56 protein-coding genes (2 of these 56 only partly in view) are annotated in these 55,833 nt (G+C 73.1%); 23 read left to right on the top strand and 33 right to left on the bottom strand.

Going from position 1 to position 55,833, the window contains the following annotated elements; translation table 11 throughout:
• Positions 1-845: the 5' portion of a carbohydrate ABC transporter permease gene (locus ACZ6O5_RS24455; protein ID WP_281940814.1), read on the bottom strand. Its footprint begins 115 nt before the window's first position; only the first 845 of its 960 coding nucleotides appear in the window; the start codon lies at positions 843-845; its stop codon lies off the left edge, out of view.
• A gap of 57 nt (positions 846-902) precedes the next feature.
• A complete protein-coding gene (locus ACZ6O5_RS24450) occupies positions 903-2,279 on the bottom strand; it encodes an ABC transporter substrate-binding protein (RefSeq protein ID WP_465980110.1) in 1,377 nt (458 codons plus the stop codon).
• A gap of 217 nt (positions 2,280-2,496) precedes the next feature.
• Between ACZ6O5_RS24450 and ACZ6O5_RS24445 the strand changes: the two genes are divergently transcribed.
• Together ACZ6O5_RS24445 and ACZ6O5_RS24440 are read left to right on the top strand one after the other, a co-directional pair.
• Positions 2,497-2,901 carry a VOC family protein gene (locus ACZ6O5_RS24445; RefSeq protein WP_465980109.1) on the top strand — a complete coding sequence of 135 codons (405 nt, stop codon included), beginning with the start codon at positions 2,497-2,499 and terminating at the stop codon, positions 2,899-2,901.
• On the top strand, positions 2,898-3,179 hold the full coding sequence (locus tag ACZ6O5_RS24440) for a winged helix-turn-helix transcriptional regulator (protein ID WP_465980108.1): 282 nt from the start codon (positions 2,898-2,900) through the stop codon (positions 3,177-3,179). Before ACZ6O5_RS24445 ends, ACZ6O5_RS24440 begins: the two co-directional genes overlap by 4 nt.
• Here ACZ6O5_RS24440 and ACZ6O5_RS24435 read toward each other — a convergent pair.
• A complete protein-coding gene (locus ACZ6O5_RS24435) occupies positions 3,176-4,186 on the bottom strand; it encodes a LacI family DNA-binding transcriptional regulator (protein WP_465980107.1) in 1,011 nt (336 codons plus the stop codon). The two genes, ACZ6O5_RS24440 and ACZ6O5_RS24435, sit on opposite strands and share 4 nt — an antisense overlap.
• Positions 4,187-4,392: 206 nt before the next feature.
• Here ACZ6O5_RS24435 and ACZ6O5_RS24430 point away from each other — a divergent pair, with 206 nt between their 5' ends.
• Complete coding sequence (locus tag ACZ6O5_RS24430) at positions 4,393-6,423, top strand: glycosyl hydrolase family 28-related protein (RefSeq protein WP_465980106.1); 2,031 nt, start codon at positions 4,393-4,395, stop codon at positions 6,421-6,423.
• A gap of 61 nt (positions 6,424-6,484) precedes the next feature.
• Here the strand turns inward: ACZ6O5_RS24430 and ACZ6O5_RS24425 are convergent, their stop codons facing one another.
• From ACZ6O5_RS24425 to ACZ6O5_RS24410, 4 genes are all read right to left on the bottom strand, one after another.
• Positions 6,485-7,294, bottom strand: a complete 810-nt coding sequence (locus ACZ6O5_RS24425; RefSeq protein WP_107155617.1) for a SigB/SigF/SigG family RNA polymerase sigma factor — start codon at positions 7,292-7,294, stop codon at positions 6,485-6,487.
• Positions 7,295-7,422: 128 nt separating this feature from the next.
• On the bottom strand, positions 7,423-7,980 hold the full coding sequence (locus tag ACZ6O5_RS24420; protein ID WP_465980139.1) for a GerMN domain-containing protein: 558 nt from the start codon (positions 7,978-7,980) through the stop codon (positions 7,423-7,425).
• A 44-nt stretch (positions 7,981-8,024) separates the two neighbouring features.
• A complete protein-coding gene (locus tag ACZ6O5_RS24415; protein WP_465980105.1) occupies positions 8,025-9,374 on the bottom strand; it encodes a HAMP domain-containing sensor histidine kinase in 1,350 nt (449 codons plus the stop codon).
• Positions 9,371-10,045, bottom strand: coding sequence for a response regulator transcription factor (locus ACZ6O5_RS24410; RefSeq protein ID WP_465980104.1), 675 nt, complete (start codon positions 10,043-10,045; stop codon positions 9,371-9,373). Before ACZ6O5_RS24410 ends, ACZ6O5_RS24415 begins: the two co-directional genes overlap by 4 nt.
• Positions 10,046-10,194: 149 nt before the next feature.
• On the opposite strand from ACZ6O5_RS24410, the gene ACZ6O5_RS24405 reads away from it, so the two are divergent.
• From ACZ6O5_RS24405 to ACZ6O5_RS24375, 7 genes are all read left to right on the top strand, one after another.
• Positions 10,195-10,566 (top strand): STAS domain-containing protein, encoded by a 372-nt coding sequence (locus ACZ6O5_RS24405; RefSeq protein WP_465980103.1) that lies wholly within the window; start codon positions 10,195-10,197, stop codon positions 10,564-10,566.
• Positions 10,567-10,575: 9 nt separating this feature from the next.
• Positions 10,576-10,890 carry a hypothetical protein gene (locus tag ACZ6O5_RS24400; RefSeq protein ID WP_465980102.1) on the top strand — a complete coding sequence of 105 codons (315 nt, stop codon included), beginning with the start codon at positions 10,576-10,578 and terminating at the stop codon, positions 10,888-10,890.
• On the top strand, positions 10,887-11,423 hold the full coding sequence (locus ACZ6O5_RS24395; RefSeq protein WP_465980101.1) for an STAS domain-containing protein: 537 nt from the start codon (positions 10,887-10,889) through the stop codon (positions 11,421-11,423). Before ACZ6O5_RS24400 ends, ACZ6O5_RS24395 begins: the two co-directional genes overlap by 4 nt.
• A gap of 23 nt (positions 11,424-11,446) precedes the next feature.
• The gene (locus tag ACZ6O5_RS24390; protein ID WP_281942650.1) at positions 11,447-11,737 is read left to right on the top strand and encodes a BON domain-containing protein; all 291 of its coding nucleotides are present in this window, start codon (positions 11,447-11,449) and stop codon (positions 11,735-11,737) included.
• 136 nt (positions 11,738-11,873) lie between these two features.
• The gene (locus ACZ6O5_RS24385) at positions 11,874-13,319 is read left to right on the top strand and encodes a cellulase family glycosylhydrolase (RefSeq protein ID WP_465980100.1); all 1,446 of its coding nucleotides are present in this window, start codon (positions 11,874-11,876) and stop codon (positions 13,317-13,319) included.
• Between the two features lie 74 nt (positions 13,320-13,393).
• Positions 13,394-14,056 carry a YdcF family protein gene (locus ACZ6O5_RS24380; RefSeq protein ID WP_465980099.1) on the top strand — a complete coding sequence of 221 codons (663 nt, stop codon included), beginning with the start codon at positions 13,394-13,396 and terminating at the stop codon, positions 14,054-14,056.
• Between the two features lie 62 nt (positions 14,057-14,118).
• Positions 14,119-14,880: a glycosyltransferase family 2 protein gene (locus ACZ6O5_RS24375; RefSeq protein WP_465980098.1), complete on the top strand. Its 762-nt coding sequence runs from the start codon at positions 14,119-14,121 to the stop codon at positions 14,878-14,880.
• Between the two features lie 66 nt (positions 14,881-14,946).
• Here ACZ6O5_RS24375 and ACZ6O5_RS24370 read toward each other — a convergent pair whose 3' ends face one another.
• Positions 14,947-17,523, bottom strand: a complete 2,577-nt coding sequence (locus ACZ6O5_RS24370) for a discoidin domain-containing protein (protein WP_465980097.1) — start codon at positions 17,521-17,523, stop codon at positions 14,947-14,949.
• A gap of 172 nt (positions 17,524-17,695) precedes the next feature.
• The gene (locus ACZ6O5_RS24365) at positions 17,696-18,772 is read right to left on the bottom strand and encodes a DUF4037 domain-containing protein (protein ID WP_465980096.1); all 1,077 of its coding nucleotides are present in this window, start codon (positions 18,770-18,772) and stop codon (positions 17,696-17,698) included.
• A 99-nt stretch (positions 18,773-18,871) separates the two neighbouring features.
• Here ACZ6O5_RS24365 and ACZ6O5_RS24360 point away from each other — a divergent pair, with 99 nt between their 5' ends.
• A complete protein-coding gene (locus ACZ6O5_RS24360) occupies positions 18,872-19,795 on the top strand; it encodes a 5'-3' exonuclease (RefSeq protein ID WP_281940787.1) in 924 nt (307 codons plus the stop codon).
• A gap of 215 nt (positions 19,796-20,010) precedes the next feature.
• On the opposite strand, the gene ACZ6O5_RS24355 is transcribed toward ACZ6O5_RS24360, so the two are convergent.
• Together ACZ6O5_RS24355 and ACZ6O5_RS24350 are read right to left on the bottom strand one after the other, a co-directional pair.
• On the bottom strand, positions 20,011-20,964 hold the full coding sequence (locus tag ACZ6O5_RS24355; RefSeq protein WP_465980095.1) for an MHYT domain-containing protein: 954 nt from the start codon (positions 20,962-20,964) through the stop codon (positions 20,011-20,013).
• A 165-nt stretch (positions 20,965-21,129) separates the two neighbouring features.
• Entirely contained in the window at positions 21,130-23,910 is a 2,781-nt protein-coding gene (locus ACZ6O5_RS24350; RefSeq protein WP_465980094.1) for a DEAD/DEAH box helicase, read from the bottom strand.
• Between the two features lie 86 nt (positions 23,911-23,996).
• Here ACZ6O5_RS24350 and ACZ6O5_RS24345 point away from each other — a divergent pair, with 86 nt between their 5' ends.
• Together ACZ6O5_RS24345 and ACZ6O5_RS24340 are read left to right on the top strand one after the other, a co-directional pair.
• Positions 23,997-24,761 carry an HAD family hydrolase gene (locus ACZ6O5_RS24345; protein ID WP_465980093.1) on the top strand — a complete coding sequence of 255 codons (765 nt, stop codon included), beginning with the start codon at positions 23,997-23,999 and terminating at the stop codon, positions 24,759-24,761.
• A gap of 99 nt (positions 24,762-24,860) precedes the next feature.
• Entirely contained in the window at positions 24,861-25,787 is a 927-nt protein-coding gene (locus ACZ6O5_RS24340; protein ID WP_465980092.1) for an EamA family transporter, read from the top strand.
• On the opposite strand, the gene ACZ6O5_RS24335 is transcribed toward ACZ6O5_RS24340, so the two are convergent.
• Entirely contained in the window at positions 25,750-26,676 is a 927-nt protein-coding gene (locus ACZ6O5_RS24335; RefSeq protein WP_465980091.1) for a diacylglycerol kinase, read from the bottom strand. The two genes, ACZ6O5_RS24340 and ACZ6O5_RS24335, sit on opposite strands and share 38 nt — an antisense overlap.
• A gap of 95 nt (positions 26,677-26,771) precedes the next feature.
• Between ACZ6O5_RS24335 and ACZ6O5_RS24330 the strand changes: the two genes are divergently transcribed.
• Entirely contained in the window at positions 26,772-27,518 is a 747-nt protein-coding gene (locus ACZ6O5_RS24330) for a hypothetical protein (RefSeq protein WP_465980090.1), read from the top strand.
• A 58-nt stretch (positions 27,519-27,576) separates the two neighbouring features.
• On the opposite strand, the gene ACZ6O5_RS24325 is transcribed toward ACZ6O5_RS24330, so the two are convergent.
• Both ACZ6O5_RS24325 and ACZ6O5_RS24320 read right to left on the bottom strand, forming a co-directional pair.
• The gene (locus tag ACZ6O5_RS24325) at positions 27,577-28,227 is read right to left on the bottom strand and encodes a fasciclin domain-containing protein (protein ID WP_107155602.1); all 651 of its coding nucleotides are present in this window, start codon (positions 28,225-28,227) and stop codon (positions 27,577-27,579) included.
• A 104-nt stretch (positions 28,228-28,331) separates the two neighbouring features.
• Complete coding sequence (locus ACZ6O5_RS24320) at positions 28,332-29,030, bottom strand: hypothetical protein (protein WP_465980089.1); 699 nt, start codon at positions 29,028-29,030, stop codon at positions 28,332-28,334.
• A gap of 150 nt (positions 29,031-29,180) precedes the next feature.
• Between ACZ6O5_RS24320 and ACZ6O5_RS24315 the strand changes: the two genes are divergently transcribed.
• Positions 29,181-30,065 carry an ABC transporter substrate-binding protein gene (locus tag ACZ6O5_RS24315; protein WP_465980088.1) on the top strand — a complete coding sequence of 295 codons (885 nt, stop codon included), beginning with the start codon at positions 29,181-29,183 and terminating at the stop codon, positions 30,063-30,065.
• Between the two features lie 80 nt (positions 30,066-30,145).
• Here ACZ6O5_RS24315 and tatC read toward each other — a convergent pair whose 3' ends face one another.
• The 5 genes from tatC to ACZ6O5_RS24290 form a co-directional block, all read right to left on the bottom strand.
• Positions 30,146-31,099 carry a twin-arginine translocase subunit TatC gene (gene tatC / locus ACZ6O5_RS24310; protein WP_465980087.1) on the bottom strand — a complete coding sequence of 318 codons (954 nt, stop codon included), beginning with the start codon at positions 31,097-31,099 and terminating at the stop codon, positions 30,146-30,148.
• Between the two features lie 20 nt (positions 31,100-31,119).
• Entirely contained in the window at positions 31,120-31,440 is a 321-nt protein-coding gene (gene tatA, locus ACZ6O5_RS24305) for a Sec-independent protein translocase subunit TatA (RefSeq protein WP_465980086.1), read from the bottom strand.
• A 188-nt stretch (positions 31,441-31,628) separates the two neighbouring features.
• Positions 31,629-31,871, bottom strand: coding sequence for a hypothetical protein (locus tag ACZ6O5_RS24300; protein ID WP_374709255.1), 243 nt, complete (start codon positions 31,869-31,871; stop codon positions 31,629-31,631).
• A 15-nt stretch (positions 31,872-31,886) separates the two neighbouring features.
• Entirely contained in the window at positions 31,887-32,897 is a 1,011-nt protein-coding gene (locus tag ACZ6O5_RS24295) for a helix-turn-helix transcriptional regulator (RefSeq protein ID WP_465980085.1), read from the bottom strand.
• The gene (locus tag ACZ6O5_RS24290; protein WP_465980084.1) at positions 32,894-33,892 is read right to left on the bottom strand and encodes a helix-turn-helix transcriptional regulator; all 999 of its coding nucleotides are present in this window, start codon (positions 33,890-33,892) and stop codon (positions 32,894-32,896) included. The genes ACZ6O5_RS24295 and ACZ6O5_RS24290 overlap by 4 nt, the downstream gene beginning before the upstream one ends.
• Before the next feature lie 126 nt (positions 33,893-34,018).
• Here ACZ6O5_RS24290 and ACZ6O5_RS24285 point away from each other — a divergent pair, with 126 nt between their 5' ends.
• Positions 34,019-35,008, top strand: a complete 990-nt coding sequence (locus tag ACZ6O5_RS24285) for a cation diffusion facilitator family transporter (protein WP_281940770.1) — start codon at positions 34,019-34,021, stop codon at positions 35,006-35,008.
• A 44-nt stretch (positions 35,009-35,052) separates the two neighbouring features.
• Complete coding sequence (locus ACZ6O5_RS24280) at positions 35,053-36,138, top strand: DUF3866 family protein (protein WP_465980083.1); 1,086 nt, start codon at positions 35,053-35,055, stop codon at positions 36,136-36,138.
• Positions 36,139-36,158: 20 nt separating this feature from the next.
• On the opposite strand, the gene ACZ6O5_RS24275 is transcribed toward ACZ6O5_RS24280, so the two are convergent.
• The 8 genes from ACZ6O5_RS24275 to arc form a co-directional block, all read right to left on the bottom strand.
• Positions 36,159-36,383, bottom strand: a complete 225-nt coding sequence (locus ACZ6O5_RS24275) for a hypothetical protein (RefSeq protein WP_465980082.1) — start codon at positions 36,381-36,383, stop codon at positions 36,159-36,161.
• Between the two features lie 60 nt (positions 36,384-36,443).
• Positions 36,444-37,802 carry a Pup--protein ligase gene (pafA, locus tag ACZ6O5_RS24270; protein ID WP_465980081.1) on the bottom strand — a complete coding sequence of 453 codons (1,359 nt, stop codon included), beginning with the start codon at positions 37,800-37,802 and terminating at the stop codon, positions 36,444-36,446.
• Between the two features lie 124 nt (positions 37,803-37,926).
• Complete coding sequence (gene prcA, locus ACZ6O5_RS24265) at positions 37,927-38,760, bottom strand: proteasome subunit alpha (protein ID WP_465980080.1); 834 nt, start codon at positions 38,758-38,760, stop codon at positions 37,927-37,929.
• Positions 38,761-38,823: 63 nt separating this feature from the next.
• The gene (gene prcB / locus ACZ6O5_RS24260; RefSeq protein ID WP_199199544.1) at positions 38,824-39,663 is read right to left on the bottom strand and encodes a proteasome subunit beta; all 840 of its coding nucleotides are present in this window, start codon (positions 39,661-39,663) and stop codon (positions 38,824-38,826) included.
• On the bottom strand, positions 39,582-40,268 hold the full coding sequence (locus tag ACZ6O5_RS24255) for an endonuclease domain-containing protein (RefSeq protein WP_465980079.1): 687 nt from the start codon (positions 40,266-40,268) through the stop codon (positions 39,582-39,584). The genes prcB and ACZ6O5_RS24255 overlap by 82 nt, the downstream gene beginning before the upstream one ends.
• A gap of 21 nt (positions 40,269-40,289) precedes the next feature.
• Positions 40,290-40,496: a ubiquitin-like protein Pup gene (locus ACZ6O5_RS24250; RefSeq protein WP_046562769.1), complete on the bottom strand. Its 207-nt coding sequence runs from the start codon at positions 40,494-40,496 to the stop codon at positions 40,290-40,292.
• 106 nt (positions 40,497-40,602) lie between these two features.
• The gene (dop, locus tag ACZ6O5_RS24245; protein WP_465980078.1) at positions 40,603-42,120 is read right to left on the bottom strand and encodes a depupylase/deamidase Dop; all 1,518 of its coding nucleotides are present in this window, start codon (positions 42,118-42,120) and stop codon (positions 40,603-40,605) included.
• A gap of 141 nt (positions 42,121-42,261) precedes the next feature.
• Positions 42,262-44,043, bottom strand: coding sequence for a proteasome ATPase (arc, locus tag ACZ6O5_RS24240; protein ID WP_107155587.1), 1,782 nt, complete (start codon positions 44,041-44,043; stop codon positions 42,262-42,264).
• 176 nt (positions 44,044-44,219) lie between these two features.
• Between arc and ACZ6O5_RS24235 the strand changes: the two genes are divergently transcribed.
• Positions 44,220-44,513 carry a ferredoxin gene (locus ACZ6O5_RS24235; RefSeq protein ID WP_465980077.1) on the top strand — a complete coding sequence of 98 codons (294 nt, stop codon included), beginning with the start codon at positions 44,220-44,222 and terminating at the stop codon, positions 44,511-44,513.
• Between the two features lie 102 nt (positions 44,514-44,615).
• Here the strand turns inward: ACZ6O5_RS24235 and ACZ6O5_RS24230 are convergent, their stop codons facing one another.
• The 3 genes from ACZ6O5_RS24230 to ACZ6O5_RS24220 all read right to left on the bottom strand — a co-directional run bounded on the left by ACZ6O5_RS24230 (position 44,616) and on the right by ACZ6O5_RS24220 (position 47,421).
• A complete protein-coding gene (locus tag ACZ6O5_RS24230; protein ID WP_343447548.1) occupies positions 44,616-45,188 on the bottom strand; it encodes a hypothetical protein in 573 nt (190 codons plus the stop codon).
• A 149-nt stretch (positions 45,189-45,337) separates the two neighbouring features.
• A complete protein-coding gene (locus tag ACZ6O5_RS24225; protein WP_465980076.1) occupies positions 45,338-46,282 on the bottom strand; it encodes a tRNA (adenine-N1)-methyltransferase in 945 nt (314 codons plus the stop codon).
• Complete coding sequence (locus ACZ6O5_RS24220; RefSeq protein ID WP_465980075.1) at positions 46,279-47,421, bottom strand: M50 family metallopeptidase; 1,143 nt, start codon at positions 47,419-47,421, stop codon at positions 46,279-46,281. The genes ACZ6O5_RS24225 and ACZ6O5_RS24220 overlap by 4 nt, the downstream gene beginning before the upstream one ends.
• Before the next feature lie 82 nt (positions 47,422-47,503).
• Between ACZ6O5_RS24220 and ACZ6O5_RS24215 the strand changes: the two genes are divergently transcribed.
• The 4 genes from ACZ6O5_RS24215 (at position 47,504) to ACZ6O5_RS24200 (ending at position 53,509) form a co-directional block, all read left to right on the top strand.
• A complete protein-coding gene (locus ACZ6O5_RS24215; protein WP_465980074.1) occupies positions 47,504-48,421 on the top strand; it encodes a RecB family exonuclease in 918 nt (305 codons plus the stop codon).
• Positions 48,422-49,254: 833 nt separating this feature from the next.
• On the top strand, positions 49,255-49,938 hold the full coding sequence (locus ACZ6O5_RS24210) for a response regulator (protein ID WP_465980073.1): 684 nt from the start codon (positions 49,255-49,257) through the stop codon (positions 49,936-49,938).
• 257 nt (positions 49,939-50,195) lie between these two features.
• Positions 50,196-50,963 carry an ABC transporter ATP-binding protein gene (locus ACZ6O5_RS24205; RefSeq protein ID WP_425790305.1) on the top strand — a complete coding sequence of 256 codons (768 nt, stop codon included), beginning with the start codon at positions 50,196-50,198 and terminating at the stop codon, positions 50,961-50,963.
• Complete coding sequence (locus ACZ6O5_RS24200) at positions 50,963-53,509, top strand: ABC transporter permease (protein ID WP_465980072.1); 2,547 nt, start codon at positions 50,963-50,965, stop codon at positions 53,507-53,509. The genes ACZ6O5_RS24205 and ACZ6O5_RS24200 overlap by 1 nt, the downstream gene beginning before the upstream one ends.
• Positions 53,510-53,561: 52 nt before the next feature.
• On the opposite strand, the gene ACZ6O5_RS24195 is transcribed toward ACZ6O5_RS24200, so the two are convergent.
• The 3 genes from ACZ6O5_RS24195 to ACZ6O5_RS24185 form a co-directional block, all read right to left on the bottom strand.
• Positions 53,562-54,200 (bottom strand): HAD family hydrolase, encoded by a 639-nt coding sequence (locus tag ACZ6O5_RS24195; RefSeq protein WP_465980071.1) that lies wholly within the window; start codon positions 54,198-54,200, stop codon positions 53,562-53,564.
• A 115-nt stretch (positions 54,201-54,315) separates the two neighbouring features.
• Positions 54,316-55,065 (bottom strand): neutral zinc metallopeptidase, encoded by a 750-nt coding sequence (locus tag ACZ6O5_RS24190; RefSeq protein ID WP_465980070.1) that lies wholly within the window; start codon positions 55,063-55,065, stop codon positions 54,316-54,318.
• Positions 55,066-55,150: 85 nt separating this feature from the next.
• Positions 55,151-55,648: a hypothetical protein gene (locus ACZ6O5_RS24185; protein WP_425790299.1), complete on the bottom strand. Its 498-nt coding sequence runs from the start codon at positions 55,646-55,648 to the stop codon at positions 55,151-55,153.
• A gap of 56 nt (positions 55,649-55,704) precedes the next feature.
• Here ACZ6O5_RS24185 and ACZ6O5_RS24180 point away from each other — a divergent pair, with 56 nt between their 5' ends.
• On the top strand, positions 55,705-55,833 hold the start of the coding sequence (locus tag ACZ6O5_RS24180) for a hypothetical protein (RefSeq protein ID WP_465980069.1). 288 nt of this gene lie beyond the right edge of the window; 129 of the gene's 417 nt are visible here — the first part of the coding sequence; its start codon is at positions 55,705-55,707; the stop codon falls past the right edge of the window.

Genomic DNA, 55,833 nt, shown 5'->3' with positions numbered 1-55,833 from the left:
TGATAGATCAGGTACGCCACCGACGTCGCCGAGTCCTGGGTGCCGGCGCCGTTGGCGAGGATCAGCGGCTCGATGAAGAGCTGCATGGTCGCCACGATCTGGAGCATCGCCAGCAGCGCCAGGATCAGCCGGGTCTGCGGGATCGTCACGTGCACGATCCGCCGCCACACGCCCGCGCCGTCGATCTCGGCGGCCTCGTACAGCTCGCCGGGGATGTTCTGCAACGCGGCCAGGTAGATCAGCACCGCACCGCCCATGTTCATCCAGGTCGACGCCAGCACCATGGCCGGCATCGTCATGGTCGGCGACTGCATCCACTCCGAGGTGGGCAGCCCCAGCGCGGTGAGGACCGCGTTGAACAGTCCCGCCTCGCTCGGGTCGTACGCGTAGAACTTGAACAGGAACAGCGCCGACGCCGGCGGCAGCATCACCGGCAGGTAGACCAACACCCGCAGGTAGCCCTTCGCGTGGCGCAGCTCGTTGAGCAGGATCGCCACGAAGAACGGCACCGCGTAGCCGAGCACGAGCGCGAGGCCGGTGAAGACGAACGTGTTCTTCCAGGCGGTCCAGAAGCTCGGGTCGGCGATGATCCGGGTGTAGTTGTCCCAGCCGACCCAGGTGGTCTCGCCGCGCCGGGTGCGCTGGAAGCTCATCACCACGCCACGGACCATCGGGTACCAGGAGAAGACGGCGAAGCAGGCGACCGCGCCGATGAGGAACGTGTGCCCGGTCAGGTTGTCCCGTACCTTCCGGCCGAGCCCGGCGCGGCGCGCGGCGGTCTGCCGCGGCGGCGGTGCGGGACGGCCGGGCCGGCGGGTGGCACCCGGGGCGGTGGTGAGCGCCAAGGCAACTCCTGCGGTAGTGGGTGGGGGCCGGTGCGGCCGGCCCCCACCCCGGTCGGGTCAGCTACCGGCGGCGAGGAGCTGGTTGACCTTGTCCTCGGCGGTCTTGAGCAGGGCGTCGATGTTCGCGTTCGGGTTGGTCAGCACCCCGGACATCGCGGCGTCGAGCACCGCGTAGATGGCCTGGGCGTTGCGCGGCTCCCCCTTGATCGGCACCGGGTTCGCCTCGAAGGCCGTGAAGTTGGTGGTGTCCACGTTGGCGTTGGCCTTGCGGAGGTCCAGTTCCTGCTTCTGCGCGTCGCTGCCGTTGGTGAACAGCAGCGGCTGCGGCAGGCCCACCGGGTAGTTCTGCGGCTTGGCCCGGACGTAGTCGAACTGGCCCTTGCCGGGCGTGAGCTTCTGGTAGGCGATCCACTTCAGACCGGCCTTGACCTGCTCCGGGCTCAGGCCCTTCTTGAAGAAGTAACCCTCGCCCCCGCCGAGCGTCGCCTTGGCGGGCCCGTCCTGGCCGGGCAGCGGGCCCATCGCCCAGTCCTGGTACTTGCCCTGGAACTGGCTGACGATCGCCTGGGTGGCGTCCGGCGCGCCGATGAACATGCCGACCTTGCCGGCCCCGGCGTTGGTGAGCAGGTCACCCCACTGGAGAAGCTGCCGGCTGCCCATGCTGTTGTCGCCGTAGCGCATGTCCTTGAGGTTCTGGAGGACCTGCTTGCCCGTCGGGTTGTTGAAGTCGGCCTTCTTGCCGTCGGCGGACAGCACCTGGCCGCCCTGCGAGTAGAGCAGCGAGGTGAAGTGCCAGCCGCCGGTGTTGCCGGCGCTGTACTCCGAGTACCCGGCGACGCCGCCGCCGAGCGCGGAGATCTTCTTGGCCGCGGTCCGCACCTCCGGCCACGTCTTCGGCGGGTTGGCCGCGTCGAGCCCGGCGCGCTGGAACAGCGCCTTGTTGTAGATCAGGCCCATCGAGTAGTTCTTCACCGGGACGCCGTAGAGCTTGCCGCCGTCGGTGAAGACCTCCTTGAGCGCCGGGTCCACGCTGTCCCAGGTCGGGATCGTGTCCTTGGTGGCGTACTCGGTGATGTCCATCGCCTGGCCGGAGTCCAGCACCTGCTGGAGGTCGGTCATGTAGCCGTAGAAGACGTCGGTGACGGTGCCGCCGGCGAGGCGGGCGGTGAAGTCCGGCGGGTTGTTGCACTGCTCGCCGACGCTGACGCTCTTGACCACGATGGTCGGGTTCTGCCGCTGGAACTCGGCGACGTCGTCGTTCCAGTTCTTCAGCAGTTCCTTCTGCGCGCCGACCGGCTGGCAGTCGACAGTGATGGTGACCTTGCCGCCGGCGTCGGCGGAGTCGTCGCTCTTGGTGGAGCACGCCGCGAGGCTGAGCCCGAGCCCGGCCGCGAGCGCCGCCGCCGCGACCTTCCGATGTTGCGGTACGGACATCTGTCCATCCCTTCGGGAACGGTTATATCGATGACCTGCACTGGTGTGGGTGACCCCCGGTGAGTGGAGTCAATGTAGCGACGCCGACTCTTCACGGCAAGGTTTCAACGTGATGACGAAAGAACACGACTTGATGACGGATGATCGGGACGACCACGGCAGCCGAGCCCGGCGCGTGGCGCTTGACTGTCTACTTGCATTTTGCAAGCATGGCCCCATGAGCCTCTTCATCACCTGTCCGGTCGAGAGCGTCGAGCGCGCGACCGCCTTCTACACCGCCCTCGGCTGGACCCTCAACGCCGAGATGTCCGACCACAACGTGTCCTGCTTCGCGATCGCCCCCGAGCAGTACGTCATGCTCGGCAGCCGCGAGATGTACGCGAGCGTCGGTGGAGTCGAAGAGCTGGTCGGCGGCGTTCAGACGCCCTCGAAGGTCACGGTCTCGTTCGACCTGGGCAGCCGCGAGGCCGTCGACGAGCTCATCGACCGCGCCGGCGCCGCCGGCGGGCGGATCGGTGACACCGACGACTACCCCTTCATGTACCAGCGCCAGTTCGACGACCCCGACGGCTACCACTACTCACCGTTCTGGATGAAGACGGACGCCGATCCGACCGCGTGAGCGACCTCGCCGCGGCCCTCGACATCGTCGGAGCACGGTGGGCCCTGCTCATCGTGGAACGGCTGCTCGACGGGCCACAACGCTACGGCGATCTCCAGCGCGAACTCGGCGTGCCGACGAACATGCTCGCGACACGCCTGCGCGAACTCGAAGCGGCTGGCGTGCTGCTCCGCCTGCCGCTTCGACACAACACCCGGGCCTACGCGCTGACCGATCGCGGGCTGGCCCTGCGCGCGGCGATCGTCGCGCTCGGCAACTGGGGCCGGAACGACGCCTAGGAAGCGTCTCTCCGGGGGGCGGGGGCGGTGGAGCCGCGTACCACCAGCTCGGGCTCGAAGAGCAGCTCGTCGCGCAGGACGCCGGCGCCCTCGATCTGGGTGACCAGCAGGTCCACCGCGGCCTGCCCCATCGTCTCGATCGGCTGCCGGACCGTGGTCAGCGGCGGATCGGTGCAGGTCATGAACGCGGAGTCGTCGAAGCCGACCACCGACACGTCGGCCGGCACCGCGCGGCCGAGCCGGCGGGCCGCCCGGATGGTGCCGAGCGCCAGCACGTCGCTGGCGCAGACGATGCCGGTCACCCCGCGCTCGATCAGTTTGGTGGCGGCGACCCGCGCCCCCTCCATGGAGAAGCTGGAACGCTCGACGAAGCGGCGCTCCGTGCCCCAGTCGGCGGCCCGGACCATGGCGTCCAGCTTGCGCCGCGAGGGCACGTGGTCCTCCGGGCCCAGCACCAGGCCGATCCGCTCGTGCCCGAGCGAGCGCAGGTGCCCGTACGCCTGCTCGACCGCGACCGCGTCGTCGGTGGACACGCGCGGGAAGCCCAGCTCCTCGACGCCGGCGTTGACCAGGACCACGGGCAGGCCCCGGTCGGTCAGCCGCCGGTAGTGCTCGTGCGAGGCGTCGGCGAGCGCGTACGAGCCGCCGGCGAAGATGACGCCGCTGACCTGGTGGTCGAGGAGCATCTCCACGTAGCCGGACTCCGGCACGCCACCGATGGTGCGGGCGCAGAGCGCCGGGGTGAAGCCCCGTTGGGCGAGGGAGCCGGTGACCACCTCGGCCAACGCCGGGAAGATCGGGTTCTGGAGTTCCGGCAGGACCAGCCCGACCAGTCGGGCCCGCTCCCCGCGCAGCTTCGTCGGGCGCTCGTAGCCGAGCACGTCGAGGGCGGTCAGCACGGCCGTCCGGGTCGCCTCGGACACGCCGCCCCGACCGTTGAGCACCCGGCTCACGGTCGCCTCGCTGACACCCGCCTTGCGGGCCACTTCCGTCAAACGCTTCGTCACGGCGGCATCGTACGTCAGATTCTTGCAAGAAATGAACAGCGATTCGGCATCCCGCCGGTCAACCGCCGCCGTCGTCGCCTCGAAAGATCCGAGCAGTTCCATGCTTGAAACTCGACAAGTGCCAGGAATAACATGGGGCACCTTGTCGGCCGGCACCCCTCGCCTCCGCCGAGGCCCCGTCCCTCCTCGCGAAAGTGGGTGCTCCGATGCAGCGGAGCGTGGAGAGCAGGTCGGGCCGTCGCCCGTCCCTGCCGAGAATTCTCGCGGTGGCGGTCACCGCCGCCGCCCTCGTCGTACCGCCGGGTGCTGCCACCGCCGCGACCGGGTCACCCGACCCGGCGCCGGTGGTGACGCGGGCCGCCCTCGACCCGGGACTGACCGCCGGTCGCGGCGCCACCGTCGACTACGTCGAGCAGGAGGCGGAGCACGCGCGGACCACCGGCACGGTGATCGGCCCCGACCGCTCCGCCTACACGCTCGCCGGCGAGGCGTCCGGCCGCCGCGCCGTGCGCCTGCTCCCCGGCCAGCACGTCGAGTTCACGCTGCCCCGGGCCACCAACGCGCTGACCGTGCGGTACAGCATCCCGGACGCGCCGGGCGGCGGCGGCATCACCGCGCCGCTGCGGGTCGACGTCGGGCGCGCGCCCGCCCGCACGATGCGGCTCACCTCGGCGTACGCCTGGCTCTACAACCAGTACCCGTTCACCAACGACCCCGACGCCGACCTGCTGCACCCGGACTGGTGGATCACCGAGTGCTCCTGCGTGCCGGCGGCCACCACGCCAACCCCGGTGATCGCCAAGCCGTTCCGGCCGCACCACTTCTACGACGAGCAGCGGCTGCTGCTCGGGCGCACCCACCGCGCCGGCGAGGTGGTCCGACTGACCGCGCCGACCGGGACGGCCGCCGCCTGGACGGTGATCGACCTGCTGGACGCACACCTGATCGCCCCGCCCCGGGTGGTGCCCCGCGCGGTCAACGTGCTCGCCTTCGGCGCCGACCCGACCGGGCGGCGGGAGTCCGCCGACGCGTTCGACCGGGCCGTCGCGTACGCCCGGCGGGTGGACCGTCCGCTCTACCTGCCGCCGGGCCGGTTCCAGGTCAACCGGCACGTGATCGTCGACGACGTGACGATCGTGGGCGCCGGAAGCTGGTACACCGTCGTGACGGGACGCGAGGTCGCCCTGGACACGCCGGCGCCGGACGGCTCCCGGCACACCGGCGTCGGCTTCTACGGACGCGACGCCGCCGACGGCGGCAGCCGCGACGTCCACCTCTCCGGCTTCACCATCGAGGGCGACGTCCGCGAGCGGATCGACACCGACCAGGTCAACGCGCTCGGCGGCGCGCTCAACCACAGCACGATCGACGGCCTCTACCTGCACCACACCAAGGTCGGCATGTGGTTCGACGGGCCGATGACCGGGCTGCGGGTCACGAACACCGTCATCGTCGACCAGATCGCCGACGGCCTCAACTTCCACACCGGCGTCACGCACTCCTCGGTGACCAACTCGGTGGTCCGCAACAGCGGCGACGACGCGCTGGCCATGTGGTCGGAAGGGACCGCGAACGCGGGCAACACGTTCGCGTACAACACGGTGCAGTCCCCCGTGCTGGCCAACGGCATCGCGCTGTACGGCGGCGCCGACCTGACCGTGGCGCACAACCTGGTCGCCGACCCGGTACGCGAGGGCAGCGCGATCCACCTCGGCGCCCGGTTCGGGGCCGAGCCGTTCGCCGGCCGCATCCGGATCACCGGCAACACCACGGTCCGGGCCGGCACCTACGACCTGAACTGGAACATCGGCCTCGGCGCGATCTGGTTCTACGCGCTGGACCGCGGCATCGACGCCGACATCCAGGTGACCGGCGACGCCTACCTGGACAGCACCTACAACGCGATCATGCTGGTCAGCGACTGGCCGGTGAAGGACCAGGTCCGCATCGACGGCGTCGTGTTCCGCGACGTCCGGGTCGACGGCACCGGCACGTCGGTGGTGAGCGCCCGGACCGCCGGCGGCGCGAGCTTCGCCGGCGTGGACGCGCGCAACGTGGGCGCGGTCGGGGTGAACAACTGCGGCTCGTTCCACTTCACCCCGGCCGGGTCGGAGTTCACCGTGGCCGACCTCGGCGGCAACGACGGCGGATGGCTCGCCCCGTGGCTGTTGCCCAACACCATCACCTGCGACGACCGCCCCCCGGTGGTGCCGCCGCCCCCGCCGTCGACCTGGTGATCGGCCGCTGACACGCGTGATGCCGCCACCTCGGCGAGGTGGCGGCATCAGCGGCGGTGGATCAGGCCTCGGTGAGCTGGCCCCGCAGCTTGGTCAGGGCGCGGGCGAGCAGCCGCGACACGTGCATCTGGGAGACACCGACCTTGGCGGCGATCTCGCTCTGGGTCAGATTGCCGTAGAAGCGGAGCGTGAGGATCTTCTGCTCCCGCTCGTCGAGCGTGGCCAGCGCCGGGCCGAGCGAGGCGCGCAGGTCGGCCAGCTCGTACTCGTTGTCGTCGATGCCGAGCGTGTCGCCCAGCTCGGTGGCGCTGTCGCCGTCGCCGATCGGGGTCGAGAGCGAGACCGCGTTGTAGGCGCGCGCGCCCTCCAGGCCCTCCAGGACCTCTTCCTCGGTGACGCCGAGGTGCGTGGCGATGTCGGCGACGGTCGGCGCCCGGTTGAGCGTCTGGGTCAGCGAGCTGTTCGCCTCGGAGATGCGCAGCCGCAGCTCCTGGAGGCGGCGCGGCACCCGGATGTTCCAGGTGCGGTCGCGGAAGTGCCGCTTGATCTCGCCGAGGATGGTCGGGATGGCGAAGCCGGCGAAGTCGACGCCGCGGGAGGCGTCGAACCGGTCCACCGCCTTGATCAGGCCCAGCGCGGCCGTCTGCGCGAGGTCACCGGCCGGCTCGCCGCGACCGCTGTAGCGGGCGGCCAGGTGGTTGGCCAGCGGCAGCCACGCCTCGATGACCTGGTTACGCAGGGCGGCCCGCTTCGGGTGGTCCGCCGGCAGTTCGGCGAGCGCCGCGATCAGCTCGCTGGCACGGGACTCCTCACCGGTCTGCGGCGCGCGGTGCACCTCGGTGGCGGACGGTGCCATGGTCATCGTGGTCATGCTGCCCTTCCTGTCCTCGAAGAACGGGTGGGACCCCCACACCGGTCGTGGGAGCAACACTAGACCAAAGTTCACCAGCAAATCAACCGAACGGCCGATGGATGTTTGCCTCATAAGTGGACAAAAAATCAGCGCGGTAGCAGCGGACGGTAATCAGCGGCGGTCAGCGGCAGTGCCGACACGCTTCCGTCGGCGCGCGGCACCTCCAGCGGCTCGCCGTCCCTACGGAACGCGACGCTGTCCACGTCCGGTCGCTGGGTCAGGCTGCACACGATCTGCCCGAACGCGAGCACCTCGTCGTTACGACCGGTCTCCTCGCCGGCCTGCCGCACGTCGACCGTGGCGACGGTGCCGGCCAGCGCCGCGCCGGCCACCGCCACCGTGCCCGGCAACGCGGTGGCCAGCCCTCGCCGACGCTCCGTCTGGTCCGGCCCGGCCAGCAGGTGCTGGAGGTGGGCGTCCACCCCGGGCAGGCCGTCCACCCGGCGGGTGACCACCGCCAGCCCGTCGTCGCGTACGAAGCAGAACGGCTCGTCCACCCGCCCGTCCGGGTCGGCCGTGGTGGTGCCCGCCGGCGTCGGGAACCGCCCGGGCGGCGGCTGCACCAGCCGGGGCTCGTCGTCGACCGGCACGCCGCAGCCGGCCAGCAGCACGACCGCGAGCAGCGCCGGAACCAGCCGTCGCACGGTCGGCCGCCGGCCGGCGGCGAGACCCGGAACCGCCCGCCGCGTCACCGGACCGCTCCCGGCAGCTCGACCCGGAACCGGGCGCCCCGGTTCCGGTCCAGCACGGTGGCCGTGCCGCCGTGCGCGGCGGCGTGCTGGGCCACCAGGGCCAACCCGAGGCCGGTACCGTCGGTGCCGGCCCGGGCGTGTGCGGCCCGACCCCGGACGAACCGGTCGAAGATGGCCTCCCGGTCCCCCGGCGGCACCCCCGGCCCCTCGTCGTCGACCTCCAGGACGCCCACCCCGTCCGCCGCGCCGAGGCGGACCGCGACCGGGCCGCCGCCGTACCGCTCGGCGTTCTCCAGCAGGTTCAGCAGCACCTGGGCGAACCGGCGGCGGTCGACCCACCACTGGTGCGGCACCCCGTCGGCCACCTCCACCAGGCCCTCCGGCAACGACCGTTCCCGGCAGGCGGCCCGCGCCAACTCGGCCACGTCGACGGTCTGCCGGTGCGCGGGCTGCTCGGTGCGGGCGAGCTGGATGAGATCGTCGACCAGCCGCTGGAACCGGGCCACCTCGTCGGCGACCAGGCCGGCCGCGGTGGCGGTGCGCTCGTCCTGGTGCTCCTTGCGACGGTTCAGCACGCTCGCCGCCGCGGCCAGCGTCTGGAGCGGGGAACGCAGCTCGTGGCTGACGTCGGCGGCGAACCGCCGGTCCCGGTCGATCCGCTGCACCAGCTTGTCGACCATCTCGTTGAACGAGCTGGACAGGCGGGTGAGATCCGGGTCGGTGGTCGGGTCCAGTCGGGTGGCGAAGTCGCCGGCCGCGATCCGCTCGGCGGCGTCGGCGACCGCGGTGAGCGGGCGGAGGCTGCTGCGGGTGGCGTACCAGCCCAGCGCCGCGCCGGCCCCGGCGATCATGATGGCCACCGCGGTCAGCGCCAGCCCGACCACCTGGAACGTGTCCTCCACCTCACGCAGCGAAGTCAGCTCGTAGTAACCCAGCTCGCCCGGGAGCGGCACCCCGACCAGCAGCGTCGGCTGCCCGTCGAGGCGGATCCGCTGCACGGCGGGCTGCCCGTCGGCGACCACGCGTTGCAGTTCCGCCGGCACCGAACTGGCACCCACGTCGGCGGTGCGGGCGTACCAGCCGGTACGCAGGTGCAGCAGCGGACGCCGGGCGCTGCCGGTGTCCAGCGAGCGCAGCACCGCCACCACGTCCGGCGCACCGGTGTCCAGCCCCGACCGGACCACCCCGGCGTCGTAGTACGCGGCCCGGACCGCGGTGCGCTCACGCTCGTCGAGCAGCGAACGACGGGTCAGGTCGTACGAGAAGAGCGCCATCAGCGCGGCCAGCAGCAGCGCGCCGACGGCGAACGCGGCGGTGACCCGGGCGCGCAGTCCGGGTCGACTCATCGTTGCAGCTTGTAGCCGAGGCCCCGGAGCGTGACCAGGTGGCGGGGGTTGGCCGGATCCGATTCGATCTTCTGCCGCAGCCGGCCCACGTGCACGTCGACCAGCCGCTCGTCACCGGTCTCGTAGCCCCAGACGCGGCTCAGCAGTTGCTGCCGGGACAGCACCCGACCGGCGTGTTCGGCCAGCTCGCAGAGCAGCCGGAACTCGGTGCGGGTCACCGGCACCGGGTGGCCCGAGCGGCGCACCTCGCCGGCCTCCGCACTGATCTCCAGGTCGCCGAAGAACTGGGCGGGGGCGGGGCCGGCCACGGTCCGGACCCGCCGGCGCAGCGCCCGCAGCCGGGCCGACAGCTCCTTGATCGCGACCGGCTTGACCACGTAGTCGTCGGCGCCGGCCTCCAGCGCGGCGACGATGTCGTGGGTGTCGTCGCGGGCGCTGATCACCACGACCGGGACGTCGTCGTCGCGGCGCAACTGACGGATGCAGTCGAAGCCGTCGATGCCGGGCAGCATCAGGTCGACGAGCACGTAGTCGGCCGGGTTCTCCCGCTGCCGACGCAGCCCTTCCTCCGCGGTCGCCGCCCCGTCGGCCTGGTAGCCCTCCTCCTCCAGCGCGAGCTGGAGCGCGAGCCGGATACGGTCGTCGTCCTCGATCACCAGTACGGCCGTCATATGGGCATCATGACCGGCCCAGCACGGGTCGCCCAATCGCGCCGGCCGTTCGTGGTTTTTGTCATCGAACCGTCATCCAACCGTCCGGTGACCTCCACGGTCACCGCCCAGAGTGGGAGCGGACCGGAACCCGTCACGGAAGCGATCTGATGACCACCAGCCTGCCGCCCTCCCCGCCGGAGCCCACCGTGCCGCACGTCCGGGTGGAGATCACCGAGGAACTGGGCCTGGCCGGACTCCCCGAGGTCACCCACGTGCTGGATCAGATCCTGGCGCTGCGCCCCCGCGCGGTGACGATCGACCTGGCCGAGTGCCGGCACGTGGACGCCGCCGCCATCGCACTGCTGCTGGACGTGCACCGCCAACTCGCCAGGCGTGACGGAACTCTCACGCTGAGCAACCCGCATCCCCGGATCCGGCGCATCCTGGCCACCGCCGGGCTCGGCCTGACCGTCCCCATCGTCGACACGCCCCGCCCGGCCACGCGCGGCCGGGCCCGGGTCTCGTCCGCGCCGCGCTGAGGAGGAGTGGTGACCGTCGGCACGCTGGTCGGGGCGCTCGTCGTGGGACTCGCGGTGGGCGGGCTGGGACGGTTGGCCGTCCCGGGACGAAAGGCCGTACCGGTCTGGTTGACCCTCGCGCTCGGGGTGGCCGCCGCGCTGCTCGGCGCGATCGTGACCGGGTTGGTCGACCGACGGCCGGACGGCACCGTGCTGGTGTCCCTGCTGGTGCAGTGCGGCTTCGCCGCCCTGGCCGTCATCCTCGCGGTGCTGGCCGCCGGCCGGCCCGGGGCGGAACGGTCGGCGCCGCCCGACCCGGGGGCCCGGCGGAAGGAGGAGGTGTGACGGTCGTACCGGCGGAACACCTGATGATGCTGATCTGCGACACCTGCGGCGACAGCGTGACCGGCACGGGCGCCACGCTGCCGGACGCCGAGGTGGTGTGGACGCTGGTCTTCGAGCACGACTGGGTCGGTTCCCCGTTCGCCTCCGGACCGCACCACTGCCCCCGGTGCAGCGCTCGGGCGATGGTCGCCGACGACGGGCTGGGCCTGGACGACCTGGAGCAGGTCGGGGGGCAACCGGCCGCGCCGGAGACGGACTCCGCCGAGGCGGTCCGCCGGGCACTGACCGACCGGCACGTCCGGGGCGAGCGGGTGCTGGTCGACCTCGCCGGCCTGGAGGTGATCGACTCCGTCGGCCTCGGCCTGCTGGTCCGCGCGCACCAGGAGGCTCGGCGGACTGGCCGGCGGCTGTGCCTGGTGGCGCCGTCGCGGTTCGTGCTGACCGTGTTGCACACCATGCGGCTCGACGGCGTGTTCTCCGTCGTCGACGACCGCGTCCCGGCGTCGGGTGCCGCACCCGACCCGAGGTCATGAGCGAGCAGAAGGAGCTTCCCGCAGTGATGATGCCCTGGCCGTACCCCGACTTCCCGTTCGCCGGCGACGGGCCGGAGCCCGACGGCGCGGACGTGCGGCTGGCCTCCCTGGTCGCCCAGCGGCTCAGTGCCGACTGGACCACCCGGCGGCAGCAGATCACGGTCACCGTGCAGAACCGGGTGGTCATCCTCGCCGGCCTGGTCGCCGATCCGGAGACCCGCCGGGTCGCCGCCGAGCTGGCCTGGGACGTGCCCGGCGTGTTCGACGTCTGCAACGCGCTGCGGCTCTACGGCGGACGACGCTCCCGGCGCTGATCCGCCGGTTGCACGTATCGGCGTACGCCTCTACCCTCTGGCGTGGGAGCGCTCCCCAGGCCGCCACGTCGGGCTTTCCGGGCAGGTTGACGACGGGCACCGTCCGATCACCACCCACCAGATGGGACCTTCCCGCATGTTCTCGACTTCTCGCCCGTCCCGGCGGCATCTGCTCGTCGGCGGCGCGGTCGGCGCGCTCGCCCTGGCGGCGACCGCCGTCATGCCGACGACGGACGCGATGGCGGCGACCGGCTGCGCCGTCACCTACACCACCAACTCCTGGCAGGGCGGCTTCACCGCCAACGTGACAGTGAAGAACCTGGGCGACCCGGTGAGCAACTGGACGCTGGGCTTCAGCTTCCCCGACGGCGGCCAGCGGGTGGTGCAGGGCTGGTCGGCCACCTGGCAGCAGAGCGGCACCGCGGTGACCGCGCGCAGCCTGGACTACAACGGCGCGCTCGGCACCGGCGCCAGCACCACCGTCGGCTTCAACGGCTCGTGGACCGGGTCGAACCCGAACCCGACCTCGTTCACGCTCAACGGCACGGTCTGCACCGGCGGCACCAGCACGCCGCCCCCCACCGTCACACCGCCGCCACCCCCGACCACTCCCCCGCCGACCACCCCGCCACCGCCCACCGGCACCACACCGGTCGCGATCAACGGGCAGCTCCGGGTCTGCGGGGTCAACCTCTGCAACCAGTACGGCCGCCCGATCCAACTGCGCGGCATGAGCACGCACGGGTTGCAGTGGTTCGCCAACTGCTACACCGACACCTCCCTCAACGCGCTCGCCAACGACTGGCAGGCCGACCTGCTGCGCATCGCGATGTACGTGCAGGAGCAGGGCTACGAGACGAACCCGGCCGCGTTCACCAACCAGGTGAACACGCTCGTCGACAAGGCCGAGGCCCGGGGCATGTACGCGCTCATCGACTTCCACACGCTGACCCCCGGCGACCCGACCTACAACCTGGACCGGGCCAAGACGTTCTTCGCCACCGTGTCGGCGCGCAACGCGGCCAAGAAGAACGTCATCTACGAGATCACCAACGAGCCCAACGGGGTGAGCTGGTCGACCATCCGCAACTACGCCGAGCAGGTCATCCCGGTGATCCGGGCGAACGACCCGGACGCCGTGATCATCGTCGGCACCCGGGGCTGGTCCTCGCTCGGCGTGTCCGACGGCGGCAACTCCGACGAGATCGTCAACAACCCGGTCCGGGCGGAGAACATCATGTACACGTTCCACTTCTACGCCGCGTCGCACAGGGACAACTACCGCAACGAGGTGCAGCGGGCCGCCGCCCGGCTGCCGCTGTTCGTCACCGAGTTCGGCACGGTGACCTACACCGGTGACGGCGCGGTCGACACGGCCAGCAGCAACGCCTGGCTCGACCTGCTCGACCGGCTGAAGATCAGCTACGCCAACTGGACGTTCTCGGACGCGCCCGAGGGCAGCGCGGCGCTGCGCCCGGGCACCTGCGCGGCGGGGAACTTCACCGGCACGTCGGTGCTGACCGAGTCCGGCGCGTACCTGCGCAACCGGATCCGTACCCCGGACAACTTCCCCACCTCCTGACCGGGCGGCCGGCGGCGGCCCTCCCCCTTCGGGCCGCCGCCGGCCCGCCCCCACCCGGGCCGTAGCGTGAGCACATGACGCCGACCGCGACCGTGCTGCTGGTCTTCGGCCGGGGGGTGGTGGCCGACGACCACGGTTACCGGCTCACCGCCGAGGGTGTCGCCCGCACCCGGGCCGCCGTCGCGTACGTCCGTGCCCACGCGGCCGAGTTCCGGGCCGCTCCCGACGCCCAGGTGGTGTTCACCGGCGGCTGGCCGCACGGGCCGGCCGGGGCGCCGGACCCGCCGGCGGGCTGCCGCGAGGGTGAGCTGATGCGGGCGCTCGCCCGCGACGCCGGCCTCGACGCGTACGCCCGGCTGGACGCCGAGACGCGCTCCCGCACCACGTTGCAGAACCTCGCGCTCACCGTCCAGGACGGACTGCTCGGCGCGGCCGGGTTCACCCCCGCCCGTCCGCTCGGGCTGGTCTCCCATCCGTGGCACCTGCCCCGCATCCGGCTGCTCGCCGCGCGGGCGCTCCGGCTGCGCGGCGCGCAGTTGCTGGACGTGCCGGTGACCGGCCCGGACGCGGTGCCGGCCGGACGCGAACGGGCGGCCCGGGTGGCCTGCCGGATCGGCTATCTGGGCCTGCGTACCCCGGAGGCGCTGTTGCGCCGCGAACGTGGGCTGACCCGCGCCGCCCACCGCGTGGAACGGCTGCTCGGCACGCGGGGATTCGCGGCCCGACGCGCGGGGTAGAACGCGCTCGTCGATCCACCCGGCGGGCCGCGCCGGCGGACGACGCCACCCCGGGAGGTTCCGTGATCGTGCTGGTGCCGGTGTACCGGCCGGGTGACCGGCTGCCGCCGCTCGTCACCGACCTGACCGCCGCGTTGCCCGGGGCGTCCGTGCTGGTCGTCGACGACGGCAGCGGCCCGGACGCCGCCGCGGTGCTCGCCGACGCCCGCGCCCGGGGCGCGACCGTGCTGCGCCGCCGGGTCAACCGGGGCAAGGGCGTGGTGCTGCGCACCGGCTTCCGGTACGCCCTGACGCACCGCCCGGGCGAGGATGTGGTCTGTGTGGACGCCGACGGCCAGCACCTGGTCTCCGACGTGGTCCGGGTGGTCGACCGGATGCGTGACACCGGCGCCCAGACGCTGGGGGTGCGCCGGTTCGACGGCGAGGTCCCGGCGCGCAGCCGGTTCGGCAACGCGGCGACCCGGGCCGCGTTCCGGCTGGCCACCGGCCGGGACGTGCGGGACACCCAGACCGGGCTGCGCGCCTACCCGGCCGGGCTGCTGCACCGGCTCACCTCGGTCCCCGGCGACCGCTTCGAGTACGAGATGAACGTGCTGCTGGACGCCGTCCGGGCCGGGTTGCCGATCGAGCAGGTCGACATCGCCACCCGCTACCACGCCGGCAACTCGGGATCGCACTTCTCCGCGCTCGCCGACTCGGTCCGGATCTACCGCCCGCTGGTCGGCTTCGCCGCCGCGCGGGCGCTCGCGCTCGCCCCGGTCGGGCCCGACGCCCACGGCGAGCACGCCGCGACGCCCGATCCGGCCCCCGCCCGCAGCTCCTGAGCCGGCGGCGGCCGGAGATCCCGAGCCGACGGGGCGGCCGGCGCGTGCCGGCCGCCCCGGGCCCGGTCAGGGATAGCTGACCACGTTGACCGGCACGGTGTTCGTGCCCTGTGCCGGGCCACCGGTGTCGTTGATGACGTGGGTGATCGACCCGTTGCCGCCCAGCGAGACGGTGAGCAGGTCGTGGAACCGCACACCAGCCCGGGTCGGGGCCTCGAAGGCGTGGTAGGCGGCGATGGTCGGGTCCACGTTGAAGTAGCAGTAGCTGCCCATCCCCCAGCCCTCGAACGAGGTGACCGCGTCGGCGACCTTGAACGCCGCGTACCCGACCCGGGAACCGTTCGTCCAGGCGGCGGCGTTCGGCGGGTCGTACGGCAGCTCGTTCTGGAAGAAGATGGTGCGCCCGTTCTCGCCGTTCCAGATCACCTCGTGCTTCTGGTAGTGCTCGACGAAGAGCCCGAGCGCGGTGACGTTGTCGCCGTTGACGATCAGGCCGGTGTCGGCGGTGTTCACGGTCCAGCCGATGCCGGTGCCGTGGTCGCCCCGCCAGGCCCAGATGTGGTCGATCAGCGCGTCGTCCTGGTTGACCACCAGGCTGGTGGTCGCCTTTCCGGCGTGCGCGCCGCCGATGCGGAAGAACACGTCCTGCACGGAGGTGGGGTCGGCGGCGTGCCGGGCCGCCGAGCCGGCGGGGCCGACCTGCAACAGCACCGGCGAGTTCACCGCGCCGGCGTCGAACAGCAGCCCGGCGAGCCGGACCCCGTCGACGTCGGCGACCGTCATCGGCACCACACCGTTCTGCGGCACCAGCGTCGGGTAGCCGATGCCGAGCACGACCGTGCCGGGCCGGTTGACCGCGATGGTCCGGTCGACGGCGTAGACGCCGGGCGTGAACAGCAGGTTCAGCCCCTGGGCCAGCGCGGTGTTGATGGTGGCCGCCGAGTCACCGGGCTTCGCCACGTAGAACTGGCTCAGCGGGATCGACGTGCCGGGCGTGGCGCCGCCCAGCCAGGACGCGCCGACCGCGTTGGTCCGGGTGGACGGCACGAACACCTGGTAGGCGCCGCCGCTGTCGAGGTAGAGGTAGGGCACGTCGCGGCTGACCGGGGTCTGCGCCAGCGTGGTGTACGGCGGGTTCGGGAAGCTGGTGGCGGGCGCGCCGACCACGCCGGAGTTGGTCACGTTCCAGACCGCGTTGAGGTAGCCGCCCACGTTGCTGTCCCGGGTGTACCACTGCTGCTGGGAGTACGGCTGGACCACGCCGGTCACCCGGCTGTCCGCGATGTAGCCGCCGCTGGCCCAGCCGTAGCCGTTCGGGGCCAGGTTCAGGTCACCCTGGATGTCCATCCGGCGGAACGGCGCGGCCTGCGACACCGCCCAACGGGTGAACCCGGCGGACGGGAAGACCTGCATGTTCGACGCCGAACGCCAGAAGTTCTGGGTGGCGTTGCCGCCGAACCAGCCGGCGTCCACCGTGACGTCGCCGTGGATGCGCACGTCCCCGGGGTTCCGGCCGAGCCCCATGATCGAGGTGTAGAAGCCGATCTGGGCGTTGATGCCGGAGTAGTCGCCCGGCTTGAACAGCAGCGCGTACCGCTCGGTGCCGAACTGGTTCGACTCCTGGGCGCGGAAGACGGCGTCGAGCTGGGTCTGGATGGTGGTGGCCGACATCGACGGGTCGAACGTGAGCACGTTGGGCCCGAGCGGCCCCCCGCCGGGCACGGTGCCGCCGCCGGTGGTGTTGACGGCGAGTTCCCAGAGCGAGTAGCCGTAGCCGGTGGCCCGCGCCGTGCCGTACACCCGTAGGTAGCGGCCGGAACCGCTGACGGTCACCGCGTCGGTGCCGCCGTCGCCGCTGGTGGTGCTGTAGACCGAGGTCCAGGTGGCGCCGTCGGTCGAGGTCTGGATCTGGTACGCCCGCGCGTACGCGGCCTCCCAGGTGAGCACCACCCGGCAGACGGTGCGCACGCTGCCCAGGTCGACGCGGAGCCACTGCGGGTCGGCGGCGGCGCTGGCCCAGCGGGTGCCCGGGTCGCCGTCGACCGCCGCCGAGGCGGGGGTGCCGGCGTTCTCGGTCGACGAGGCGGTGGCCGGCCGGCCCTGGGCCGCGTTCGTCGCGGTGTCGCAGCCGCTGCCGCCGCCGGTGGTGCCGTAGACCTGGAACTCCCAGAGCGAGTAGCCGTAGGCGGTGGCCCGCGCGGTGCCGTACACCCGCACGTAGCGGCCGGTGCCGTTGACGGTCAGGTCGTCGGTGCCGCCGTCCCCGTTCGTGGTGCTGAACACCGTGGTCCAGGTGGCGCCGTCGGTGGAGGTCTGCACCTGGTAGGCCCGCGCGTACGCCCCCTCCCAGGCCAGGCTGACCCGGGAGACGGTGGCGGTCGCGCCGAGGTCGACCTGGATCCACTGGGGATCGGCGAACGCGCTGGACCAGCGGGTGCCGGTGTTGCCGTCGGTGGCGTTGGACGCCGGGGTGCCGGCGTTCTCGGTCGAGGAGGCGGTGGTGGGTCGGCCCTGGGACAGCAGCGGGTCGGCGGCGCGGGCCGGCCCCGCCGGGGCGGTCAGCGCTCCGGCGGCGAGCAGCGCGGCCAGCGCGGCGAGCAGCCGGCGGACCGGCCGGCGGCGGACGGGCGGAAGGGGTGACATGGGCAGCTCCGGGACGGGTGGAGTGCGGGGAACGGGCACGGGCGTGCCAGGGTGGCCGCCCGTGCGGTGGACCATCCCCGCACGCAGTGGCGCATGTCAATTCCCGGCAGCGACTTCCCCTGCTTTTTTCGCACCTTGTGAAAAGTCCGGAACAAAGCAAACTGGTCGCGCCTCACCCCGTCGCGGTCACCGCCGCCGCGACCCGCCGGACCCGGTCCGAGTGGGTGAGCACGTCGACGTTGTCGACGTACTGGTCCACCGCGCCGACCGGTGGCCGGTCGCGCAGTTCCGGGTCGTCGATCGCCGCGCGCAGCGCCTCGACGAACCGACCCGCGTGCAGCACCAGGAACGGTCGGTCGTGGAACGGACGGGCGGTCGGGTCCACGGACGCGGCCAGCCCGGCGTCGTTGGTCCAGGCCGCCACCGTCTCCAGGGCCCGCACCAGACCAGCCTGCCGGACCGGCCAGTCGCCGGGCCCGAGCGCGACCGCCAGCGCGTCCCGGACCGGCGCCGCCGCCGGCAGGCCGGCGAAGACCGTGCCGAGCCACTTCGGGTACGGCGGCCAGCGGCGGTGCAGCACCAGGCCGAGGCGCATCAGGTCACGGGCCAGCCCGGCGACGACGATCCGGCTGCCCAGGTCGTCGCCGACCTCGGCGCACCGGCCGGCCAGGTGCTCGGCCTGCGCCACCCGCTGCCAGCCGGCCAGCAGCACGTGCCGCCACACGTCGTCCGGGTACCACGCCAGCCGCGCGCGGACGGCGGTGAGCGCCCCGTCCAGCCCGTCGTGGAACACCGCGCCCCCGGTCAGCTCGGCGAGTCGCTGCGTCGGCGTGGCCAGCCAGTCCGCCGCCGTCAGGCCGGCCCGCGGATCGACACCCAGCCGGTCCCGCAGCCACGCCCCGAGCTCGTCGACGCTCACCCCGTGCCGGTCACCGTCCGCCCGGGCCACCCCGAGCCGGACCGTCGGGCCACCGACGAACCGGGCCGGCCAGCCGAGGAACTCCCCCGGCAGCTCCGCGTCGAGCACCGCGCGCACCTCGGGCACCCGCGCCGCGTCCGCCACGAACACCTGGTTACGCGGACCCCAGTCGTGGTCGGTGGAGCGGGGCGTGTCGAGGCCGAACAGCTCGGAGCCGCCGTCGAGCAGGCCGGCGGCGTACCGCAGGCCGGGCAGCCGGCGGGCCAGCAGCGGGGCCACCACCTCGTCGTGGAACCGGCGGGCCAGGATCAGACCGGGTACGAAGCTCACCGGGCCAGTCTGCGCGCACCGGCGCTCACCGGGCCGCCGGTTTCCAGGCGCACGGGTGCGTCCCCCACCTCGTCGGTGGGCTGTGCCACCCTGGTCGGCGTGGCACACCGACCCCCGATCCTGCTGATCGACTCCCCCAGCCTCTACTTCCGCGCCTACTTCGGCATTCCCGAGTCGGCGGCGAAGACGGGCGACGGCCAGCCGGTCAACGCCGTGCGCGGCTTCCTCGACATGCTCGCCCAACTGGTGCGCACCCGCCGGCCGGACCGGATGATCTGCACGCTGGACCACGACTGGCGGCCGGCCTGGCGGGTGGAGCTGCTGCCGTCGTACAAGGCGCACCGGGTCGCGCCGCAGGGTGGCGAGGTCGTGCCGGACACACTCTCCCCGCAGGTGCCGATGATCCTCGAGGTGCTCGACGCGCTCGGCGTCCCGGCGGTCGGCGCGACCGGCTACGAGGCCGACGACGTGCTGGGCACGCTCTCGGTGACCCAGCCGGGGCCGGTCGAGGTGGTCTCCGGCGACCGCGACCTGTTCCAGCTCGTCGACGACGACCACCCGACACGCCTGCTCTACGTCGGGCGGGGCGTGGCCAAGCTGGACGACTGCGACGACGCCGCGGTTCGGGCCCGCTACGGCGTGCCCGCCGACCGGTACGCCGACTTCGCCGCGCTGCGCGGCGACCCGAGCGACGGCCTGCCGGGCGTTCCCGGGGTGGGTGAGAAGACCGCCGCCCGGTTGATCGACCGCTACGGCGGCCTCGACGGCATCCTGGCCGCGCTCGACGATCCCGCTTCCGGCTTCGCGCCGGGCCTGCGCGGCAAGCTCGACGCCGCCCGCGACTATTTGGCCGTGGCGCCCAAGGTGGTCCGCGTCGCCACCGACGTGCCGCTGCCCGAGCTGGACCCGACGCTGCCGACGTCCCCGGCCGACCCGGACCGACTGCTCGACCTGGCGCAGCGGTGGAACCTGGCCGGCTCCTGCCGACGCCTGGTCGACGCGCTCGCCACCCCCCGCCCCTGACCCACCCCTCCCCGCCCCTGACCCACCCCTTCCCGCCCCGCCGCCCCGCACCCGGCGCGTCGCCCCGCGCCGCCCCGCACCCCGTCACCCACGCCGCCCCCGCCGCGCCCCCGCCCCGCGCTATTTCACGGAAAGAGTGGCCATTCCGGGCGGGATGGCCACTCTTTCCGTGAATTAGTGGCCGTGGGCCGTGGGCCCTGGGGGGCGGGAGCGGGTCAGGGGCGTCGGTCGGTGTTCCGGCGGGAGGGGAACTGCGCGCCTGGCTGGGCCAGCGTCGACCGGGCCCGCAGGCCGACCGGGTCCGGTGTCGCGGCGGGCGGTGTCGAGGAGGTCGGTGCCGACCGGGCGCGCAGGCCCACCGGGTCCGGCGCCGGTTCGGCCTCGGCCACCGGCGACGCGCCGTCCAGCCGTGCCGCCACGTACGCGGCGCCGGCCCGGTCGTCGTCGGACGGCGCGGCGAGCAGCGCGTAGACCAGCCCGACCACGCCGAAGACCACCGCGAGCACGATCGGCACCAGCAGACCACTGACCTCGGTGCCTCCGGTGGCCGCGCCCCGGCCCTCGTGCAGGTGCACCGACAGCGCGCTCATGCCGGTGAAGTGCATGCCGTTCACGGCGATGCCCATGACCAGCGCGGAGGCGATGATGGCGACGCCGCGCCGGACGGTCATCGCCAGCCAGAGCGCCACCGTGGCGGCCACCAGCGCGATCACCACGGAGAGCGTCACCCGCAGCGGGTCGTAGCCGAGCGTGCCGTCCAGCCGCATCGCCGCCATGCCGGTGTAGTGCATGGCGGCCACCCCGGCACCGGTGAAGAAGCCGCCGGCGAGCAGCCGGGTCGCGGTGAGCCGACCGGTGCCCACGATGGCCAGGCCGATGCCGACCGCACCCATCGCGATCACCGTGCTGGCGGCGGTCAGCGGCACGTCGTACCGGATCCGGGTGCCGGTGACCGCGAAGCCGAGCATGGCCATGAAGTGCATCGCCCAGATGGCGGTGCCGCCCAACGCCCAGGCGGCGAGCAGACCCCACCAGGCCCGCTGGCCGGCGCCGGTGGCGGTCCGGATCCGCCCCGCGCAGACCAGTCCGAGCGCCGAGCCGAGCACGGACAGCGCGTAGCTGAGCGCGGGTGTGATCCACCCGTACTCGAAATGATTGATCTCGCCCACGGTGACCTTCCCCCGATCCGCTACCGACGCGTGACCCGACGCGCCCCGGCAATGATCCGGCAGTGTCTGACCAGTCATGACGGCGGCCCCCTCATGTTCGGGGGGTGCCGTCGCGATGACGCAGCGATGCGTCGATTCACCGCCGACGGTGACCGAAAGTGATCGTCAGGCGGAGGCGTGGTAGGCCAGGACGCCCCGGTTCACGGCCGAGATCGCCTGCCGCGCGGTGGAGCGCAGCTCGGTCGACGCGCCACCCGAGTCGGCGAGCTGGCCGAGCAGGTCGACCACCTGTCGGGCCCACCGGACGAAGTCGCCGGCCGGCATCTCGCCGTCGATCTGGTGCCCGCTGGCGAGCACCTTGGCCAACGCCTCCCCACGCGCCCACCGGTAGACCGGCCAGGCGAAGCCGAGATCCGGCTCGCGGGTGACGGCCAGACCGCGGGCCGCCTCGTCCGCCTCGATGTCGCCCCACAGCTTCAGCGTCTCGTCGACCGCGTCGCCGACCGCACCGCGCGGCAGCGACGCCCGCTCGTCGACGTCCCGCCGGGCCTCGAAGACCACCACCGACACGGCGGCGGCCAGCTCGGCCGGGGACAGCCCGTCCCACACCCGGCGGCGCAGGCACTCGGCGACCAGCAGGTCGGCCTCGGTCCAGATCCGGGCCAGCGTCCGGCCGGCGTCGGTGACCTCACCGTCGGGGGCCAGGTAGCCGCGCGCGGTCAGCAGCGCCACGATCCGGTCGAACGTACGGGCCAGGGAGCCCGTCCGCCCGCTGACCCGCTCCCGCAGCTCCTCGGTGTCGCGCTCCAACCGGCGGCGGCGCTCCGCCCAGCGGGCGTGCTCCTCCCGGTCGGGGCAGGCGTGGCAGGGATGCCCGCGCAGCTCGACGCGGAGCTGGCTGAGCCGGTGGTCCTCCCCCACCGCCTGACGGGACCGGCCGCCGCGCCGGCCGCCGTGCCGGTCCAGCCCGGTGCCGCTGACCGCGGCGGCCAGGTCGCGCCGGGCCGCCGGGGAGCGGTGGTTGAAGTGCTTCGGGACCCGGATCCGGGTGAGCACCTCGGCCGGGGTGGTGAAGTCGCCGGGGCTGACCCGGCCGGCCCAGCGGTCCTGGGTGAGCACCAGCGGGCGCGGCTCCCCGAACCCACCGGTCGCCGGGTCGAGGACCACGGCCAGGCCGGCCCGCCGGCCGGACGGCACCCGGATCACGTCACCGACCCGTAGCCGCTCCAGCGACGCGACGGCCGCCGCCTTGCGCTGGGTCTGCCCCTGCCGGGCGATGGCCCGCTCCCGGTCGGCGATCGCCACCCGCAGCGCGAAGTACGCGTCGAAGTCGCCCTGGTGGCAGGTGGCCTCCGCGCCGTACGCCTCGATCGTCTCGGTGTTGCGCTGCACCTGCCGCGCCAGGCCGACCACCGAGCGGTCCGCCTGGAACTGGGCGAACGAGGACTCCAGCAGCTCCCGGGCCGGCGCCGCGCCGACGCTGCCGACCAGGTTGACGGCCATGTTGTAGGACGGCCGGAAGCTGGACCGCAGCGGATAGGTGCGGGTGGAGGCGAGGCCGGCCACGTGCCGGGGGTCGGTCTCCGGCGACCAGACCACCACCGCGTGCCCCTCCACGTCGATGCCCCGCCGGCCGGCCCGGCCGGTGAGCTGGGTGTACTCCCCCGGGGTGAGGTCGACGTGGGCCTCACCGTTGAACTTGACCAGGCGCTCCAGCACCACGCAGCGGGCCGGCATGTTGATGCCCAGCGCGAGCGTCTCGGTGGCGAAGACGGCCTTGACCAGGCCGCGGACGAACAGCTCCTCGACGACCTCCTTGAACGCGGGCAGCATGCCGGCGTGGTGGGCGGCGAGCCCACGCTCCAGCCCGTCGAGCCACTCCCAGTAGCCCAGCACGGACAGGTCCTCACCCGGGATCGCGGTGACCTTGGACTCGACCACTCGGCGAATCTCGGCGCGCTCGTCGGGCGAGGTCAGCCGCAAGCCGGCGGCGAGGCACTGCTGCACGGCGGCGTCGCAGCCGGCCCGGCTGAAGATGAACAGGATCGCCGGGAGCAGCCCCTCCCGGTCGAGCCGGTCGACGATGTCCGGGCGCATCGGGCCCCGCCAGCGGGGGCCACGCCGCCCGCCGCCGGGGCCGGCGCTGCGCCCCTCACCCAGCTCCAGCCGGCGCACCGTGTCCCGGGTGTGACGCAGCAGCTCGGGGTGGACGTCGTGCTTGCGGGCCGCGTCGGCGTCGTGGAACAGGTCGAACATGCGCTTGCCGACCAGCATGTGCTGCCAGAGCGGCACCGGCCGGTGCTCGGAGACCACCACCGCGGTCTCGCCGCGCACGGTGACCAGCCAGTCGGCGAACTCCTCGGCGTTGGAGACGGTGGCCGACAGCGAGACCAGGGTCACCGACTCCGGCAGGTGGATGATCACCTCTTCCCACACGCCGCCCCGGAACCGGTCGGCCAGGTAGTGCACCTCGTCCATCACCACGTAGGCGAGGCCCTCGAGCGTTGCCGAGCCGGCGTAGAGCATGTTGCGCAGCACCTCGGTGGTCATCACCACCACGGGCGCGTCCCCGTTGATCGCGTTGTCGCCGGTGAGCAGGCCGACCTGCGCGACGCCGTAGCGGTCGACCAGGTCGTGGTACTTCTGGTTGGACAGCGCCTTGATCGGCGTGGTGTAGAAGCACTTGCGCCGCACGGCCGGCCCGTCACCACCAGGCGTGCCGCGCAGCGCCAGGTGCACGGCGAACTCGCCCACCACCGTCTTGCCGGCGCCGGTGGGCGCGCAGACCAGCACGCCGCTGCCCCGCTCCAGGGCCTCGCACGCCTCCCGCTGGAAGTCGTCGAGGTCGAACCCGAGATCGCGGGAGAATTCGTCCAGGGCCGGGAAGGCGTAGGCCTGCGCGGCCCGGCGGCGCGCCGCGGCGTACCGCTCGGCGGGGCTCGACATGCATCCAAGATTAATCGGTACCGCCGACGACCACCGGTCAAGGCCGTCCGGCAGGGCCGTCGGAGCGGGTCGGTAGGGTGCACGACGTGCCGGACCGTACCGAACTGCCCCACGCCTCGCGCGGCGCCGACGACGCCGTCCGCCCGAGCCCGTCCCGCCGGCCCGTGGAGGCGGTGCTCTTCGACTTCCACGGCACCCTCGCCCAGGTCGAGGAGCCGCTGGCCTGGGTGCGCGCCGGCGCGGCCGCCTGCGGGGTCGAACTGGACCGGATCAAGGCCACCTCGCTCGCCGACCGGCTGCTCACCGCCGGCCGGGCCGGCGGCCCGCTGCCCGCCCGGGTGCCGCCCCGGCTGGCCGAGCTGTGGGCCGACCGCGACCTCTATCCGCACGCCCACCGGGGGGCCTACACCGGGCTGGCCGAGACCGTCGACGCCGGCATCGACGGGCTCGCCGACGCGCTCTACGAGCGGGTGCTGGTGCCCGAGGGCTGGTTGCCGTACCCGGACACCGCGCCGGTGCTCGGCGCGCTGCGGGCGGCCGGGGTGAAGACGGCGGTGGTCAGCAACATCGGCTTCGACCTGCGACCGCTCTTCACCGCCTGGGACCTGGACGCGCTTGTCGACGCGTACGCGCTGTCGTACGAGGTGGGGCGCTGCAAGCCGGACCCGGGCATCTTCCTGCGGGCCTGCGGGCTGCTCGGCGTCGACCCGGAGCACACGCTGATGGTGGGCGACACCCCGGCCGACGCCGGCGCGGTGGCGGCCGGCTGCGGCGTGCTGGTGCTGCCGTGCGCCGAACCCGGCCGGCCGAACGGGCTGGGCGCCGTGCTCGACCTGGCCGGCGTCCGGTGACCGGCCACGCGTCGGGTCGTCGAGCCGGCCGCGCGGCGGAGCCTCGGGCCGGCCGCCCGGCGGAGCGCCGGGGCCGGCGTGCCCGGCCCGATGTCCGGCATGCCGGCTGAGGTCAGCGGCGGCACCGCCCGCCGCCCCCTGCCGCCGGGCCGGCTCGGTGGGGTGGCGCTGGTGCTCGGCGGGGCGTTGTCCGTGCAGTTCGGCTCCGCGCTGGCCGCCTCGTTGTTCCCGCGTACCGGGGTGGCCGGGGCGGTCACGCTGCGGCTCACTCTCGGCGCGCTGCTGATGCTCGTCGTGTGCCGGCCCCGGCTGCGCGGGCACCGGCGCGGCGACTGGGCTGCCGTGGTCGCGTTCGGGCTGGCCCTGGCCGGCATGAACTCGATCTTCTACCAGGCGATCGGACGGATCCCGCTCGGGCCGGCCGTGACGCTGGAGGTGCTCGGCCCGCTGGCGCTCTCCGTGGTCGGGGCGCGCCGGGTCGCCGCGTGGTGCTGGGCCGGGCTGGCGCTGGCCGGGGTCGCCCTGCTCGGGCAGGGCGGCTTCGACCGGCTGGACCCCGTCGGCGCGGCGCTGGCGCTGGCGGCGGGCACGATGTGGGCGGCGTACATCGTCTGCTCGGCCCGGGTCGGCGCGCGGTTCCCCCGGGCCGACGGGCTGGCCCTGGCCCTCACCGTGGCGGCGCTTGTCACCCTGCCGATCGGGCTGGTCGACGCGGGCGGCCGGCTGACCGACCCGGCGGTGCTGGGGCTCGGCGCCGGGCTGGCGCTGCTCGCCTCGGTGCTGCCCTACAGCCTGGAGCTGGCGGCGCTGCGGCGGCTGCCCACCGCCACGTTCGCGGTGCTGATGAGCCTCGGACCGGCGATCGCCGCGCTGGCCGGCTGGCTGGTCCTCGGTCAGGCGCTGCACCCGGTCGAGGTGCTCGCCATCGCGCTGGTGGTGGCCGCGAGCGCGGGCGCGGTCCGCGCCGCCGCCCCACCACCGGCCGTGGTCAGCTCAGCAGCCGCAGCGCCGCCGGCACGGCGGTGACGGTCACCGGCAACGGGAACGCCCGCTCGCCGTCCACGTACGTGGTGATGCCGTCGGCGGCCAACTCCACCGTCCGCGCCCGGTAGGTCCGTACCAGCGGGTGCGTGACGTGGGTGCCCCGGTAGATGCGAGGCTTGACCCGCATCAGCGTGCGCCTGTCGAAGCGACCGCCCACCACCACGTCCAGCAGCCCGTCGGTCGGGTCGGCGTCCGGACAGATCCGCATGCCGCCGCCGTAGCTGGCCGCGTTGCCGACCGCGACCAGCACCGCGTCCACCTCGTGCGGCACGCCGTCGAGTGTGAGCCGGTAGCGGCGGGGGCGCAGCCGCGCCAGCTCGACCAGGATCGCCAGGTCGTAGCGGCGCCGACCGCGCGGCCAGCGCATCCGGTTGGCCCGCTCGTTGACGATCGCGTCGAAGCCGGCCGCGAGCACCGCACCGAACCAACGGTCGTCGTCGCCGGGCCGGGACAGCCGGGCCAGGTCCACCGGGCGGGTCCGGCCCGCGGCCAGCGCGGCGGCGATCACGTCGACGGCGGCGAGCGGGTCGGCCGGGTAGCCGGTGTCCACCGCGAAGTCGTTGCCGGTGCCGGCCGGGACCGGCCCGAACGGCACCGCCGTGCCGGCGACCGCCTGCACCGCACGGTGCACGGTGCCGTCGCCGCCGACCGAGACCAGCGCCCCGGCGCCGCCGGCCACCGCGGCGTGGCACGCCGCCTCCGCCTCCCCGGCGGTACGCGCGCGCAGCAGCTCCACCGGGCGGCCGGCGGCATCGAGGCGCGCCAGGACCTCCGGCAGCAGGCCCCGGTGCCGGCCCCGGGCGGCGGTCGGGTTGGCGAGCACGGCCACCGGGCCGGGCGGGACATGATCGGGCGCGGTCACGGCGAGCACGGTACGACACGGGGCGCACCGCCCACCAGGGGAGACACCGACGCCGGTGATCGACGGGTCCACGGCGCGAACGACCGTACGGCATACTCCGCGCCATGCGTTCCCGCACGCTGATCGCCGTCCTCACCCCGTTCGCGCTCGCCCCGTTCGTGCTGGCCGCCGGGCTGTGGTGGGCGCACCGGCCGGGCGAGACGCCCTGGCACGACAGCGCGGTCGCCGACGCGACCGGGACGGTCGACCGGCTGGAGAGCCGGTTCGACGTCGACCACCTCTACAAGGCCGACGAGTTCGTGCACGCCGCCGGGCAGGAGGAGGCGGTGGAGGTGCTCCAGGTGCGCGGCGAGACGCACTGGCAGACCGGGGTGACGTTGGTGCTGCGGGTGACCGGGCACGGGGTCGGCGTCAACGACTGGGGCGAGCGGGTCGAGGGCACCGAGCCGGTCTGCTTCCGGCTGAACCTCGGCCCCGAACGGGACGACCGCGACGACGACATCGACTGCCCCACCGGCGACCCGCTGCCGATCCCCCGGGACCCGTCCCTCACCGGCGTCGACGCTCGGCTCCGGGCGGCGCTCACCCGGTCCGGCCCCGACGAGGCCGCGGTCCGTGCCGCCGTGGCCGGCCTGGAACTCGACCCGGCCGTGCGGCAGGAGATCGCCGTGCGGGGCGGCACGGTCGGCGTGGCGCTGCGGGCCAGCCAGTACGACTGCCTGCTCGCCCGCGTCGGCCCGACGGGCGCCGCCGAGACCTGGCGGCCCTCCCACGTCCAGCTCGCCCCCGGTGAGCTGAGCTGTTCCGCCGGGCTGGCGTTGAGCAGCCGGTTCGGCCACCCCGTCCGCTGACCGGCGACACGACGACGGCGCCCGGCACGGAGCCGGACGCCGTCGGAAGGAACGTGGGTCAGGGCAGGTCGACCGGGCGCAGCACCCGGTCCACCGCGTGGGCGATCTGCTTGTTGCCCTTGTTGATGTCGTAGCGGACCACCCGCGCGTCACGGTCGTTGGTGTCCGCGTCGACCAGGCGCACCTGCTTGCCGTACCAGCAGTGCCGCACGTCGACCTCGACGGAGGCGCCGAGCGCGGTCGACAGCTCCGCGCCGTCGGCCTTCAGCGCCGCCTTCCGGTCGATCGTGGCGCCCGGCACCACGTGGTAGAGCAGCACGTTCTCCACGGTGTCCACACCCAGGCCGGCGACCCCGTCGAACGCGGCCTTCTCGCTCGGCAGCGTCCGCGCGTGGGTGATGTCGCGGACCAGCTCGCGGAACGCGTAGTCGTTCGGCACGAACGCGGTCAGCGCGACCGTGCCGTCGGTGAGCACCTTCACCGGCGAGTTCGGCTTCGCCTCCAGCACGGTCAGGACCGCCTTGGTGAGCACGTCGAAGTCCCGCGCGTTACGGTCGAAGCCGCTCTTGTCGGCGGTGAGCACCGCGGCCAGCGAACGCGTGCCGGGCTGCTTCGCGCCGGCCTGGGCGGGCGCGGCGGCGACGGCGGTGGCCACCGCCGCGGCCGTGGCGCCCACGGCCAGCCGGGCGGCGAGACGAGCGATGTTCATCGGGGAGCCTTTCGTCGAGGCGACCAGGTCCGTGACTGTCGTCACGACCCTTGCTTCGCCCGCACCGTCCCCGATGGATGCACCCGCGTCGCAAACTCTTCCGGTCAGCGCACCACCAGCCGCTTGCTCAGCGACGGCACCCCGTCGCCCTTGACCTTGAGCGTCCAGTTCCCGGCCGCGCCCAGGGCCACCACCGTCTCGGCGGTGCCGTTCGGCTCCGCCTTCAGCTCGGCGATCCGCTTGCCGTCCGGGTTGAGCACGTACAGCGTCCGGGCGCCGGCGGTCTTGTTGGTCACCTTCAGCGAGAGCTTCTCGCCGGGCTCGGCGATCAGCCCGTCCGCGCCGGTGAGCGTGTCACCGGTCAGCTCGACGGAGACCGCCCGGTCGTACGCGGTCTCGGCCGCGGCGCTGGCCACGTTGCCGTCGTCGGAGACGGTGATCCGGGTCCGCACCCCGTCGCCCTGCCGGCCCGGCTTGCAGGCCACCTCGTAGGAGCCGGTGGCGAGCGTGGCGCGCAGGTCGCCGGTGCGGCCCGCCGGCACGTCGGCCACCTCGGCGATCACCTTGGTGAAGCCGTCGCCCTCCCGACCGTAGACGTAGACGCCGGTGGCCTGCTGCCCCCGGTTGGTCACGGTGAAGGTCACCGTGCCGGGGGTGAACAGCGTGGTGGTGACCTCGCAGCTGGTGTCGGTGGCGGTCACCGGAACCTGCTCGCCCTTCGGCGCGGGCTCGTCGTCGCCGCAGGCGGTGAGCGCGGTGGCGGCACAGAGGACGGTCAGGACGGCGGCGGTACGGCTTTTCATCGGGGCTCTCCGGAGCGGAGGTCAGCGCGCTGACCGGGACGGGCGTGGGACTCGGCGGAGTCAGCAGAGTCTAAGCGGGCCGGCGGTGGCGGCAAGGCCCGAGGGCGACTCGAATGTGCAGCCGCGCGCCGGGCCGGCATGATGGGCGGCATGCGTCTGGTTTCCCTGCTCCCGTCGGCCACCGAGATCGTCTACGCGCTGGGCCTCGGCGACGACCTGGTCGGGGTGACGTTCGAGTGCGAGGTGCCACCGTCGTACCGGGCCGGCGTCACGGTGGTGGTGGGCGGTCGGGACACCCGCGGCATGAGCCCCGGCGAGATCGACGCGTACGTGCGGGAGCGGGTCGCCGCCGGCGACGACCTGTACACGTTGCACGCCGGCGCGCTGGCCGGGTTGGACCCGGACCTGATCCTCACCCAGGACCTGTGCCGGGTCTGCGCGCTGCCGTCCGGCCGGGTGGCCGACGCCGTCGACCATCTCGGCGCGCGGGCGGAGGTGCTGTCGCTCGACCCGTACACGCTCGACGACGTGCTGGGCACGATCCGCGCGGTGGGCGCGGCGGCCCGGGTGCCGGACCGCGCCGAGGCCCTGGTGGACGGCCTGCGCGCCCGGCTGGCGGCGATCCGGTCGGCGGTGGCCGGCCGGCCCCGGCGGCGGGTCGCCGTGGTCGAGTGGGTGGACCCGCCGTTCGGCGCCGGGCACTGGATCCCGGACCTGGTGGACGTGGCCGGCGGCGAGCCGGTGGCCACCAGTGCGGGGGCCCGGTCCACACCGACGACCTGGGCGGACCTGCGTGCCGCCGAGCCGGAGGTGGTGCTGGTCGCGCCGTGCGGCTTCCGGCTCGACGGGGCCGCCGACCAGGCCGGCGCGGTGGCCGGGCACTTCCCGGACGCGGAGGTCTGGGCGGTGGACGCGGACGCGCTCATCGTGCGGGCCGGTCCCCGCCTGGTCGACGGCGCCGAGGCGATCGCCGCGGTCCTGCACCCCGACGCCGTCGCGCCGCTGTCCCCCACCGCCGCCCGCCGGGTGGCCTGAGCCCCGATCCACCCCACCTCCCGCAACGGCGAACGCCGCCCCCGAGGAGCGGGGACGGCGTTCGGGACGAGCGGAAAGGGTCAGGTCATGTCGTCGTAGCGGCGCTCGATCGGCGCCGGCGCGGCGACCGGCTCGGGGGCCGCCACCGGGGCGGACGCCTCGATCCGGGCGCCGGTCGGCACCGGCTCGTTCGACAGGTCCAGCGGCGACACCTCGTCGTCGTCGATACCGGCGTAGACCTCGCGCCCACGTCCACGCCGTTTGTCGTTGAGGAACGCCAACCCCACCGCGCCGAAGTAGAGCGCGGAGAGGCAGAACGCCAGCGCCGTCATGCCGAACGGGTCCGGTGTCGGCGTGACCACCGCGGAGAACGCGAAGAACACGAAGATCGCCACGCGCCACCAGCTCAGCAGCCGCTTCGCGCTGGCCAGGCCGACGAAGTTGAGCATCAGCACGATCAGGGGGAACTCGAACGCCACCCCGAACAGCAGGATCAGGTTGGTGACAAACCCGATGTAGCGGGTGATGTCGAGCGTGGTGGTGACGTCACCGCCGCCGGAGACGTCGAGCAGGAACTCCAGGCCCTTGGCGGTGACGAAGAACGCCAGCACCGCACCGGCCGCGAACAGCGGCGCCGCCAGGGCGGTGAAGAAGTAGGCGTAGCGCCGCTCGTGCCGGTGCAGGCCGGGCGCGATGAACGCCCAGAGTTGGTACAGCCACACCGGCGCCGCGATGATCAGGCCGACCCAGAGGGAGACCTTCATCTGCAGCAGGAACAGGTCGGCAGGACCGAGCTGCACGAAATTGCAGTCGCCGTTGATCAACCGCGCCTTGGGCAGGTCGCAGTAGGGCTTCTGCAGCAGGTGCATCACCGGCCCGGACAGCCAGACGCCGAAGCCGAAGCCGAACAGGATCGCCAGTGAGGCCCGGAACAGTCGGTTACGCAGCTCGCGGATGTGCTCGATGAGCGTCATCGAGCCGTCGGCGGCGCGCGCGAACGTGCTCGGCCCGCGCTTCTTCAACCCGAAGGCCACGGTGATGAGGCCCCTTCGGATCAGTTCTCGCGGACGCGCTGCACCGGGTCGACCGGCGGGGCGACCGGCTGCTGCGGCTGCGGAGCATACTGCTGCTGGGGCTGCGCGAACTGCTGCTGGCCCTGGACCGGCTGCTGCGGCGGGAGAGGCTGGTAGGCGGCCTGCGCGTCGGCCTTCTCGGCCAGGTCACGGTCGTCGTCGTGCAGGCTCTTCGTCTCGGCCTTGATGATCCGCAGCGAACGGCCCAGCGAGCGGGCCGCGTCCGGGAGCCGCTTCGCGCCGAACAGCAGGATCAGCACGACCACGAGTACGGCGATGTGCCACGGCTTGAGGGCACCCATGGGAAGCTCCAGTCGCTCTGTGTCGGTGGTGAGGTGGGTCGCCGCCCATCGTACGTGCGTCGCAGCGGCTTGCCACCCCTGCCGGGCCCGCTGGTGCCGACCCGGTCGGTGAAGTCTCGGCCAACCCGAAGTGTCCCGTCAACCACCCGTCCCGGCGCATTCGGGTGGGAAACGGCACGCGTCGATCACTACTCCCCGCGCTTGGCCTTGATCAACGTGATCCGCTCCTGCGCGACGGTCGCCCGCTCCTGGAGCGCCTCGGCCCGCGCCTGCAACTCCTCGGCGGCCGAGCGCAGCGACTCCGCCTCGACGGCCCGGCGCTGCAACGCCACCGCCGAACGGCGCAGCCGGGACAGCCGGGCCACCACCGGGCGGACCGCCAGGGCCAGCACGACCAGCGCGAACAGCACGACCCCGAGCACGATCCACATCACCACGCGGTCAGCCTATCGGGTGACGCCGGTGACCGCCGGACCGGCGGTGCCGGTCGGGACCGCGTACGCGTCAAGCGCGGCGACCGCCTGCGCGCGGACCTGCTCGGCCAGCTCGGCCGGGGCCACCACGGTCGCGTCCGGGCCCAGCCCGAGCACGAACCGGCGGGCCCAGCCGAGGTCGGTGACCCGCAGCGACACCAGCCACTGCTCGCCGTCGGCCTCGACCCGCTCGCACGGATAGTATTCGGTGATCCACCGCTCGCCCCGGCCGATCCGTAGCGTGATCAACGGCAGCTCGGCCGACGGCCGGAACACCCCGTCCCGCAGGTCGTGCGGGCGGGCCTGCGGCGGCACCACGGCCCGCTCCGGCAGCTCGGTGACCGCGTCGATCCGGTCGGCCCGGAACAGCCGGACCGCCTCGGCGCGGCGGCACCACGCCTCCACGTACGCCCGGCCGCCGACCGACAGCATCCGCAACGGGTCGATGGTGCGTTCGGTGGACTCGTCCCGCGCCGGCGTGTAGTAGGTGATCCGCAGCGCGCGGCCCCGCTCGACCGCGGCGCGCAGCTCCCGCACCCGGTCGGTGTCGCCGGGCAGCAGCACCTCCACCGGCGCGCCGCCCAGGTCACCGGCCGCGCTCTCGATCTTCGCCAGGGCCCGCTCCACCGCCTCCCGGTTGGCCACCCCGGGCGTCTCGGCGAGCATTCGCAGCGCCACCACCAGGGCCAACGCCTCGTCGGGGGTGAGCCGCAGCGGCCGGTCGATGCCGGCGTCGTAGGTGATCGTCACCCGGTCGCCGTCGAACGCCATGTCGATCAGGTCACCGGGGCCGTAACCCGGCAGCCCGCACACCCAGAGCAGCTCCAGATCCTCCCGGAGCTGCCGCTCGGTCACGCCCAGGTCGTGCGCCGCCTCGGCGATCTCGATGCCGGGGCGGGCCAGCAGGTAGGGCACCAGGTTGAGCAGCCGGGCCAGCCGGTCGGCCGAGGCACGGCCGGCGCGGGCCGCCGCCGGCCGGGTCACCGGGCACCCCCGGCCACCGCCAGCTCGTCGTGCCGGGCCGCGACCTCCTTCAACCGCTGGATGACCGCCTCCCGAACCTCCGGCGGCTCCAGCACCCGCACGTCCGGGCCGTACCCGACGATCTGGCCGGCCAGGAACTCGGCGTCGGCGTACGGCAGCACCAGCCGGTCCCCGTCCGGCCCGGCGTCGCTCTCCACCGCCCAGCGCCGCAGCCCGGCGGCGCGGCCCGGCGTGACCAGCACGGTCGCCCGGCCGGTGCGCTCCACCGGCCCCGACCAGCGGGCCACGTGACTGATCAGGTCCACCCCGGCGGGCGGCTGGTAGGCACCCGGCTCGCCGGTCGCCCGGACCGCGCCGACGACCCGGGAGAGCCGGAAGCAGCGGGTCGCCGCCCGGTCCAGGTCGTGACCGACCACGTACCACCGGCCGCGCCAACACACCACGCCCCACGGCTGCACCCGGCGGCGGGTCGGCGCGTCCCGGTCCGGCACCCGGTAGTCGAAGGCGACCTCCCGGCGGTCCCGCGCGGCGGCGGTCAGCGGGGCGAACGCCGGATCGACCGTCACCATCGGCTCCAGACCCAGGGTGGCCTGCGGGTCCACGTCGATGCCGGCGGCGCGCAGCTTCGCCAGCCCCGAGGAGGCGGCGGCGGCCAGGCCGGCGTGCTGCCACAGCCGGGCCGCGATGCCCACCGCGGCGGCCTCGTCCGGTTCCAGCGGGATGTCGGGCAGCGCGTACTCCCGGTGGGCGATCCGGTAGCCCGGCTCGGCGTCGAAGACGCTCGCCGTGCCGGTCTCCAGCGGCACGCCCAGCTCCCGCAGCTCGGCCTTGTCGCGCTCGAACTTGCGCTGGAACGCCTCGTGGTCCTTGGCGTCGTCCGGGTCGTGCTCGTAGCCGGGCACGGTCGCGGCGATCTGGGCGGCGGTCAGGAAACGCCGCGTCGACAGCAGGCAGATCACCAGGTTGACCAGGCGTTCGGTACGGGTCCGGGACACGTACCGAACGCTAGCAGCCCGCGCGTCCGACGCGGGCACCCACGCGGGCGCGGCGCGCGGTCACCACCCGAGCGGCCCCGTCCGCCTCACCGCGCGGCCCCTCCGGACCGGCCATAGGGTGAGCCCATGGCGGAACCGGAAGTCAAGACCGAGAGCGTCGGCACCGTCGTGGTGGCCGGCGCGGCGAACCTCGCCATCGCGATCGCCAAGCTGGTCGCGGGCCTGCTCTCCGGTTCCGCGGCGATGCTCTCCGAGGCCGCCCACTCGGTCGCCGACACCACCACCGAGGTGCTGCTCTACCTGGCGCTGCGGCGCGGCGCGCGGCCCGCCGACCCCCGGCACCCGTTCGGGTACGGCAAGGAGAGCTACGTCTGGGCGTTCCTCGCCGCGCTGTTCACGTTCGTGGCCGGCGCCGGTTTCGCCATCACCCACGGCGTCACCACCATCCTCGTGCACGAACACACCGGCGACTACCTGGTCGCGTACGTGGTGCTGGCGATCTCGTTCGCCATCGAGTCGGTGTCGCTGGCCCGGGCCGTCCGGCAGGTGCGCGGCGAGTCCCGGCGCTGGCGCACCACTCCCCGCCGCTACCTGCGGCTCACCGCCGACACCACGGTCAAGGCGGTCTTCCTGGAGGACAGCGCCGCGCTGATCGGCCTGCTCATCGCCGCCGCCGGGCTCACCCTGTCCCACCTCACCGGCGACGAGCTCTACGACGGCGTCGCCTCCATCCTCATCGGCGTGCTGCTGCTGGTGGTCGCCGCGATCCTGGCCCACAGCAACATCTCGCTGCTGGTCGGCCGCGCCGTCTCGGAACGCACCCACCGGCAGATCGAGCAGGAGCTGGCCGCGCTGCCGACGGTCGACCGGGTCGACACGCTGATGACCATGTTCCTCGGCCCGGAGGACATCCTGGTCGCCGCCAAGGTCGACTTCCGCGACGACGCCACCGGCGCCGAGATCGAGGCCGCCGCCGACGAGGCGGAACGCCGACTCACCGGGCGGTTCCCGGAGATCGCGTACGTCTTCCTCGACCCCACCCGGTCCCGCGCCACCGGCCGGCGCGCCCGGACCACCCAGGACGAACCCGGTCGACCCGTCGACCAGGACGCCTGACCCGGCCGTCGCCCGCCCCGCCGCCGGCCGATAGGTTGCCGGTCATGGTGCGATGGCGGTCCGGCACGGTCACGACGGTACGACGACGGTGGGCCGGTGCCGTGGAACTCGACGTCGACCTTCCCGACGGCGCCCGGATGCGGGCCCTGGCCTACCCGGCGCTGGTCGGCGACCCGGAACCCGGCGACCGCGTGCTGCTCAACGCCGGCGCGCTGCTGATGGGCCTCGGGACCGGCGGTTACGCCCTGGTCGTCGCGCTGCCCGACCGGCTCCCCGCCGACCCGCCGCAGGCCGGCGACAGCCGCGACGCCGGGCACCTCGTCAAGGCCCGCTACACGCCGCTGCAACCGATCCTGCTCGGCGTCGACGAGGAAGCCTCCCCGCACCACCACCGGCTGGCCACCGCCGAGTCCGTCGACGGCATGCCGGTGGTCACCGCCGACCTGCACTCCGCCCTGCCGGCGATCCTGGCCGGCGTGCACGCCGACGCCCCGCACGCCCGGATCGCGTACCTGCTCACCGACGGCGGCGCGCTGCCCGCCTGGTTCTCCCGCACCCTCGCCGGCCTCGCCGGCCACCTCGCCGGCACGGTCAGCGTCGGCCAGGCGTTCGGCGGCGACCTGGAAGCCAGCACGCTGCACAGCGGCCTGCTCGCCGCCCGGCACGTGCTCCACGCCGACCTGGCGATCGTCGCCCAGGGGCCGGGCAACCTCGGCACCGGCACCCGTTGGGGCTTCTCCGGCGTCGCCGTCGGTGAAGCCGTCAACGCGGTCGCCACGCTGGGCGGACGCCCGGTCGGCTCACTGCGGATCTCCGACGCCGATCCCCGCCCCCGGCACCGCGGCGTCTCCCACCACAGCCTCACCGCGTACGGCCGGGTCGCGCTGGCCCCCGCGGAGCTGGTCGTGCCCGACGGCCTCGACCCGGAACTGGCGGCGGACGTGTCGGCGGCGCTGGCACCGCTGGCGGACCGGCACCGGGTCGTCACCGTGCCCACCGACGGCCTCGACGCGGCGCTGCGCGCCAGCCCGGTCGGGCTCTCGACGATGGGCCGCGGCCTCGACGCCGACCACGCCTACTTCCTGGCCGCCGCCGCCGCCGGCCGGTACGCCGCCGGCCTGCTCGGCTGAGCCACCCCGCCGGCCCGGCCTCAGCCGAAGAAGACGATCAGCCCGATCCAGGCCGCCACGATCACCGCCAGCGCGACCGCCATCGCCCACGTCGGCACCCTGTGGTCGCCGCGGCGGTTGCGCGCGATCTCGGCGCGGATCTTCTCCCGCCGCCGGTCGATCCACTTGAGTTTCTCGGCGCCGCCGTCCCGCTCGCGGCCGGAGGTCTGGCCGCGCTCGCGGCCCTGCGGTTCGGAAGTGTCCATGGCGGGGCCAGCCTACCGGGGCCGCGGCGGCCGGCACCAAGGCACCGGCCGCCGCCGCGCTCACATGCTGGCGATCAGCCGCTCCACCCGCTCGTCGTACGCGCGGAACGGGTCCTTGCAGAGCACCGTGCGCTGCGCCTGGTCGTTCAGCTTCAGGTGCACCCAGTCGACGGTGAAGTCACGCCGCTTCTCCTGCGCGTGCCGGATGAACTCACCACGCAGCCGCGCCCGGGTGGTCTGCGGCGGCGTCTCCTTCGCCTCGAAGATCTCCGGGTCGTTCGCCACCCGGTCCACCTCGCCCCGGCGCTCCAGCAACCCGTACAGCCCCCGGCCACGACGCAGGTCGTGATAGGCCAGATCCATCTGCGCCACCCGGGGATGCGACAGCGGCAGGTCGTGCTTGCGCTGGTAACGCTCGATCAGCTTGAGCTTGCTCACCCAGTCGATCTCGCGCGCCACCGGGTCCAGGTCACCGGTCTCCACCGCCCGCAGCACCCGCCCCCACAGTTCCACCACCCGCTTCGCGGTCTGGTCCCCGCCCCGGCGCTCCACGAACTCCGTCGCCTTCGCGAGGTATTCCTGCTGGATCTCCAGCGCCGAGACCTCCTTGCCGGAGGACAGCCGAACCTTGCGCCGGCCGGTGATGTCGTGCGACACCTCACGGATGGCCCGGATCGGGTTCTCCAACGTCAGGTCCCGCATCACCACGCCGGCCTCGATCATCCGCAGCACGAGGTCGGCGGTGCCGACCTTCAGCAGCGTGGTGACCTCGTTCATGTTGGAGTCGCCGACGATGACGTGCAGCCGGCGGTAGCGCTCCGCGTCCGCGTGCGGCTCGTCCCGGGTGTTGATGATCGGCCGGCTCCGGGTGGTCGCCGACGAGACGCCCTCCCAGATGTGCTCCGCCCGCTGCGACAGGCAGTAGACCGCGCCGCGCGGCGTCTGCAACACCTTGCCCGCACCGCAGATCAACTGCCGGGTGACCAGGAACGGAATCAGCACGTCGGCCAGCCGGCCGAACTCTCCGTGCCGGGACACCAGGTAGTTCTCGTGGCAGCCGTACGAGTTGCCGGCCGAATCGGTGTTGTTCTTGAACAGGTAGATCTCGCCCGCGATGCCCTCGTCGTGCAGCCGCTTCTCCGCGTCGACGAGCAGCCCCTCCAGGATCCGCTCGCCGGCCCGGTCGTGCGCCACCAGGTCGGTCACCGAGTCGCACTCCGGCGTCGCGTACTCCGGATGCGAGCCCACGTCCAGATAGAGGCGGGCTCCGTTACGCAGGAAAACGTTGCTCGACCGGCCCCACGACACCACCCGCCGGAACAGGTACCGCGCGACCTCGTCGGGGGAAAGACGGCGCTGCCCGCGATAGGTGCAGGTGACGCCGTACTCGGTCTCGAGGCCGAAGATTCGCCGCTCCATGATGAGACATTAGCCGCCCGGAGCCCCCGATGGGCAGCGCCCGCCGTCAGCGTCGTACGCCGGGACCCCCGGACAGCGACGAACCCCGCCACCTCAGCGATGTGGCGGGGCTCGGAAGCCGGTGTCACTCGCCGGGCGCGTCCTCCCGATTGCCCTCCAGGTCGGCCGAACCCGCCGACGTGATCGGCTTCTTCGCCTCCTCGGTCGGCACCGTCGGCGTCTTCGCCCGGCCCGGCGCCGGCGCGACGTCCCCCTCCGCGTCGCCGTCCAGCAACGCGGTCAGCGCCGCGCCGGTGATCCGCCGGAACGTCCGGCCCACCCGGCGCCGGTCCAGGACCGCCACCTCCAACTGGTTCGCCGCGATCGTCCGGGCCGCCCCGCCCTCACCGCCGACGCTGCTCAGCGCCTTCATCGCGGCGCGTACCGCCTCCGACAGCGACATCTCCGGCCGGTGCTCGTTCTTCAGCACCCCGGCGATCGCCTCGGACTGGCCGCCCATCGCCATCCGGCCCGGCTCGTCGTTGACCGAGCCGTCGTAGGTCACCCGGTAGAGCGAGTCGTCGTCCGGCGAGGCAGCCACCTCGGCCACGCAGATCTCCACCTCGAACGGCTTCGACTGCTCGGTGAAGATGGCGCCCAGCGTCTGCGCGTACGCGTTCGCCAACGCCAGCCCGGTCACGTCGCGCCGGTCGTAGCTCAGGCCGTTGAGGTCGGCCATCCGCACCCCGGCGCGCCGCAGGTTCTCGAACTCGTTGTACCGGCCGACCGCGGCGAAGCCGATCCGGTCGTAGATCTCGCTGACCTTGTGCAGCGTGCTGGACAGATTCTCGGCGACGAAGAGCACCCCGCCGGCGTAGCTCAGGACCACCGCGCTGCGGCCCCGGGCGATGCCCTTGCGGGCCAGCTCGGAGCGGTCGCGCATGATCTGCTCGGGCGAGGCGTAGAACTGCATGGCCACGGCGGCGGTTCTCCTTCGTACCTGTGGTGCGGGACTGCTGACTCGGTGGACGTGCGAGCGGGGTCAGCCGCCGGGGTTCTCCATCCGACCGGACACCACGCTCTCCGCGATCGCCGCCGTCTCGGCGTCGGTGAGCCGGTGGGTGCCCTCGGCCGTCGCGGTCATCACGACCGGGTAGATCCGCCGGGTCAGGTCGGGGCCGCCGGTGGCGGTGTCGTCGTCCGCGGCGTCGTAGAGCGCCTCGACGGCCAGCCGCGTCGCGTCGTCGACCGACAGGCCGGCCCGGAAGCGCTTCTTCAGCGCGGACTTGGCGAACAGCGAGCCGGAGCCGATCGCGTCGTAACCGGTCTCCTCGTAGGGACCGCCGGTCACGTCGAAGCTGAAGATCCGGCCGGCCCGCGCCGGGTCGCTCGCGGCCAGGTCAAAGCCGGCGAACAGCGGGACCACGGCCAGGCCCTGCATGGCCGCGCCCAGGTTGCCCCGGATCATCGAGGCCAGCCGGTTGGCCTTGCCGTCGAGCGAGAGCATCGCGCCCTCGATCTTCTCGTAGTGCTCCAGCTCCACCTGGAACAGTCGCATCAGCTCGATGCCGATGCCCGCCGTGCCCGCGATGCCGACAAGCGAGTACGCGTCGGCCGGGTGCACCTTCTCGATGTCCCGCTGGGCGATCAGGTTGCCCATGGTGGCGCGGCGGTCGCCGGCCATGACCACGCCGTTCGCGGCCGCGATCGCCACGATGGTGGTCGCGTGCGGCGCCAGGTCGGCGGCCATGCCGGGCGGCAGCGGCCGACGACCCGGCAGCATCTCGGGGGCCGCCTTGCTCAGGAACGTGGTGAAGGAGGACGTCCCCGCGTTGGTGAACACATCTGGAAGACGCCCGGATGGATCAAAACCCGCTGCCACGTGGTTCCTCTCAGGTATGTGATCGCCCCGGCCAGGTTGTCGAGGTTGTCCTTGAACTGGCCGAGACCGCCGTTGCAGTTGAAGCAGAGTATCCCGCGGACCCATCCGGTGCGATGATCGTGGTCCAGATGTTCCGGATCGGGACGCCGGCAGATCGCGCACACGCCGCCCTGCTCGGCCAGGAGGTCCTGGAACTCCTTCTCCCCGACCCCGTAGCGGCGACGCAGGTGGTACTCGCGATTGCCGCCGTAGAGCCGCTGCCGCGTTTCCTTGCCCTTCTCGTTGTGGCACGGCTTGCAGTATCGGCCGTAACCACCCCGCCCGGACCGATTGCGCGGGAAGTCGTCGAGCACTTTCGTCTCGCCGCATGTCGGGCAACGACGGTGGCCATCCGGAACGGCTGGCAGCTCCCGCACCTCCCGCCCTTGCTTCTCCTTCAGGCGCCTGGCGTAGCTCGCCTTCGAACGAAGGTTGAAGCAGGGCTTGCAGTAACTGCCCCGGCCGTCAGGGCGACGACTGTTGGCGCAGAACTCTTCGAGCGGCTTCCACTCGTGACAGTCCCGACAACGGCGGTAGCCATCCCGGTCGTCGGAGTTCTTGGGCATGTCCGATTTGACCGACTAGACCTATTCGCCCCCTTTCTGTACATAGCCCCTGACGAACTCTTCTGCGTTCTCCTCCAGGACGGAGTCGATCTCGTCGAGCAGGTCGTCGACGTCCTCGGTGATCTCGGCGTGCCGCTCGGCCACCTCGGGATTGGCCTGCGCGGTGACCTCCTCGACCTCCTCGTGGGACTTGCCGGACTGGGTCTGCCCACCCTCTTGCGTCGCCATGGTGGTGCCTCCTCCACGATCGCCTGCGATCAACTTACCTCGCGCGGGCGACGAAAAGCCCGCCGCGCGCCGGGTTCGGCACGCAACGGGCCTTCCGGCAACCGGCTCAGCCGCCGGTCAGCAGCTCCAGCAGATCCTTGGCGCTCTCGCACCTGTCGAAGAGCTGACCGACGTGCGCGCGGGTGCCCCGCTCGGGCTCCATCATCGGCACCCGGACCAGCGACTCCCGGCCCACGTCGAAGATGACCGAGTCCCAGCTCGCGGCCACCACCTCGGAGGCGTACTGGGCCAGACACCGGCCGCGGAAGTAGGCCCGGGTGTCCTCCGGCGGCTCGGTCATCGCGGTGCGGGTCTGCTCGTCGGTGAGCAGCGTCTTCATCGAGCCGCGCTGGACCAGCCGGTGGTAGAGGCCCTTCTCCGGCCGCACGTCGGAGTACTGCAGGTCGACCAGTTGCAGCTTGTGCGAGCCCCAGCCGAGCTTCTCCCGCTCCCGGTAGCCCTCCAGCACCCGCAGCTTGGCCACCCAGTCCAGCTCGTCGGCGCACTCGAAGGCGTCGCGGCCGAGCCGGTCCAGCACGCTCTCCCAGCGGTCCAGCACGTCGGCGGTCTGCGCGTCCACGTCGGGGCCGTACCGCTCGTCCACGAAGGAACGGACCCGCTCGTGGTAGGCCCACTGCACGTCCAGCGCGGTCAGCCGGCGACCGTCGCGCATCCGCATGAGGTGCTTCAGGGACGGGTCGTGGCTGACCGCGCGCAGCTCACCCACCGGGTCGGCGATGCCCAGGTCGGCGCCGAGCGCCTTCTCCTCGATCATGGCGAGGATCAGCGACGTGGTGCCGACCTTGAGGAACGTGGAGATCTCGGAGAGATTGGCGTCGCCGATGATGACGTGCAGCCGGCGGTACTTGTCCGCGTCCGCGTGCGGCTCGTCGCGGGTGTTGATGATGGGCCGCTTGAGCGTGGTCTCCAGCCCGACCTCGACCTCGAAGAAGTCAGCACGTTGGGAGATCTGGAAGCCGCTCTGGCCGCCGTCCTGACCGATGCCCACGCGGCCGGCGCCGCAGACGATCTGCCGGGTCACGAAGAACGGCGTCAGGTACGCCACGATGTCGGCGAACGGTGTCTGCCGGCGCATCAGGTAGTTCTCGTGGGAGCCGTAGCTGGCGCCCTTGTTGTCGGTGTTGTTCTTGTACAGGTGGATCGGGTGGGTGCCCGGGATGGTGGCGGCCCGTCGGGCCGCCTCGGCCATCACCCGCTCGCCCGCCTTGTCCCAGCGGACCACGTCGAGCGGGGTGGTCACCTCCGGGGTGGAGTATTCGGGGTGGGCGTGGTCGACGTAGAGCCGGGCGCCGTTGGTGAGTATCACGTTGGCCAGCCCGAGGTCCTCGTCGGCGAGCGCCTCGGCTGGGTCGTACGCCGCCCCGGAGTAGGTGAACCCGCGGGCGTCGCGCAGGGGCGACTCCTCCTCGTAGTCCCAGCGGGCCCGTCCGCCCCGGTTGAGTTCCGGTCGCGCCCCGTAGGCGTTGACCACCTGCGAGGAGGTGACCATCGGGTTGGCTCCGGCCTGGCCGGGCACGGAGATGCCGTACTCGACCTCGGTGCCCATGATCCGTCTGACGCTCATCGACCTGCCCGCTCCGCTCGCCGTCCCGGTCCCCGTCACGTCGAGCGTAGTCGGCACATCGACGGTAGGTGGCGCGCCGTCCCGCTCGGAGACGACCGACCGGGGCGGCGCCGGTGTGGCGCCGCCCCGGTCGGGCCGGTCTCAGAGGTACTGGCCCGTGTTGCTGGCGGTCTCGATGGACCGGCCGGCCTCGGTGCCCTTGCCGCCGGAGACGAGCGTGCGGATGTAGACGATCCGCTCGCCCTTCTTGCCGGAGATGCGGGCCCAGTCGTCCGGGTTGGTGGTGTTGGGCAGGTCCTCGTTCTCCCGGAACTCGTCGACGCAGGCGTCGAGCAGGTGCTGCAACCGCAGCCCCTTGCGCCCGGAGGTGAGGAACTCCTTGATGGCCATCTTCTTGCCCCGGTCGACGATGTTCTGGATCATCGCGCCGGAGTTGAAGTCCTTGAAGTAGAGGACTTCCTTGTCGCCGTTGGCGTACGTGACCTCGAGGAAGCGGTTCTCCTCGGTCTCGGAGTACATCCGCAGGACGACGGCGTCGATCATCGCGGCCACGGTGGCCTGCGGGTCGCTGCCGTGTTCGGCCAGGTCGTCGGCGTGCAACGGCAGGTCGGCGAGGACGTACTTCGTAAAGATGTCCTTGGCCGCCTCGGCGTCCGGCCGCTCGATCTTGATCTTCACGTCGAGCCGGCCGGGCCGCAGGATCGCCGGGTCAATCATGTCTTCCCGGTTGGAGGCGCCGATGACGATGACGTTCTCCAGCCCCTCCACGCCGTCGATCTCGCTGAGCAGCTGGGGAACGATGGTGTTCTCCACGTCGGAGGAGACGCCGGAGCCGCGGGTGCGGAAGATCGAGTCCATCTCGTCGAAGAACACGATCACCGGGGTGCCCTCGCCGGCCTTCTCCCGGGCGCGCTGGAAGATCAGCCGGATGTGCCGCTCGGTCTCGCCGACGTACTTGTTGAGCAGCTCGGGACCCTTGATGTTGAGGAAGAAGCTGGTGTGCCGGTCCTTGCCCAACCGCTCGGCGATCTTCTTGGCGAGCGAGTTGGCCACCGCCTTGGCGATCAGCGTCTTGCCACAGCCGGGCGGACCGTAGAGCAGGATGCCCTTCGGCGGCCGGAGCTGGTGCTCACGGAACAGGTCGGCGTGCAGGAACGGCAGCTCCACCGCGTCGCGGATCTGCTCGATCTGCGCCTGGAGGCCACCGATGTCCTCGTAGTCGACGTCGGGCACCTCCTCCAGGACCAGCTCCTCGACCTCACTCTTCGGGATCCGCTCGTACGCGTACGCCGAGCGGGGCTCGATCATGAGTGAGTCGCCGGCCCGGATCGGGCTGCCGATCAGCGTCTCGGCGAGGTGCACGATGCGCTCCTCGTCCGAGTGGGAGACCACAAGCGCCCGGTCACCCGGCGCGCCGTCCGGACCGACCAGGATCTCCTTGAGCATCACCACCTCGCCGACCCGCTCGAAGCCGAACGCGTCGACGATGTTGAGCGCGTCGTTGAGCAGGACCTCCTGCCCACGGCGCAGTTCGTCGGTCTCCAGCGAGGGCGAGACGGCGACGCGGAGCTTGCGCCCACCGGTGAACACGTCCACCGTGCCGTCGTCGTGCTTCGCCAGGAAGACGCCGTAGCCACTGGGTGGCTGGGCGAGCCGGTCGATCTCCTCCTTGAGCGTCACGATCTGCGCGCGAGCCTCCTTGAGGGTGCTCACGAGCCGCTCGTTGTTCTCGGTCAGCCGCGCCAACTGTGCCTGGGTGGCCGCCAGCCGCTCTTCGAGCTGCCGGACGTGTCGGGGGCTTTCGGTCAACTTGCGCCGCACCAGAGCGAGTTCCTCTTGCAGGAACGCGACCTGCGTGGAGAGATCGTGGGCTTCCTTTTCCCACCGTGCGGCGCGCGAGTCCGCGTCGTCGCTGCGTGCCACGTCCCACCTCCCCGGGGGGCTTGAACGTTCTGAGCTAACACTAGCCGCTATGAGCCCGATTCGGTCCTCCGCAACGCGCTCGTCACCGAAGCTTGATCGCCAAGGGCTGGTCGACGGGCGGGTACGGGCGTTCGGGTACCGTCAGAGTCCGGGACGGGAGAACATGGGGGGTGCTTGTGACCGACGTCGCGACCGACCAGTTGCAGGTCTGGGTCGACCAGGACCTCTGCACGGGTGACGGGCTGTGTGTGCAGTACGCCCCGGAGGTCTTCGAGTTCGACGTCGACGGCCTGGCGTACGTCAAGGGCCCGGACGGCGAGCTGCGGCAGGCCCCGGGCGCCCGGGTGGACGTGCCGGAGCACCTGCGCCTCGAGGTGATCGACTCGGCGAAGGAGTGTCCGGGCGAGTGCATCCACGTGACGCGGAGCAGCGACGGCGTCGAGGTGGCCGGCCCGGAGGCCGAGGACTGACGCACGGCTGACGCGGCCCGGGGACCCCGTCCCCGGGCCGCGTCGTGCCGCCTGGGCCGCCACCGACTCAGAGCCCCGGTCGGCGCAGAGCATGGGCCGGCTTCAGAGCATGGGCCGGCCGACCACCGAGGCCACCAGCCGGGCGAACTCCTCCAGCCGGGTGATCTGCCCGGCGCCGCCGTCGTCGAGCGTCTTGCCGAAGCGCAGCGCGTCGTGCCGCGGGGTACCGGCCGCCTCGTCGCTCGGCGGCGCCTCGTCAAGCGAGCTGAGCAGCAGGTACACGTCGATGCTGTCGACCCGGACCGTGCCGTCCTCGGCGCGGGTGAGCCGGCGCCGGCAGCCGACCTCGGTGACCGTGGAGACCGGCACCACCCGCAGCGACGAGGTCATCGCGCCGGGCGGCCCCTCCCCCGGCGGCACGTCCTCGCCGTGCCAGAGCACCAGCCGGCTGCCGTCGCAGACCACGACCTCCTGCCACACCCCGTTGACCTCGTTGACGAAGCGTTCCAGCGTGAAGCCGAGCACGGAGGCCCCGCGCAGCACCCCGCCGAGCGCCTCCAGGGCGATGTCGGGGTCCCGCAGGTACGCCCGGGCGGCCGATTCCAGGTCGGCGTAGGGCGACCAGTCGGGGAAGACGGCGGGCATCTCGCCGTTGCCGTAGCCGGGACTGCTCACGCCACCTCCCGTCGACCGGTACCGCCGGGGCCGGGACGGACACGCCCACCGCGCGTCCCGGTCCGCTCTGTCATGCTTACCGTCTCCGGTGTCGTCGTCCCCACGGGCACACATGATCCGCCCGACCGTGGGCGGTTCGCGCGGCGGGGTCAGGACTGGTCGGGCTCCTCCGCCGGCCGGGCCGCCGCCGCGGCGCGCAGGGCGTCGCGGCGCTGCGCGTACGCCTCGGCGCCCTTGCTGGGCTTGCGCCGACGCGGCGGCGCGGTGACCCCGGGGGCGAGCTTGCGGGCGGAGACCAGGAACGCGGTGTGCGCGATCATGCGGTGGTCCGGCCGGACCGCGAGACCCTCGGCGTGCCAGTCGCGGACCATCGACTCCCAGGCGCGCGGCTCGGTCCAGCCGCCGCGCTCACGCAGCGCCTCGACCAGCTCGGAGAGCTGCGGCGTGGTGGCCACGTAGCCGATCAGCACGCCGCCGGGGACCAGCGCCCGCTCGACCATGTCGAGCATCTCCCACGGGGTCAGCATGTCGAGGATGATCCGGTCGAAGCCGGTCTCGGCGCAGCCGGCGACGTCGCCGACGTGCAGCCGCCAGGACGGGTGCGGGCCGTTGAAGAACGCCTCGACGTTGCGCCGGGCGATCTGGGCGAAGTCGTCGCGCAGCTCGAAGGAGTGCAGCTCCCCCTCGGTGCCGACGGCGCGCAGCAGCGAGCAGGACAGCGCGCCGGAGCCGGCGCCGGCCTCCAGCACCTTGGCGCCGGGGAAGATGTCCCCCATCGCGACGATCTGCGCCGAGTCCTTCGGGTAGATCACCTGCGCGCCGCGGGGCATGGAGAGCACGTAGTCGGAGAGCAGCGGTCGCAGCGCCAGGAAGGCGGTGCCGCCGCCGGCGGTGGTGACCACGCTGCCGTCGGGCAGGCCGATCAGCGTGTCGTGCTTGAGGATGCCGCGGTGGGTGTGGAACTCCTTGCCGGGCTCCAGCGTCACGGTGTGCATCCGGCCCTTCGGGTCGGTGAGCTGGACCCGGTCGCCGATCCGGAACGGCCCGCGGTGGACCGGGGGCAGCGCCGGGACGGTGGAGTTCTCTGCGGTCACGTGTTCGTCTTCCGTTTCGGTTCGAGGAGCTGGGCGAGGTCCGCGACGTGGAGCACGCCGACCACATCTTCGCCTGCCGTCACCAGGTACTGCGCGCCCGGGTGGGTGCGGACGGTCTCCAGCACCCGCTCGCCGTCCGCGCCGACCGGCAGGGCGGGCAGCGCGGCCAGGCCGCGCGCCACCTCGTCCACCGCGAGCCACGGCCGCCGTTCCGGGGGTACGCCGGCGGCGCGCGCCGGGTCGACAAGCGCGACGGTCCGGCCGGCGGAGTCGACCACGGCGAGCGCGGCGTCCGGCGTGCCCGCCTCGGCGCGGCGGCGCTGCGCCTCGGCCAGCGGCGTGCCGGTGGGCACCGGCAGCAGCGGGCGGGCCAGCCGGGTCAGGTCGACCAGGTGCAGCCGGCGACCGATGCGGGCCAGTCGGATGGACTGCCCGGCGCCCCGCCACAGCGTCAACGCGACCAGCAGGAGCAGCGGCAACGCCAGCGGGGCGAGCGCCCGGCGCAGCGTGAGCGCCACCACCAGGGCCAGCGTGCCCAGCGCCACGGCCCGGCCGACCCAGCCGGCCACCTCGGTGCCCCGGTGCCGGTCCCGGGTGAGCGCCCAGACCGCGGCGCGCAGCGCGCGCCCGCCGTCCAGCGGCAGCCCGGGCAGGCTGTTGAAGATCGCCACCACCACGTTGCTGACCGCGAGCTGGAAGGCGAGCTGGTGGCCGAGGGTGCCGGCGGGCAGCGTGAGCGTGGCGGCGACCGCGCCGGCGCCGAGCACGGCGGACACGGCCGGGCCGGCCAGGGAGATCAGCAGCTCGGTCCGGGGGTCGGGAGCGTCCCGGTCCATCTCGGTGTAGCCGCCGAGCAGTTCCAGCGTGATTCCCCGCACACCGATGCCGAACCGGCGGGCGGTGAGCGCGTGTCCCAGCTCGTGCAGCAGCACGGAGCCGAGCAGCGAGACGACGAAGCCGAAGCCGACCAGGTAGCCGCCGAGCGGGCCGAGGTCGAGCTGGCGGCGGGCCAGCGCCGCGTAGAGCACGGTGACCACGACGGTGAGCAGCAGCATCGACGCGTCGGCGCGCAGCGGCACGCCGAAGACCCGGCCGAGGCTCAGCCCGGGCCGGCGCGGCCGTCGGGTCCGCTGCTCCACCCCGGCGATGCTACGCGTCTGTAGATCATGATCCGGCACGGCGACGGTGGTGGTGTCACACCGGTGGCCTAACCTTCCGGGCATGACGGCGGAACCGGTGATCGACACGCAGGGCGACCCGACGGCGGCACCGACGCCGGTCACGGTGCGGGCGTCGTTGTCGCCGTCGCGGGCGGCCGACTTCAAGACCTGCCCGCTGCTCTACCGGTTCCGCAGCATCGACCGGCTGCCGGAGCGCCCCACGGTCGAGCAGGCCCGGGGCACGCTGGTGCACGCCGTGCTGGAGCGGCTGTTCGACCTGCCGGCCCCGGCACGCACCCCGGAGTCGGCCGGCGATCTGGTCGCCCCGCAGTGGGACCGGCTGGTCACCGAGGAGCCGGAGCTGGCGACGCTGTTCGCCGACGGCGACCCGGCCGGCGTGGAGGGGTTCCTGCGGTCGGCGGCGGGGCTGCTGGAGGGCTACTTCGCGGTGGAGGACCCGCGCCGGCTGGAGCCAGCCGAGCGCGAGGCGTTGATCTCCGCGGTGGTCGACGACGAGCTGCTCATCCGCGGCTACCTCGACCGGCTCGACGTGGCCCCGGACGGCGCGCTGCGGGTGGTCGACTACAAGACCGGCGGCGCGCCGCGCGAGGCGTTCGAGGCGCGGGCGCTGTTCCAGCTCAAGTTCTACGCGCTGGTGCTGTGGCGGACCCGGGGCGTGGTGCCGCGGGTGCTGCGCCTGCTCTACCTCAAGGACGCCGAGGTCTGCGACTACGCGCCCGACGCCGACGAGCTGGTGCGCTTCGAGCGCACGGTGGTGGCGCTGTGGCGGGCGATCGAGCAGGCCACCGCGCGGCAGGATTTCCGTCCCCGGCCGAGCCGGCTCTGCGACTGGTGCAGCCACCAGGCGCTCTGCCCGACCTTCGGCGGCACGCCGCCGCCGTTCCCGGTGGCCGCCGCCGCGCCCGACCCGCTGGTGGACGCCCGTTCCCGGCCGGCCAGTCCCGGGGCCGACGAGTGAGGCCCGCCCCCGCCGGCTGAGCCCTCGGAGCCCGGATCCGTCGACGGGCGGGTCGTCCCCGCTACGCCAGCCCAGCGCCCGCCCGCCCGGGCCCTCGATCCGCCACGGGCAGCGCGCCCACCCACCTCACTCGCGCCCCCGATCCACCAGGGCCGCGCGCCCACCACCCTCACCCGGGCCCCCCGATCCACCACGGGCAGCGCGCCACCTATCCCCCGCCCGCCCCCCGATCCGCCAAAGGCAGCGCGCCCACGTATCCCGCTCGTGCGCGCCCTTCTCCTCTCCAACCCACGCCGCCCGTGCGCCCCACCCGACGCCGCGCGCCCGCCTCCCTTTCCCCGGACATGGCCCGCTTTCCCGGAAAGTGGGGCCATGCCGGCGCTGATACCCACGCTTTCCCGGAAAGTGTCACCCCCGCCCCGGGCGGGCTGGCTTCTCCCGACGTCGGGTCACGCGGACCCCGATGAGGCCGCTTTCCGGGAAAGCGTGCGTCACGACACCTCAATGGGCCCGCTTTCCGTGAAAGCGGGCGCCCAGGAACCCTCGTGGGCACGCTTTCCGTGAAAGCGGCGGGTGAGCGCGGGGGCGGGGCGGGGGCGGGTGAGCGCGGGGGTGGGGCGGGGGCGGGTGAGCGCGGGGGTGGGGCGGTGGGGCGGTGGGTGGGCGATTGGATCGGATCCGGTGCGTCGGCGTGCGGGAACCGGTCGCCCTCTACGGTGGTTCCTGCGGACCGGTCGACGCCGGGCGGCGGTCTCCGGGTGTGCGCCCGGCGCCCGCCCGCCCCGGCCGACCCGGTTCCGGGCTGACCGCCGTCCAGCACGACGAGGGAGACGATGACCGACGCCGCCGCGCCCCGACCGGTTCGGGTCCTGCTCGCCGACGACCAGCCGCTGCTGCGGGCCGGGTTCCGGATGGTGCTGGGGGTCGAGGACGACCTGGACATCGTGGGCGAGGCGGGCGACGGCGTGGAGGCGGTGGAGCTGTCCCGGCGGCTGCTGCCCGACGTGGTGCTGATGGACATCCGGATGCCGCGGATGGACGGGGTGGCCGCGACCCGGACGATCGTGGACGCCCGACTGCCGGTACGGGTGCTGGTGCTGACCACGTTCGAGTTGGACGAGTACGTGGTCGGCGCGTTGCGCGCCGGGGCGAGCGGCTTCCTGGCCAAGGACGTGCCGGCGGAGGACCTGGTTGCCGCGATCCGCACGGTGGCGGCCGGGGAGGCGGTGGTGGCGCCGCGGATCCTGCGCCGGCTGCTGGACCGCTTCGCCGACGTGCTGCCGGATCCGGCGGCCAGCCGGCCGCGGGTGCTGGACCCGCTGACCGACCGGGAGCGGGAGGTGCTGGTGCAGGTGGCGCGCGGGCTGTCCAACGCCGAGATCGCCCGGGCGCTGTCGGTCAGCGAGACCACGGTCAAGACGCACGTCGGGCACGTGCTGACCAAGCTGAAGTTGCGGGACCGGGTGCAGGCGGTGGTCCTGGCGTACGAGACGGGGCTGGTGCGGCCGGGGAAATAGGTGGCCGCGCTCACGTACCGTGACCAACGGCGGCGGCGTGGGGTTGACCGTGACGCGGCGTGAGGTTCTACCGTCGGCGTCGCCGGTCGGTCAGGGATCACCCTGAGCCGGCCTGGGGGGCGACCCTCACCGGAAATTCGGCACGGATTCCGCCCGGGGTCGGACGGATCCGGGGCCGGCGGCACCGAGGATGGAACTGCCGCACCGACCAGCGGGGGCGGTGCGGATCAGCAAGCCAGACGGAAGAGGTAGATGACGTGACCGCGACGGTAGGCCGGCAGGCGCAGGCCGCGGCCCGGGCGAACGACGTGTGGAAGGTGTACGGCAGCGGCGAGGCGCAGGTCATCGCGCTGCGGGGGGTGAGCGCCGAGTTCGAACGCGGCCGGTTCACCGCGATCATGGGGCCGTCGGGCTCGGGCAAGTCGACGTTGATGCACTGCCTCGCCGGTCTGGACTCGGTGACCCGGGGCACCGTGATGATCGGTGAGACGACGGTGACCGGGCTCAACGACTCGGGCCTGACGAAGCTGCGGCGGGACAAGGTCGGTTTCATCTTCCAGCAGTTCAACCTGCTGCCCACGCTCACCGCGCAGGAGAACATCCTGCTGCCGCTGTCGATCGCCGGCCGCAAGGCCGACCCGGCCTGGTACGACACGGTGATCGACACGGTCGGGCTGCGGGATCGGCTCGGGCATCGCCCGGCGCAGCTCTCCGGCGGCCAGCAGCAGCGGGTGGCGTGCGCGCGGGCGCTTGTTGCCCGCCCCGAGGTGATCTTCGCGGACGAGCCGACCGGCAACCTGGACTCCCGGTCCGGTGCCGAGGTGCTGAACTTCCTGCGCAGCTCGGTACGCGAGCACGGCCAGACGATCGTCATGGTGACCCACGACCCGACCGCCGCCGCGTACGCCGACCGGGTGGTCTTCCTGGCCGACGGGCAGATCGTCTCGGAGCTGATCGAGCCGACCGCGGACACGGTGCTGGACACGATGAAGAAGCTGGACGCGCCGGTCGAGGTGGGCAACTGATGTTCCGGGCAACGCTGAAGAGCCTGCTGGCGCGCAAGTTGCGCCTGCTGCTGTCCGGGCTGGCGGTGGTGCTCGGCGTCATGTTCGTCTCCGGCGCGTTCGTGCTCACCGACACGCTGGGCCGCTCGTTTGACGCGGTCTTCGCCGACGCCTACGCCGACGTGGACGTGAACGTGGCGGCGAAGCCGAAGGTCGAGCTCTCCGAGACCGAGGGCGAGCAGGTGGCCGGCCCGGTGCCGGCGTCGCTCGTGGACCGGGTGAAGGCGGTGCCGGGCGCGGCGGACGTGCGCGGCGTGGTGGCGGCCGACGGCGCGCGGCTGATCGGCGGCAACGGCAAGGTGGTCACCTCGTTCGGGCCGCCGCAGCTCGGCGAGAACTGGCTGGGCGAGAGCGACCTGGTGTCGTTGCGCGAGGGGCGCGGCCCGCAGGCCGACGACGAGATCGTGGTCAACGCCGCGCTGGCGAAGGCGGCCGGCGTGCGGGTCGGTGACCGGGTCGGCGTGTTGAGCCTGTCGCCGAAGAAGGAGTTCACGCTGGTCGGCGTGTTCGGCTACAGCGGTGGCCGGGACTCCGTGGGCGGCGCGAACGAGGTCGCTTTCACCACTCCTGTCGCCCAGCGGTTGATGCTCGGTAAGCCGGACGTGTTCTCCAACATCACCGCGCGGGCGGACGGCACCACGCCGGAGGCGCTGCGCGACGAGGTGTCCGGCGCGCTGGGCGGCGCCTACGACGTCAAGACCGGCGACCAGCTCGCCGACGACGCCTCGGCCGGGCTGAAGGAGGGGTTGTCGTTCTTCAACAAGATCCTCCTCGGTTTCGCCGCGGTGGCGTTGCTGGTCGGCACGTTCCTGATCCTCAACACCTTCTCGATCATCGTGGCCCAGCGCACGCGTGAACTGGCGCTGATGCGGGCCATCGGGGCCAGCGGCCGACAGGTCATCGGCTCGGTGGTGCTGGAGGCGGTCGCGGTGGGCCTGATCGCCTCGGTGCTCGGCCTGGCCGCCGGCATCGGGGTGGGCGCGCTGTTGGCGTACCTGTTCGGGAAGCTCGCCGGTGGTCTGACGCTGGCCGGGCTGGGGGTGCCGCCGGCGGCGGTGATCGGCGCGTTCGCGGTCGGTCTGCTGATCACGGTGGTCGCGGCGCTGCTGCCGGCGCTGCGCGCCGCGCGGATCCCTCCGATCGCCGCGATGCAGGACGTCGCCACGCCGGACCGGCCGCTGACCAAGGTGACCGTCGGCGGCGCGGTGGTCACCACGGTCGGCGCGGTGCTGCTCTTCCTCGGCCTCAGCGGCAACGCCGGCGACAACACGCTGGCGACCATCCTCGGCGGTGTGCTGTTCGCGTTCATCGGGGTGGCGCTGCTGACGCCGGTGATCAGCCGGCCGGTGGTGTCGCTGCTCGGCGCGATCTTCTCCTGGTCGGTGCCGGGCAAGCTGGGCCGGTTGAACTCGGGCCGTAACCCGCGCCGGACCGCGATCACCGCCGCCGCGCTGATGGTGGGCATCGCGCTGGTGACCGGCGTGACGGTGATCCTGGACTCGGCGAAGGGCAGCATCAGCGCGCTCGCCGAGGACCGGATCAAGGCCGAGCTGGTGATCTCCGGCGCCTCGTCCGGGCCGCGTCCGGCGAGCTTCGACGCGGCGGTGCTGGAGAAGACCGCCGCGATCCCGGGCGTGCAGTTGGTCGACGGCGAGTACGGCGACATGGCCACGGTGGGCGGCGAGCGGACCTGGGTGGCGGCGTCGAGCAACGTGGCGGCGCTGGAGCGGATCTTCGGGGCGAAGGCGACCGCCGGGGACATCAGCCGGCTGGCCCCGGACCAGATGCTGCTCAGCTCGGACACCGCGAAGTCCCGCAACCTGTCGGTCGGCTCGACCGTGCCGGTGCAGTTGTCCCGCGGCGAGGCCCGCACGTACACGGTCAGCGGCATCTACGAGAGTTCCCAGCTCACCAACCCGGTGGTGCTGCCGCCGCAGGCAACCGCCGACTTCGCCATTCCGCAGCCCATCCAGGGCTTCGTGCAGCTCGCCCCGGGTACGTCGGTGGGCGCGGTGCAGCCGCAGGTCGAGCGGCTGCTGGCGGACAGCCCGGAGGTGTCGGTGGCGGACCGGGCGGCGTTCATCAAGCAGCAGACCAGTCAGCTCGACACGCCGCTGCGGATGATCCAGATCCTGTTGGCGCTGGCCATCGTGATCGCGGTGCTGGGCATCATCAACACGCTCGCGTTGTCGGTGCTGGAGCGCACCCGTGAGCTGGGCCTGCTGCGGGCGATCGGCCTGCGTCGGGCCCAGACCATGCGGATGATCACGGTCGAGGCGGTGGTGATCTCGATCTTCGGCGCGTTGCTCGGCGTGGTGGTCGGCACCGGTCTCGGCGCGGCGGTGGTCCGGGCGCTCAAGGACGAGGGCATCACCGACCTGGTCCTGCCCTGGGGCCAGATGGTGACGTTCCTGGTGTTGGCCGCGATCATCGGTGTGGTCGCGGCGGTGCTGCCGGCGATCCGGGCCGCGCGGATCAACGTGCTCGGCGCCATCGCCCACGACTGAGGTGTAAGGAAGGGCCCCTTCTTAACGCCAGGCGTTAAGAAGGGGCCCTTCCTTACCGGTTCAGCAGCGCGGCGAGCAACTCCAGGTCGGCCGCGGTGAGGCTCTCCACCTGGTGTACGCCGTCGGTCGGCGGCAGCGGCACCTCGGCCGGTACGGCCAGCACCGCCGCGCCGGCGGCCAGTGCGCTCGCCACGCCGGTCGGTGAGTCCTCGATCGCCACGCACCGCTCGATCGGCACGCCCAGCAGCTTCGCGGCGGTCAGGTACGGCTCCGGGTGCGGTTTGGCCTCGCCCACCTCGTCGCCGCAGACCACCGCGTCGAAGCTGTCCCGGCCCAGGGTCTCCAGCGCGACCTCGACCAGCGACCGGCCGCTGGAGGTGACAAGCGCGGTGGGAATGCCGGCGGCCCGGACGGCACGCAGCAGCGCCAACGCGCCGGGACGCCAGCGCAGCCCGGTGCGGAACAGGTCGAGGATCCGCGCGCTGATCCAGTCGGCGCTGGCCTGCGGGTCGCGGTCCGGCTGGCCCAGGTCGGCGTGCACGATCCGCATGGAGTCGGCCATCGCGGTGCCGATGATCGCCTGGCGGGCCTCGGCGGAGAGCGTGCCGCCGTAGACCGCGGCCAGCTCCTGCAACGCGACGTCCCACAGCTTCTCGCTGTCGACGAGCGTGCCGTCCATGTCGAAGAGCACGGCGGCGGGGTGTGGGCTGCTCAGCGGGGGCCTCCTTCGGTGGGCGTACCCCACCGATCCTGCCAGCCGGACCCGGCCCGGCCGGCGGCGCCGCCGGCCGGGGTGACCTGTGGCATCAGCCGAGGTCGCACGCCTTCAGCGAGTTCTCGTAGCCGGCGAAGAACTTCTCGCTGCGCTGCTCGGCGGTGCCGTGCGCGCCCTCGGCGAACCACGGCTGGTCGGGGTCGTCGCCGACCGCCAGCAGCCCCTCCCGGAACTCGTCCAGGTCGCCGTCGGCCAGCTTCAGCGACCCGGCGCGCACGCTGTCGCCCAGGTAGGCCCCGGCCATGCAGTCGGCCTGCAACTCCTGCTGGATGGTGTATTCGTAGCGGATGCCGAGCCGGGTCTGCACGCCGTGCGCGTACTCGTGGCCGAGCAGGTAGAACAGGAACGCGTCGCCGATCTGCCGGAACGCCGACACCGACCAGTTCACGTCGTAGGCGATGAAGTCGCCGGCCGAGCAGTAGACGGCGTTGTTGCGCGGCAGCGGCTGCCCGCCGCAGGACACCTCACCGGCCCGGGTGTACGCCACCACCCGCCGGACCGGCCGGAAGCGCTCCCCGGAGGAGCGGAACTGCGCGGTCCAGTACTGCTCGGCGCCGGCCACCGCGTCGGAGAAGTCCTGCTTGAACTCGGCGACGCTGGTGGTGCCGTCGGCCCGGGTGGTATCCGCGCCGGGGGACGCCGCTCGCCCGCTGCGCTCGGGGGCGGGCTGCTGCGGCTCACCCTGGTCGAGCCCGCCGCCCATGCAGCCGGCGGCCACCACCACGGCGACCACCAGCCCGGCGAGCGGCCCGAGCCGCCGACGTCCCGTCCTGTCCCCCACGACTACCTCCCGGCTGTCCAACCTGTGTTCCGCGCAGTACCCCGGTATCCACCGGCTCTCACGCATCGGCGGCGGCGAACGTTCATCAGGTGTCGACGGCGGTGATCAGCAGCAGCGCCGCGCCGGGGTCGAAGCGCACCTCGGCGGCGCCCGCGTCGTGGTCGGCGCTGCGGTGCCAGCGCACGCCGGCCGGCACGTACCCGGCGAGCGCCGGCCACACCTCGGGCGCCGCGCCGGTCACCGGCGTCCAGGTGTACGCGGCGGCGAGCGCGCGGGCGTCGGCCGGGGTCAGCCGCACCACCGCCTGGTAGCGCCGGTCGGTCGGGCCGGGCGCGCGGGAGCAGGCGAAGCTCGGGTAGTCGACCTGCCAGTGGATCTCCGGGTACGCGCCGATGCCCGGCACGTCGGCGTCGGTCCACCGCCGGTCGGTGCGGACCTTCGCCTCCTCGGCGGCGACCCGTGCCGCGCAGTCCCGCTCCTCGCCGTCACCGGTGCGGGCCAGCCAGGTCACGCCGCCGCAGGCGGCCAGCAGCGCGACGCCGAGCGCGGCGGCGAGCACGAGGAACCATGATCGTCGGGTCACGCCGGCAGGGTAGCCACCGCCGGCCACCGTGGAGCGCCCCCGGTACAGTCCCGGCCGTGGAGCCCGACGTGACACTCGCCAGCGTCGTCTACTGGCGGCGCAGCCTCTGGAACGGCCGGCGGTGCGTGCCGGTGCTGATGACGCTCGACCAGGGCCGGCTGCGGGCCCGGGACCGGCACGGCGCG

The sequence above is a fragment of the Micromonospora sp. NPDC049201 genome, from assembly GCF_055586805.1.
The sequence above is the reverse complement of the archived record's forward strand: the minus strand, read 5'-3'. Positions and strand labels throughout refer to the sequence as shown.

Coding starts and splice junctions, on each gene's coding strand:
- ACZ6O5_RS24325 (WP_107155602.1), bottom strand. CDS start 28,227: ATGAACATCGCTCGTCTCGCCGCCCGGCTGGCCGTGGGCGCCACGGCC.
- ACZ6O5_RS24300 (WP_374709255.1), bottom strand. CDS start 31,871: ATGTGGATCGTGCTCGGGGTCGTGCTGTTCGCGCTGGTCGTGCTGGCC.
- ACZ6O5_RS24450 (WP_465980110.1), bottom strand. CDS start 2,279: ATGTCCGTACCGCAACATCGGAAGGTCGCGGCGGCGGCGCTCGCGGCC.
- tatA (WP_465980086.1), bottom strand. CDS start 31,440: ATGGGTGCCCTCAAGCCGTGGCACATCGCCGTACTCGTGGTCGTGCTG.
- ACZ6O5_RS24320 (WP_465980089.1), bottom strand. CDS start 29,030: ATGAAAAGCCGTACCGCCGCCGTCCTGACCGTCCTCTGTGCCGCCACC.
- ACZ6O5_RS24380 (WP_465980099.1), top strand. CDS start 13,394: ATGACGCCGACCGCGACCGTGCTGCTGGTCTTCGGCCGGGGGGTGGTG.
- ACZ6O5_RS24255 (WP_465980079.1), bottom strand. CDS start 40,268: ATGCCCAAGAACTCCGACGACCGGGATGGCTACCGCCGTTGTCGGGAC.
- ACZ6O5_RS24285 (WP_281940770.1), top strand. CDS start 34,019: ATGGCGGAACCGGAAGTCAAGACCGAGAGCGTCGGCACCGTCGTGGTG.
- ACZ6O5_RS24340 (WP_465980092.1), top strand. CDS start 24,861: ATGCCGGCTGAGGTCAGCGGCGGCACCGCCCGCCGCCCCCTGCCGCCG.
- ACZ6O5_RS24210 (WP_465980073.1), top strand. CDS start 49,255: ATGACCGACGCCGCCGCGCCCCGACCGGTTCGGGTCCTGCTCGCCGAC.
- ACZ6O5_RS24425 (WP_107155617.1), bottom strand. CDS start 7,294: ATGACCACGATGACCATGGCACCGTCCGCCACCGAGGTGCACCGCGCG.
- ACZ6O5_RS24200 (WP_465980072.1), top strand. CDS start 50,963: ATGTTCCGGGCAACGCTGAAGAGCCTGCTGGCGCGCAAGTTGCGCCTG.
- ACZ6O5_RS24370 (WP_465980097.1), bottom strand. CDS start 17,523: ATGTCACCCCTTCCGCCCGTCCGCCGCCGGCCGGTCCGCCGGCTGCTC.
- pafA (WP_465980081.1), bottom strand. CDS start 37,802: ATGGAGCGGCGAATCTTCGGCCTCGAGACCGAGTACGGCGTCACCTGC.
- ACZ6O5_RS24275 (WP_465980082.1), bottom strand. CDS start 36,383: ATGGACACTTCCGAACCGCAGGGCCGCGAGCGCGGCCAGACCTCCGGC.
- ACZ6O5_RS24405 (WP_465980103.1), top strand. CDS start 10,195: ATGACCACCAGCCTGCCGCCCTCCCCGCCGGAGCCCACCGTGCCGCAC.
- ACZ6O5_RS24215 (WP_465980074.1), top strand. CDS start 47,504: ATGACGGCGGAACCGGTGATCGACACGCAGGGCGACCCGACGGCGGCA.
- ACZ6O5_RS24280 (WP_465980083.1), top strand. CDS start 35,053: ATGGTGCGATGGCGGTCCGGCACGGTCACGACGGTACGACGACGGTGG.
- ACZ6O5_RS24385 (WP_465980100.1), top strand. CDS start 11,874: ATGTTCTCGACTTCTCGCCCGTCCCGGCGGCATCTGCTCGTCGGCGGC.
- dop (WP_465980078.1), bottom strand. CDS start 42,120: ATGAGCGTCAGACGGATCATGGGCACCGAGGTCGAGTACGGCATCTCC.
- ACZ6O5_RS24250 (WP_046562769.1), bottom strand. CDS start 40,496: ATGGCGACGCAAGAGGGTGGGCAGACCCAGTCCGGCAAGTCCCACGAG.
- ACZ6O5_RS24430 (WP_465980106.1), top strand. CDS start 4,393: ATGCAGCGGAGCGTGGAGAGCAGGTCGGGCCGTCGCCCGTCCCTGCCG.
- ACZ6O5_RS24315 (WP_465980088.1), top strand. CDS start 29,181: ATGCGTCTGGTTTCCCTGCTCCCGTCGGCCACCGAGATCGTCTACGCG.
- ACZ6O5_RS24350 (WP_465980094.1), bottom strand. CDS start 23,910: ATGTCGAGCCCCGCCGAGCGGTACGCCGCGGCGCGCCGCCGGGCCGCG.
- ACZ6O5_RS24410 (WP_465980104.1), bottom strand. CDS start 10,045: ATGACGGCCGTACTGGTGATCGAGGACGACGACCGTATCCGGCTCGCG.
- ACZ6O5_RS24415 (WP_465980105.1), bottom strand. CDS start 9,374: ATGAGTCGACCCGGACTGCGCGCCCGGGTCACCGCCGCGTTCGCCGTC.
- ACZ6O5_RS24330 (WP_465980090.1), top strand. CDS start 26,772: ATGCGTTCCCGCACGCTGATCGCCGTCCTCACCCCGTTCGCGCTCGCC.
- ACZ6O5_RS24445 (WP_465980109.1), top strand. CDS start 2,497: ATGAGCCTCTTCATCACCTGTCCGGTCGAGAGCGTCGAGCGCGCGACC.